This is a genomic window from Paenibacillus sp. Marseille-Q4541 (genome assembly GCF_018310695.1).
In the GTDB taxonomy this organism is placed as follows: domain Bacteria; phylum Bacillota; class Bacilli; order Paenibacillales; family Paenibacillaceae; genus Paenibacillus.
The window spans coordinates 1-57,671 of the sequence record NZ_JAGXCY010000009.1 but is presented as its reverse complement, the minus strand read 5'-3'; the positions used below and the strand labels follow the sequence as shown (position 1 = coordinate 57,671).

Sequence of the window (57,671 nt, the reverse complement as noted above, 5' to 3'; positions counted from 1 at the left end):
CACCATCAGGCATATGCTCTTGAAGCCATTCCCAGTCTTTATCAATATTTGATGCATTTACAACGAGCATGTATTGTTGTTCACCGCGTTTGTATACGAGTAGATCGTCAACCACGCCGCCAGTTGGGTAACACATGAGTGTGTACTGTGCCTGACCTATAACAAGAGCGGAGATATCATTTGTAAGCATACTTTGTAAAAAGGAAGCAGCATTCGTTCCTTCTACACGAAATTCTCCCATATGAGATACATCAAATAAGCCGACACGATTCCGTACCGCTTCATGTTCTTTCTGGATTCCACTGAAGGATACAGGCAGCTCCCAGCCACCAAAATCAATACATCTTGCGCCTTCATACTGTGCATAAAGAGGGAAAAGCGGTGTTCTTAACAGATCAGACATGGTTTCACCTCGAGAAGGCCTAAAAAGGCCGGATTGTTGGAATAAAAGGGTGTAGTCGAAAAAGGGAAAGGGTTTAGGAAAAAGACAGCTAAAAATTTCAATAGAAAAAGGACAGGCCAAAGAAAAAGACACGCATGATAAAATGCATGTGTTCTTCTTAGGCTCTGTCCTTTGTACCTGAGAGTTACCCCGCCTTGGTAGAAAGCGGGTTTCCCCTTGGGTGATCCTTATTAACAAGGGCTTCATGTATGTGATAAATATTCGTATGCGCCTGTTATGGATGCTCTCCAGAGTTGCGTCCGGTAAAGGTCCTTTTGCCTGAGAGATTCACCTTTCGCTTATCGAGAGGTTTACTCCTTCGGCGTTACCAATTCGTTTCGTTTAGCATGAATACGTTCTGACAGACCAGAAAGGAATTCCGGTAGGCAGCGATAAAGCCAATACGTCCGGTGGGTAATCTCTCCCTTTACTTTCAACCGCATGTAAATAACAAAGTTTTCTAACTCCATTAAAGCGTGTGCCCTCTCTTCATGTCAAGGACTATGTAAGATATAAGATTATTTTTGTAAGCATTCTTGACACATTGATTCGTGATGCTTTACGCTATGGGAGGAAAAAGGGCAAGGTTCATACGGAAAAGACACAATCCTATTTTTAAAAGAAGCGAGGCTGACAATAAGATGAGCGAAGTCGTTAATGGTTTATTGTATAGTGAAGAGCATGAATGGGTTCAAACACTAGAGGGAGATCTAGTTCGGATCGGAATTACGGAGTTTGCTCAGCATCAGCTGGGGGATATTGTGTTTGTGGAATTGCCTGAATCAGGGACGGAAGTAAGCAGTGAGGACAGCATTGGTACTATTGAATCCGTTAAAACGGTATCCGATTTGTTCGCACCCGTAAGCGGTACGGTTGTCCGTGTAAACGAGCAACTGCAAGACGAGCCAGAACTCGTCAACTCTGCACCTTATGGCGAAGGCTGGATGATTGAAATTAAAGTAAATGATGATATTAAAGCAGCGCTTGCCAAATTGATGGATGCGGATGCTTACCGTGCACACACAGCGGAATAATTCGTAATTGATTGTGTTGGTGTCATTTTTTTAAGAGCAAATACCCTAACAAAAGAAGCTGTACTTGTCTTGTTTGAAGACATGTGCAGCTTCTTTTTTTGGATGTGGATCAATAGTAACTGGCAGCCCTAGTGTGGTTAGCAAATTATTAAAAAACATCTCTTCCCTTGGAATTTTACTAGAGTCAGTTCATGTCTTCCTTACCTGTCATTCTGGTGTAACAAACGTACCATAAGATAAAGGCAGTAAGAAGAAATGTGAATGGTAGGTGCGTTCACCATCAGGGAGGAAGAAAAAAGATGAAAAATAGTACATTTGTAGTTACGGGTGGTACAGGTTCGTGGGGAGTTGAGCTCGTTTCGCAACTGCTAAATTTGGGTGCCAAGGAAGTTCGTATTTTCTCCCGTAACGAAATGAGACAGGTAGAGATGGAACAGCATTTTGCTGACTTTAAAGATAGATTATGCTTTGTAATTGGAGATATAAGGGAGAAAGACGAAGTAATACAGGTATGTGAAGGGGCAGATTATGTATTTCATTTGGCTGCTTTGAAGCATGTACCGATCTGTGAACATCAGCCTTTGGAGGCTTTGAAGACAAACGTAACAGGTACGCAAAATGTCATTGAGGCTTCGATTCAGAATAAAGTGAAAAAGATGATATATGTGTCCACGGACAAAGTTTCCTCTCCTTCAAGCACTTATGGAATGACCAAAGCGATCGGGGAAAAGCTTACTATCCATGCAAATACAAGAGAAACGGCGACGCGGTTTATTTGTGTACGAAGCGGAAATGTACTGGGATCAAACGGGAGTGTCGTTCCGTTATTTAAGAAACAAATTGAAAAAGGGCAAGAGATGAGTGTTACCGACTTCCGAATGACAAGGTTTTTCCTTAGCATACAGGAAGCCGTTGCATTATTGCTCATCGCAGCGGAGCGTGGTCTAGGGGGAGAGACCTTTGTAATGAACATGCCTGCTGTTCGGATAATAGATATTGCGGATGTACTCATTGAATCCTCAGGGAAAGTAGGTATTGGCATTAAAGAGACCGGAATACGGGCGGGAGAGAAGCTGGACGAAGTGCTTTTTAATGAAGAGGAGAGCTGTCGTACTTGGCAATGGAACGATCACTATTATTTGATTTTACCGTCTGTTCATATCCCGGGACTTCATTCGCATTACAAGCATTTGGAGCTTGCTCCGATATCCGAACTTCGTTCAGGTGTAAAACCAATAACGAAATCAGAAGTACAGCAGATGCTGGATCGGGGTGGCTTTCTAACCTTCGACTCCTGTCATGGTATGTCCACAGGAGGGAAAGGGGAAAGATGAAAACAATAGAGAGAAATGAGATAAGTAGAAAGAGTATTGTATTTACGGGCGGTGGGTCTGCCGGGCATATTATGATCAATCTTGTACTGATCAAGAAATTCAGGGAAGAAGGCTGGAATATTCATTATATCGGATCAAAACATGGGATGGAAAAAGAACTGGTATCTGCCTATGAAGACGTACACTATTACGGTATTTCTTCCGGTAAACTCCGTCGTTATTGGGACTGGAATAATGTCAAGGACCCATTTAAAGTGCTCAAAGGAATTGTACAATCATACTTCTTGATCCGGAAAATAAAAGCGAATGTAGTATTCGCTGCGGGTGGCTTCGTCTCGGTTCCTGTTGTGATTGGGGGGTGGCTAAACCGGGTTCCCGTGCTCATTCGTGAGCCGGATCGGACCTTTGGACTTGCTAACCGTATTTCGCTCCCCTTTGCTACCAAAGTATGTACAAGCTATGAAGAAACAGGTAATGAACTTCCTCTCTACAAAGTCGTTCATATCGGAGGCGTCGTAAGAGAGGAACTTAAGGAAGGGAGTCTTCTTCGAGGTATGCATGAGACTGGTTTTACTAGGGATAAACCTGTGCTACTAATGATGGGCGGAAGTCAGGGGGCCAGAATACTCAATGAGGTACTTGCAACTTGTATTGATGATCTGCTCACAGACTTTCAGGTTGTACATTTATGCGGTAAAGGAAAGGCAGAACAATTCAGTGGAGTGGAGCGTACGGGATACAAAGTAATGGAGTATGCTGGGGATGAACTGCCGGATTTGCTTGCTATGGCTGATGTCGTGGTATCAAGAGCGGGTTCTACTTCGCTGTTTGAACTGTTGTCTATGCGCAAACCGATGCTGCTTGTTCCCTTATCAAATGGAAGCAGAGGAGAGCAGCGCGTGAACAGTGAAGCTTTCCAGCAAGCTGGCTATGCAGAAGTTCTTCCAGAGGAAGACCTGAATGGGCAGACACTGACTGAGGCGATAAGAGCTCTCTATAGAGACAGAGAATCCTATATAAATCAGATGAAAACAGTAAATCACGATCATGCCGCGGACAAGCTAGTGACCCTTATTAAGCAAACCGCGAAAACGACCATACCGGAGGGACTATGAACGTACTGATTGCAGACGATGAACCTGATATGCTCAAAATACTCAAAGTGTATTTTGAACGAGAAGGCTATACTGTATTTCTGGCAGCGGACGGAGAAGAAGCGCTTGATCTCTTTTATACACATCGGGTTGATCTGGCTATACTCGACTGGATGATGCCAGGCATGAGTGGTCTTTTGGTGTGTAAAGAAATGAAGAGTAAAAGCGACATCAAAGTATTAATGCTTACTGCAAAAAGCGAAGATGAGGATGAACTTACGGCTCTGACAGGCGGTGCTGACGAGTATGTGAAAAAACCTTTTTATCCCCAGGTGCTTCTTGCCAGAGCCAAAAAACTGTTGAAATTAGAGTACAGTATCACCTTTGCTGATATTAGGCTCGATTTAACAGCGAAGAAAATCTACAAAAAAGAAGAAGATCTCTATGCGACAAAAACGGAATATGAACTGTTACGCTGTTTTCTGAACAACAAGGGGCGAATCCTTACTCGTAAACAATTGCTAGATCTGGTGTGGGGTTTTGACTATTTCGGGGAAGAGCGAACGGTGGATACGCATGTAAGAAGACTTCGCGAAAAAATAGGAGAATCCTATATTAAGACACACCGGGGGATTGGTTACAGTCTGGAGGAGATCCATGAGTAAGCTGGGCCGTAAACTGACCTTCAGTATTTCTCTTGCCATTATCGTTATTTTTGCAATCTCCATCCTACTAACACAGTTTTTCTTGCCTAAATATTATTTGTACAAAACAAAAGAAAAAACAGCTCACGCAGTAAGAGAAATTCAGGAGATAGATAAGGCGCTGGACGTAGATGCTACGGCAGTACTGGCTTCTCTTGAAGATAAATATAACATCACTATTGTCTATGAACCGCTGGGTCAAAACATTAATAATTTGAATGATCAGATTCTTACTGAGCTCGCGCGAAAAAAAATAACACTCCATAAATTCTGGATTACGGAAGAGACGCTGGAGAGGCTCCAAGACGGAGAAACGGTAAATAAACTATATGATCAGGAGAAGCTGAAATCGAGCTTTTTTTCGAGTTTTTTTGTGAAGGATGGAGCACTGATCCTTGTTGGAATCTCGGTTGCTCATTTTAGCGAGACGGCTACAATCGTAAATGAATTTAATCTATACATGCTAGGCTTTTCTTTGTTACTTGTTGTGACCCTGGTTTGGCTGTTATCGAGAAAGATTACGACCCCGCTACAGGATTTAAAAGAGGTTTCCCAGGATATCGCGGAACTGAATTTCAAGACTGTTCGGATTCGTACTCATGATGAAATTGAGGATCTGGCGCACAGCATTAATATTATGAGCGGCAAATTGAATCAAGCGCATGAGGAGCTTAGGCAGAAGAACGAAAACCTGAAGATCATGATGGCTGACCTAACCCATGAACTGAAGACACCGCTTGCCTTAATTCGTGCCTACTGCATGGGGATCAAGGATGGATTTGACGATGGAACCTATTTGGATACCATTCTAAGACAAACCGATCATGTGTCCGGTGTCATTGAAGATCTGCTGCATTTTGCCAAAATGGAAAGGGATGAACTTCATTTTACTACGTTTGATGTTAGGGGCGTACTTATAAAATGTCTTGAGCCGTACCAGATTGAAACGAAACGAAGAGACATGCAGTGGAATGTGGCCATTTCGAGTAAGCCGCTTTTTATACATGCGGATGAAGCCAAAATCGAAATGGTATTTATGAATTTCATTAGTAATGCGGTTAAATATACAGCGGATAACAGGGTAACTATTGATCTGGAAGACAAAGATGATGTGATTGTGTTTTCTATTCGTAACGGGGCCATCATGAAGAATGCCGATATGCTGGAGCAGATCTGGGAACCTTTTTATGTACTAGACGCAGCGAGAAGCAAGCAGGTATCAGGGACGGGCCTAGGACTTGCGATTGTAAAATCGATTCTAGTAAGACATCAGATAGAACACGATGTAACCTGGAATGGGAAAGAGATTATATTTACACTTATTTTTAAGAAAGAATCCTGATTTGCTTTTGGAGAATTGGGATTCTTTTTTTTGTTGTTGTAAAACTGGTGTAACAAAGCAGTCCTATAGTGAACAAGAGGAAAGAATCATCGCAGGAGGCTATAGGGGAATGAAAAAAGAACAAGAACAAGAACAAGATCACGATCAAAATAAAAAAATACAAGACCGAAACCAAAAAAAAGTGAAATGGAAAAGGATGCTTCTGCTATCTCTTGGATTGCTAGTATTTGGGACCGGTATATTCAGCTATAACATCTATCGTACAGTGGCAAACTCTGTCCAGACGATGTATAAACCACTCGAAGGAGACCTTAGTAAATTGGCTTCTGTTCAGTTATTGGAACCGGTATCGATTCTTCTGATGGGAGTAGATGAAAGGCCTGGTGATGAGGGACGTTCGGATACAATGGTTGTTCTTACTGTGAATCCAAAGACAGAGAAAACGACCATGGTCAGCATTCCGCGAGATACAAAAGCCTATATTCCAATGAAGGAAAGATACAATAAAATAAACGCTGCCTATGCCTATGGGGGGGTAGAGGGAGCAGTGGAGACAGTGGAGAAGTTTCTTGATATTCCCATTCATTATTATGTGAAGATGAACATGGAAGGATTTCGGGACATTGTAGATGCAGTTGGTGGAATCGATATAGATAACCCGTTTGCTTTTACACTGGAAGACGTATATATCCCCGAAGGGAAACAACATGTAGATGGAAAAACAGCATTACAATATGCACGGATGCGCAAAGAAGATCCACGTGGAGATTTTGGCAGACAGCAGCGGCAGCGTGAGGTTATTGAACAGGTCATTAAGGAAGGAGCCAGTTTGCGCTCCCTTGGCAATACAACTGCCATACTGAACGCTCTAGAGAAAAATATAGAAACGAACCTAACGCTAGATCAAATCATTACAATGCAGCGGTCCTACAGCAAGGCATCAAACCAGATCGAGCAGATCGAGATTAAAGGAGAAGGAGGCATGTTCGGGGGAGATATTTGGTATTATGTCGTGGATGAACAGACGAAAAAAGAGCTATCTAAAGCACTTCAAAAAGAATTGGAGTTAGAGTCAGTTAGTTCCAGAAAATTGTAAAATAATAAGGAACATTTCCATGTGGGGAATGTTCCTTTTATTGTTCTATAACCAGAGTGACGAAAGATTACGGTTACTTTGATTGACCCACAACAGTGGCTTTGTAAAAGAGAGGGTCTTCTGCAGGAGTGATCTCGACGATGGCAGACTCTTTAGGTGAAACAAGCTCAATCTGTGCTCCGACTCGGTTTTCTTGAGATAAGGAAGGAGACCAGTAGATGGTATCACCAGGCATGAGGTTTGCTACGATACCAGTATCAATATAAGTAAGAGATGAATCACTATACTGTACATATAGGTTTCCGGAAGAAGTTCTTACCTCGATTGGACCTGACGTTGCTTCATCCGTCTGAATTGGAAAACCTCGAACACTGCTTAGCAGAGGTGAATATTGATCTATTAACAGATTGATCTTCATAGGAGCAAGCGCCGAAGAGGATTCCAGATGAAAGACCGGAGGAGAAGCTGCCGGTGGAGCAGGAAGCAGTAGAGTGATGGCGAGTAAAGGAACCGCAAGCGTGAGACGAATGACTTTTTTAGAAAAGGAAAACCTGACAGATTTACTGTTCGATAGAAACATAGGTATCCTCCTAAATTGAGTTTATTAGTAGTTATCATATCAGTTTAGATTATAAAAAACACCTTTTTCAAATTGGATTAGGCAATCCATATTCTACTAAAAGTAGGATTAGCGATTATAAAGAACGTAATCCGGAAGGATTGAGCGGAGGTCATCTTCAGCGAGTATGTATAATCAGAGTGGCTGCAAACAGGCTTTGAGTAGAAGCAAAGGGACCGTAGAGGCCCCTTTTTAGTGCAGTGTTACTGAATTAAAGTAGATCACGGGACATGGATAGTTTTAATATGGTCAGTATGCATAATTAGTGTGTTTCCCTCCGCTTCTACTAATTCTAGCAGGTTACCGTCCAAGTATTTTAAAAATCCAGCTCTATAGGGCTTGTCTCCTAGATTTAAGATAACTAATTCTCCTTCTAGTTTCTTGATCTGTTGATCCAGTGTTCGGGAAAGTGGCTTTGAGGCGGGTTGTAAAGGGAAGTGTTCATGACTTAGGGAGAAGGGGGTGGTGTTAGGTGGATAGGGAACAATATATTTTAGGTGATCTACAGATATATATACAGAACGATGCAATGGAGAAAAAAACACAAAGTAGTCGTTCATAATGGCCGTTACGTATCCATGAAGAGATTTATCCCCGACTGATATTTCGCTAAAATACCCTCTTGAATTCATCAATATTTTACGGTATGAGATATTATTATGGTCGATGGCGGGATCAGGAGGAAGGGTGATTATTGGATTATTATTCGTTGTCAGTCTCATTTGCTGTAGATGATGAATCGGAATATATATGAACCTGCTCTCCCCATATATGACGAAAATATCATTACCGATATCTATAATTTCTCCTTGAATTGGAATTCTACAGCCCGATAGTATCAACTCGACTTGTTTACCTAACCAAGATTTATTCATTTGCACGGTTTTCCTCCTCTCAAAACAGAATTAATGTCCAAATATATAAGGAAACTAGGCTAATAATCAGACCTATAGGTACCACTATAAACGTTACTTTCATATACTGTTTCCATGAGATGTGGATGTGGTGAGTCTTTAAAATAAACATCCAAATTAGTGTGGCGAGTGTTCCAATCGGTGTTAAGAGGGCCCCGATATCACTTCCTAAAATATTGGCAAGATAGGCTAGGTGAAGTTGCTGATCGGAAAGGCCTAAATCCGTAACTACGAAAGTTCCGATCATAACAGAAGGAAGATTGTTTACTAGATTTGATAAAATGGTGAGCATGATCCCTGATGCAGCAATCAAGCTTGCATCTCCCATTTCTGCTAGTGGTTTTAGTAGAGTAATTATTGATTCTGTTACTCCTGCTCGATGCAGGCTGTCCACAATCACATAGATACTGAATGCAAACAGTAAGATATGCCAAGGCGTCTGGGTCACTACATCTTTTACTCCTTGCCGGGTTCGGTAGTATCTAACAGCTAACATGAGTACCACACCTGTTATAGCAACAGCTTCCATGGGAATGCCGAAGCTCTCGGCAAGGAAAAAACCCGCACGAATCAACACAACAATGCTAATACAGACTCGGAATAACCACCAATCTACTTTTTCTTGATTTTCTGGTGGTGTCTGCAATGGATGGTAGCTTGTAGAAGAGAGTTGGATAGGGAAATGGTGGATTTTTTTAGGGATATTTGTACGGAAATAATAGTAGAGTAATAGTGTAATACTTATTATGCCAAGCATGGAGGGTAGAAACATCATTAGAGTGTATTGATTTAAATCTAAACCGACCATTTTGAGTGCAATGAGATTGGCCAGATTACTTAAACCGATTGGGGCACTCGAAGCAGTGGCTACTAAAGCACCGGAGATAAGATAAGGAAGCTTTTGATGCATTTTCAAACGCAGTATGGAGCAGATTCGGATAATAATGGGGGTTGTAATTAAAATACTTCCGTCATTGTTGAAAAATATCGTCATAAGAAAACAAAGTAAGATGATGAGCCAGTATAACTTTATGCCTGAACCTCTTGCTTTATCAATCATATTTATGGCGATCCAGCGAAAAAATCCTATACTATCCAAGATAATGGACATGACAATGGTGGAAAGAATGGTAACTGCTGCACCCGACACGATGCCAAAAATCTCAATAATGTTGGTATAGCTGCTTACCCCTGTAATAATAAGAAGGAGAGCGCCCAGCGAGGTAGGAATGGATTCATTGATTCCGCGTGGGCGCCACATTAAAAAAATAACCGTAGTGATGAACACCCCAAAGGTTAGCCATAGTTGATAATCGAGCATTCTATTGGGATTCACCTCCTAGGGGAAGAATTCCTTGCGAAAGCTGAATAACGGTTTCTTCAGACGGAGTAAACCTCTTAGGAAGTACAATCCAATATAGAGGCACACCAGTTATTAATATCGCTATGAATATCAACATTATTATTCCCCCCTTTAGTTGACTAAAATGAGTTGGTCTATATTCTATTAATTCTATTAATTATTTCGAAGATTTTTTTCGGGTTAAACATGGTGTTCAAGTTCTTTGCTTGAAATTGGTTGCCTCTAAACTATTTACCTTTAGATTGGTTGCTTTTAGATTGGTTGCCTTTGGATTGGTTGCCCTGAGATTGGTTACTATTTTCTTTATTTCCTTGGCTGGTGTTGTTATTTTTCTGATCTTTACCAAGGACAGAAATCGATTTGACATGATATAAAGGAATCCGTACAATTTCTTGATTTTTCAAAGTCATGACCAGTTGATTTTGATCAGCATCTGCAAGTATTCCTTCTAGTTTTTCGGGTCCGCCACGATTGATTTGTACGCGTTGATAACGTAAGGATCGCATTACCCCAAGAAAGTTGTTGGATCGAATTGGATCTTGCATAAATCCTCTAGCACCACCGGAACGGCCTGTATCTGTGATGCTTTTAATATGGGATTCATTCACATAGACTAGTCCTTCTTTGCAGTGGACTACCATATGGTCCCATCTTACATCCATTAATGTTCCTTCGATTGCATCGGGTCCTCCTCGATTAATTTTTACTCCTCTTCCTAATAATCCTCGCATGTTCATAGCCATTAATATGTTCCCCTTTCTCCTATTTGAAATTGATAGACTAGAAGAGTTGATGTCAGAATGTTCCCCTTCATTTGTCATTCAAGTCTATCTGTAGTTTATTAATATGTGACTGTCTATCGAATGGGACTAGCCAAACATACATTTGATCGATTAATTGGCATAAATCTACTTATTGATCTCAATTTAATAGATTACATAGAGCGATTGCCCTATTCTGAACCGTCTAGGTATGAGAGAGGTAAATAGGAATGTGTATCAGCCCTTACGGCTTATTGAGTTTTTGCATACGATACACTTAAAAAGCCTACAGAGGTAATATGCATAAGGGAAAGGTGGAGAGACATGGCATTACCTGTGTACCACATTGTCGTACCCACGAAAGAATATGAGAAGTTAAGTTCTGATATCTGGTCTAATACATTCGTAAATGCAGTAATGAGTATTGGAGGAAAGGAACAATCGATCCGACTGAGATATAGAGGAGGACATACGCGAGGTTACATTAAGAAATCCTTCGAGATTCGTACAATAAGTAAAACATATCACTTTAATGCGGAGTACGATGATCCTTCCCTTTTGCGCAATGCTCTGTCGTTTCGTTATTTTGAGTCTATTGGTGTTCCAGCTCCTTCAACACAGCACTGCGTCCTATACATGAATGGTGAACCTATGGGAGTTTACTTGAGAATTGAGAGTGTCAAAATGGCTTTCTTCCGTAAAAGAAACATTCCTGTCAGCAGCATTTACTATGCAGTTAATGATCAAGCCGACTTTTCGATGGATTCGTATTTAGCCGATGAGGACAACACTCTGGGGTATTATCTTATTAAAGGAACAAGTAGTGACCAGGTAAAGCTTCATTCATTTATTAGGGAACTAAATCAGAAATCAAAGCTCGAATTACTTCAACTATTGCATAGCCGGGTAGATACAGATAATTATTTGCGCTGGTTATGCGGAGCAGTACTTACGGGGAACTACGACGGTTTTCATCAAAATTACACCCTGTTCGAAAGTAAGAAGCATAGAAAATATGGTATGATTCCATGGGATTATGAAGGAACTTGGGGGAGGAATTGCTACGGCACACGAGTGGATTCCAATATGGTCAGAATTCAAGGATATAACAAACTAACTGGTAAACTGCTAGCATACCGCGTATTTCGTCAGCAATACAAAAAACTAATGCGTAAATATTTAATAGAGTCATTTACAGAAAAACGTATTATGCCGATGATAAACCGTATGCATAAAAACATTGCTAATGAAGTTCACCAGGACCCATATTATAGATGGCATAGCGATGTATTCGCCTCAGAGCCGGAAATAATCCGTGATTATGTAGTGGCAAGACGTTGCTTTTTAAAAGAAGAACTTGCGAAGCTGTAGGAAATAATAAAGATTAAGACCTTGAAGGAATAAATAGTCCCTCAAGGTCTTAATCGGTCTATAGGTTGTTATTCAGAAGGCTAATAATGAAGCGTTCGTTGCTATTTCGCTGAGGAGAAGGGATCAGTACCTTTTGGCAACAGGTCGTTAAAGTTAAATGTGTACGTCGGGAATCCAGCCGCATACGGTGCAATTTCATACTGTTGATAGAAAACGGTAATTCCGCCCTCTTTCAAGTAGAAATCTGGATTTGTCTTTAATCCGTTAAATCCATCCGTATAGTCGTCATTTTTTGTTTTTTCCTTAAGCATCTTGTCCAGCTTTTTCTTTGCGCCTTCAGAGGAATGTAACAGATCATTTATGGAAAGCTGCTTTCCGTCCTTAAGCGAGAAAGTAAATCCTTCGCGCAGCGTCATCCCATGAGCACCGCCGACATATTCATAATTGTCAGTTACAATGCTGAGCACGCCTTCGCGGTTAAAGGTAAGTAGGAAGCTCCCGTTAAAATCGTAAGGTTGCTCAACTTTACCGTCACGTTTTTTCGATTTTGTCTTGGCCTCAGCTGCGAATGCCGATGCTTTATCTTTGAATACTTTGTTGATCGCTTCTTGAGCATCCGTGCTGCTAAGTCCACTCAGCTTAGGATAACGAATAAGAATAGTGGCGTTTTTATCTTGAGACGAGATAGTCTCCGAAGTAATCTGAACCTCGTTCATTTTTCTTTTAGATAGATTCAGGCTTTTGGAAGATGCATTATAATCGCCTTGGAATCCCATATATTCACTTAGGACTTTAAAAGGTACATAAATCTTGCCACCTATATTCTTCGCTTCATAATTGCTGCTGTTGTCTCCAATATATCTGTCGTTAATATAAGTATTAATTCCATAATCAGATACCTCAAGACTCAGTTTCAAGATCCCGGACCCAACGTTATAGGTTTTTGTTTTAGATGTGTAAGTCAGTGGCAGACCTGCGGCATCACGGAGGATGGAGATTGGAATCATTGTATTCCCATCAACCAATTTTCCCTGTAGCTGAAGCACATTTCCATTATATTTTAGGGTCACACCCGATTGTGCTGACTGCTGAACTGCGGGTTTAGCTTCAGAGGCCGCAGCATGCTGACCTCCCAACATTCCGATATTCCCGATGAGTGCTCCTGCAGCGAATACAGCTACTGCTCGTTTCATTTGTTTGTTCATTAGTGAACGTCTCCTCTCAAAACTTTGTAAGTAAATGCTAACCTTATGTTTTTATTACCCAGTTTTTACCGCTTCTATATTATAAAAAAGGATTTTGTGTATGTGTTTACATTCGGGGTTACAGTATTGTGGTTAAACGGGGGCGAAAGAAAAGACTTTGTTAACCTTTATTCATAAATGCTGATCGATGTAAGTGAAAGTATAGGAGTAATGTGGACAAGTTTATTTCCATAAAGCACTAAGAAAAAAACAATTTATTCCAAAATAGTGGTTTACAATTCCAGTTTAGCATGATAATCTATTTTTGCAGATCGATGATCTAAATAAACAGATCGTTAAAAGGAGCTGACATTTTATGAATGAAGAAATGCTGAATATATCGATAGAACAATCCAAATTATTAAGTAGTGCACTTCGAGTTAAAATAATTAAGTATCTGCTTGATACTCCAAAAACTTCAAAACAAGTAGCTGATCTTCTTGGTGAATCTGGCGGAAATGTCCATTACCATATCAAAAAATTGTATGATGGCGGATTAATTGAAATGGTGGAAGAAAAAAAGAACGGTGGAGTTATCGAAAAGTATTATCAATCGAAGTCCAAGTGGTTTAACACGGCAGGTTCAGAACTCTCAGACCCTGTACTTAGCGATCAATTTGAGTCAGCAGATGCTACCAGAATGAGTATTCGACTGGAATTATCTAAAGCGTTGCAAGAAGAAATGGCGAATGAATTTAGAGCCTTTCTAGAAAGTTGGGTGGAGAAATCAACAACTGATCATAGCAAAGACAAACAGGAATTTAGTATTGGAGTCAAGATGATATCTACCAAGCCTAAAGGCGAAAAGAAAGGGTGAATGGTAAGGCTATGAACCTGTTCATGAATCGAAATTTCATGTTAATGTTCTTTGGGAGACTGGTTACAAATGTAGGTGACTCTATCTATGCAGTTGCTGCGATGTGGCTTGTATCGGAACTTGGAGGATCTACTTTCTATACAGGGCTAGCCGGCTTCCTTTCACTCATTCCAAGATTTATTCAATTTTTCAGTGGTCCCATCATAGATCGCATATCTATACGCTACTTACTTATTAATACGCAGCTCATTCAAGCCATCCTACTGTTAGTCATTCCAGTAGCCAGTTATTTCGGCCAGTTACATGTCACCCTTGTTCTCATCATATCGCCTCTGATTTCTGTATTTAACACCCTCATTTACCCCGCACAAATGTCATCATTACCCAGCTTCGTAAACAAAAAAGATCTCACAAAGGCCAATTCTTATTTCACCTTTGCGGGTCAGGGCATTGATACCTTTTGTAATGCAATTTCCGGTGTTCTGATCGTGATGATCGGAGCCGTCTCCATTTACTTATTAGATTCCGTGCTATTTATGATCAGTGCTATTTTATTCTCATTCCTTAGAATTCCGAAACATGTGCAGCAATCAGAGCCGAGTAATAAAGCCAAAAAGGAGAAGATATCAGCTATTTTGCACCGTTATAAAATAGAGCTTCTGGAAGGAATTCATATACTACTAGGCAAATCTTTTTCAAGACTTCTTTGGGGAATGATTCTCATTAACTTTGTCGGAGGAGCGACCTTTGTCGTCTTGCCTGCGTTCAGTAAGTTACATGGGGGGCCAGAAATGTATGGCTACTTACTGATGGGGCAGGCGATGGGAAGTATGCTAGGAGCCTTAATCGCCCCTTTATTAAAACTAGAGAAATATGGAATGGGCCTCATTTATGGGATTGCATTTTCTATCAGCGGTATATTGTGGACCCTTAGTGTCTTCAGTCCCAATATATGGATCATGATATTTATATACGGCTTGTCTTGGGTTCCAGGCGGTGTAACTAATATTCTAATCAATACCTATATTCAAAAAGGAATCCCCGAACATCTACTGGGAAGAGTATTTTCGGCGTCCTACAGTTTGAGCGGTATTGCTGCGCCTCTTGGATCACTTTGTGGAGGTATTTTGGGAGAATTCTTTGGAAGTGAAGTGATTATTGGTTTCAGCGGACTGTCTGTATTATTGATAGGGTTCTATTGGTTGATTGACAAAACGACACGTAAACTCCCAAGCTCCGAAAACGTCACGGAAAAGGTGTTTCAAGGATAAAAAATAACAATATATAGAAGAAACTTCTTTCTCAATTCCTTCATTAATGATAGCATTAAAGTACCAAATTTTTGAAAAAGGAGAATTGATTTGGAAAATATTCTAGGTGTTAAATCCGTTACTGCTGAAGCTAGCATCCAAGCGCCTTTAGAGTTGGTTTGGTATGCCTGGGTCATTTCGGAACGTGTATCAGAATGGTTTGCTCCCCAAGCGATTATAGAAGCAAGAGATGGAGGGGCATATGAGTTATATTTTGTTCCTGGAAATGTAACGAATATGAATACCAAAGGGTGTAAGGTCACTAAATTTAATGAAAAAAAGGAGCTCCATTTCACTTGGAAAGGACCAGACCCATTTGAAAAAATAATGAATCATGAGAAAGAGTTAACGATTGTAGAAGTTACTTTTGATTCAGTAGACGACTGTACTACAATAGTAAACGTGCGTCATACAGGTTTTAAGGATGAGGAAAGCTGGGATGAAGCAGTAAACTGGCATCAAATGGCATGGCCCGAAGTTCTTGGCAGCTTAAAGTCTGCTCTTGAAAAGGGCGAAGGAAATTTATGCTGTCAGCCTTAAAAAAGACGAAAAAGCACCCGATAGAGCAGACACTGTAAGTATCTGTTCCTTCGGGTGCTTTTTCGTTTTCGTAGTTACTGTCTTTCTTTCTCAGTGAGAAAGGCTCTTACACAGGCCTCACATACACAAGATTTCATTCTTTGTTCGTCAGGAATTTGCGCTAGCAGTTGTTTTGGAATAGACAAATTCATGCACCAACATTCCTTAGCTGGTTTTCCGGCAGCGTAGGCACAGTGATTAGCTTCTCCGCATAAAGGACAGATCAGCGGATTGTTACTTACTTGTGTGTCCATACAGAACCCCGCCTATTTTTATTAACCCGAAAATGTGTCCGTCTTGTTCTGATCCTGTAAAGGGGCTGCCGCCCGTTCCTGTATAGCGAAGAAAAAGAAATAGCCTAGGTTCATAACAAAAAACACAATATTAAACCATATTTGATTCATGTAGAAAATGATGGAGATTAGGATCAGGAACAGAATCATAAGTGTCATAACAACGGTATGTTCGAATTTAATTTTTAGTCTATCATATTTCTCGGGTTTAAAGCCGAAATGTTGTTTGTACATTATCCAGGAAATGAGGATGAGAACAGCGCCACTCACCATCTGAAGGAGGTAGCCATTAAAGGCAGTTTCGGTAGCCGTTTCAATTGAGCCGAATATGACTACAAGTAGCAAACTTTGTATCACTGCAAAAATGACGTAACTGAGTACGGTACAAAAAAGAGACCATAACATTGGAATTTTAACAATGATGTTGAAGAATAGGACGATCATCAAGAGTGTAATAACAGGGACAAGGAAAGGTACGTCCAGTTCATTCCTTAGTAGAAAGCTTTGAAGATTAATAAGTGTAATGACGATGAGCGCACGGCCGATGTGATCGGTCATTTTTAGCCGGAAGAGAGACATTATGAGCGAGAATAATGCAAGAGTTTCCACAGCAGAGAAAAACATAAATCCTAAAAATTCCATTCAGGGCCTCCTAAAATAATAAATCTCTATGTTGAAAGCCCGTTTCTTTCCTTCTTAATCAGATAGGCTATCAAAGCACAACTTGAATATTTTACATGAATGGCCCACATCTGTAAATTAAAATAAATAAATGAAGAGATTTTTCTATTTATTAATAATAAAAGCAGTAAAGGCAGCCGACATGTACAATCGGCTGCCTTTTGTGTACCATCTGCAAGAATAACGAATGTTGTCATTTTTTTTCGTTAGTCTAGTCGTCATATTCAAATTGAATGTAGGCGGGGAAGGTTTCTAACATTCGATCACAGATCTTCTGGTTTTTTTTCGATAATGAGCCCAGGCACATGTTTCCTGGACATTAACTTACGTTTTTTGCGGGCATCTTTAGATTCAAACACAATATCAAAATCGTAGTCCTCCGGATAAAGTTCTTCAGCCGAAATATGAAGCTTTACTCTTTTACTGGCGATCTGAATTCGTTTGCCCTTCACAATCACGGTGCACTGCCCTCTCGCATCTTCTTCTTCAGCGATAATTCCCGACTCCTTCATAAAAGGAATATAGACACGATCGCCAATTTGGATCCGTTGTTTGATCTGATCCTTGTCTTTATGCTCACCGGTATTCACAACCTCAGATGAAAGCTTAGGCTTGGGCTCCAAAATATGAGGCTCTTTCTCCTCACAACGATTGAGTAGAGTAGAGCTAGGTTCTTCTTGTACTTTTTCAGGCTTAGTTACAGCAGATTCCATGGAAGGCGGGAAAGAAGTTGCTACCGGTTTCGCCGCAATTTCCTTGGAGCGTTCAATAATGTGAGGCGGGATTCCGAGCTTCAGTGCAATAGCAAAGGCATAACTCTGTCCTGCTTGCCCAATCGTAAGACGATACAGTGGTTTAAGAGAATCCGTATCGAATTCCATCCGCGCGTTTTCAAACCCAGGCGTACTGCCTGCAAAGTTTTTGATTTCGGTAAAATGTGTAGTTGCTACAACGACCGCTTTTCTTTTGTGTAATTCTTCAAGCAGGGCAATCGATAGTCCGGTGCCTTCACCAGGATCTGTCCCGGAAGCCATCTCGTCAATGAGGACGAGGGTAGACGCATTTGCTGTGTTCAGAATTTCAATCATGTTCTTAATATGAGCGGAAAAGGTACTGAGTGCATGTTCAATGCTCTGTCCATCTCCGATATCCACGGTAATCTGTTCAAAAATACTGAGTTTACTTCCTTCTCCAACCGGAACAAGTAGACCGGACTGGGCCATCAAGGTAAGCAGACCAATCGTTTTTAAACAGAGCGTCTTCCCGCCTGTATTCGGACCCGTAATAATGAGGGATCGGTAAGCATCACCAATGTGGAAGTCCAGTGGAACCATGTTTCCTACAAGTGGATGCCTTGCTTCATGTAAATCGATGATACCATCGCTCGTCATTTCTACGGATCTCGCTTGCATAGACAGGGCATAACGTGCTTTCGCAAATAAAAAGTCGTATAGTCCTACGGTATCTGTGTTGATCTTTAGTTCATAAATGCTTGACTCAGCGAGCACTGTAAGTTCACTAAGGATTTTACTTTCTTCACGCTGTTCCTGCGCTTTGTGCATATTCAGTTCCATTTGCAACATGGAAATATCAGCAGGTTCAATAAATACGGTCTGGCCACTAGCCGACTCATCAACGACGTTGCCTTTTAGCAGCTTGCGGAATTCTTTTTGGACAGGAAGACAATAACGTTCCCCGCGTTTTGTAACCAGCTGATCTTGCAGAATAGAACGATGTTTGCTTAGTAAAGCGTCGAGTTTCTTTTTCATTCGTTCTTCTGCAATGGCTACTTGTTTGCGCGTCTTAGCCAGTTCTTTGCTAGCTTGATCCGTAATTCTCCCTAAATAAATACATCTTTCTATTTCCTCACGAAGTGGATCCAGGGTATACATGGAATCTGCATAGGATGCCACATTTGGAGCCGTGTCTTTTTTGCTGTTCATGTATTTTTTAAGTTGATGACAACTGCGCAAAAATTGCAGTAAATTCATAAAATCATGTTCTGTAAACAGATAACCTGTGCCGAGCAGATTCATTATATTCTCCATTCCGGTAAGGGATGGAAGCGGAACGCTCGCTCCATAACGAATAAGCCCAAGGGCTTCTTCTGTTTCGGCTAGTTTTTGACGAATGACTCTGACATTCATGATGGGTGTAAGTTGCTCCGTTTGGGCAACACCGAGATAGGATACGGTATAACCTTTGAGTTGTTCTTTCACGATTTCAAATTCTAGACGTTGCATGCTATTGATGTTCATGGGAATGCTCCTTTTCATTTACTAAATTTTGTGAAAATAAAAAAGGCAGAGAAATGAACGATCGCGTTCATTTCTCTGCCTTTTTAAATGGGGAGATCCCGGATATGCCTAGCGTAGGATACTGGAAGTGATCACAGAAGATATTGTCTTCGTTCTGTACAAGCTTCTCGTTCACAGAACTAGATCCATACTTCGCATAATCATTTCCAAAATTTTACGCGGTGCTTTTGTAAACAGTACCTTTTGTATCGTGCTTGAGGTACAAAAAAAGCCGTGCTGAAAACAGCACGGCCTTACGTTCACAAATATCCGAGGGTACTACCCACTGGAGAGTTATGTTGTCCGCTGTTCTTAACTGATTTCAAGAGGATTCGTTAGTCACCTGTACTGCGCATCAAAAAATAAACGTCGCTAGTAGGGACGATAAAAAAGAAATCCTCTGTATGAAATTTGATTAGTTAAGAACATACCCCGACATGAAATTCTCTCCTTTGAATAGAAGTTACAGACTACTATATGCGGTGATGCGATAATTGTCAAACACTTGGTTGCCCACATACAGAATTATGGTATAGAATGGAAGTGGATTGATAAACAAATGGATAGAACGGGAGCCTGCGGAAGCAAGCTGAGAGTACAACTATACCGTTGTAGACCGGTGGAACCTGCTTGGATAATGCCAGCGTAGGGAGCGAACATGTGATGCACGCATGCTTTCGTATGCGTTTTTTTGTGTTTTGTTATGTATTTAATGGGACACTTCTTCTTAATCCCCCTTTCAAGCAGTCATTCCTCGCATTCAGCGATTCGCAGCTATTCTTCCTGCTCTATTTCAGAAGGGACGAGAGCTTCATGAACAATTCATTATTACCTCTATATCTTCTCAAATATGTAAACAGCTTACCTATCTTAATTACGAATCATCTAATTCTCATCTCTGCCAATCGTTGTTTTCTCTCATCTAGAAAAGAGGTGGGTGATAAATGAAGCTTGCCAAAGCACTTACCATTGCTGGATCAGATAGTGGAGGCGGAGCCGGAATTCAGGCAGACCTCAAGACGTTTCAAGAACTTGGCGTATATGGCATGTCTGCCATTACAGCAATAACAGCTCAGAACACACTAGGAGTTCAAGGTGTATACCCGCTTACTCCAGCGGCTGTAGCTCAGCAGATCGAATCGGTCGCAAGCGATCTAGCTCCAGACGCAGCAAAGACAGGTATGCTGTTCAGCAGTGAAATTATGAAAGAGACAGCAGTACAAATCAAGCGATATCACATTCAGAAATTGGTTGTCGATCCTGTCATGATCGCTAAAGGCGGTGCAGTCCTGCTAGAAGAAGAGGCCATTCGTACTTTAAAGGAATACTTGCTCCCTCTGGCATTAGTCGTAACACCCAATATTCCGGAAGCGGAAAAAATAACAGGGCTTTCGATCTCTTCCTTTAACGAGAGAAAAGAAGCAGCGAAAATTTTGCACGAGCATGGTGCTTCCTATGTCGTTATCAAGGGAGGGCATGCAGATGTTCAGGACGATATAGTTGTGGATTTGCTTTACGACGGGTATATGTTTACTGAACTAGTTGGTAAAAGGGTGGATACTGCTCATACTCATGGAACAGGTTGTACTTTTGCAGCAGTGATGACAGCTGAACTTGCAAAAGGTGCGCCTGTAACCGAAGCAGCACAGACCGCTCGTCACTATATTCAGGCCGCTCTAGAACATCCGCTTGGTCTTGGACAAGGGCATGGACCGACGAATCACTGGGCTTATGGTAGAAGACAAGGAAAGGTGAGAATATGACTCTTACCGTGCAGCAAATGAGAGAACATTTGCAACTTTATTTTGTTATGGGAAGTTTGAATTGTATCCATGATCCTGTAGAGACACTTGCGAGTGCCATTTGTGGCGGAGTAACGATGTTCCAGTTTCGAGAGAAAGGGAAAGGGAGTCTACTTGGTGAGAGCAGGATCCATTATGCAAAGACACTTCAGGCGTTATGTAAGGAGAATAACATTCCGTTTATCGTTAACGATGACGTGAGTTTATCTCTAGCGTTGGATGCAGATGGGGTACACATCGGCCAAGATGATGAAGATGCATGTTTGGTCCGTAGAAGGATGGGAAACAAAATTGTAGGGATTTCTGCGCACACGTTAGATGAAGCAAGGAAGGCCTGTGAACAAGGCGCCGATTATATAGGGGTAGGACCCATCTATCCGACGAGCACCAAGCACGATACGTTTCCTGTGCAAGGAACTACTATTATTCGTGAGATGCGTGCTATGGGAATAGAGATTCCGCTTGTCGGCATAGGAGGAGTAACACAGGATAATGGTGCGGAAGTGATGAGTGCGGGAGCAGATGGGATCGCGGTTATATCTGAGATTAGTAAAGCGGGGGATGTAAGGAAAGCAGCTGCAAGGTTGAAGGAGATTGCAGTTGCTGGGGGTCAAAGATAAGTCTGTATACTGCAGCAGATCATAGTTTTGATTATTTTAGTTCCATTATAAATTAACAAATAGGAGAGGAAACCTAACATTTGTTCTGGTTTTCTCTCTTATTTGTTAATCCTGATTAATGACTGCATTTATATTATTTTACTTGAATATCTGGTTAATATTCGTATAATTCAACATATTTTCTTTTAAATACGAATGAAAATTCAAATAAACAGCTCTATTTTCGTAAATTAAAATATATTTATTACATACATATAACATATATAAGTGCCTGAAGCACAAAAAATACCTCCTGTTTTATATGAAAATCCAAAGTTAAGTTAGTTTTATTTACATCTTATCCCTCGCGACATTAAAGTGAATATAACAAATGTGATGAAGAGGGGCTGAAGTTGATGACGACACGATACACCGGCATGGCGTATGAACAGTTATTTTTACCAAGACTAACGGGTCCGGAGATCGGAAAACTGGCAGGGACGGGTGCCATGGTCGTATTACCTATCGCTGCGATGGAACAGCACGGACCACATCTTCCCGTATTCACGGATAATTTAATTGGAGAAGGAATGTTGACCGAAGCTTTTCGTCATCTGACTCCAGAAGATAATATTTGGCTTTTGCCTCACGTTCCTTACGGTAAAAGTAATGAGCATGCCGATTGGTCAGGTACCGTTACCTTGTCTGCACAAACCTTACTCTCGGTCATTATGGACATCGCGAATAGTCTTGCGAGAAACGGTTTTAAAAGGCTGGTCCTCTTCAATACACACGGTGGAAATACAGATTTATTAAATATAGCTGCTAGAGATATCCGCGAAAAAACCGGGATGTACGTCTTTCGAATCGACGGTGGCGGATTAGATGATGAGAAGGATCTACTTACGCAGGAAGAAAGAATGTACGGCATTCATGCCGGGGATTCTGAGACTTCCATGATTATGGCTCTACATAGAGACTGGGTTCATGACAATAAGCTTCCTAATGAATTCCCGCCTATTACACCGGATATGAAAATTCAATTTAGTAATAAACGATTTGCTTGGTTGATGAAAGATCTGTCCTCTTCCGGTGCTTGTGGTAATGCACAGCTCGCGACGGAAGAGAAGGGGAAGGCAATCCTTGCTTCCGCCGGAAGAAACGCAGCAGAACTGTTCAAGATTATGGCTGAATTTACTTTCGATCAGAAGAATGTACCGATTGGGTTCTTATAAAGGAGAGATGACAATGAGCAGCATCATTAGTGCACCAAGTTTAGCGCCAGCTGTAAAAAAGGGGTCCACTCCGTTAGTAGAAATGGAAGGAATCAGCAAAATTTATCAAACCGGCACGATTGCACTTCAAGATGTGAACCTCAGCATTCCAGAAGGTGAGTTTGTCAGTTTTGTTGGTCCGTCCGGGTGCGGAAAATCCACTATTTTCAGGCTTATTGCAGGTCTTGGAGATCCAACGTCAGGAAAAATGCGGCTCATGGGGATGGACCCGGTGGAAGCGAGAAAGCAAAGTGATATTTCATTTGTCTTCCAGGACGCGACCTTGCTTCCTTGGTGCAAAGTGATTGATAATGTCACCCTTCCGATGGAGCTGCGCAAAGTACCAAAACAAGAACGACTAGACAAAGCCATGCATGTGCTTGAGATGGTAGGTCTTCAAGATTATGCTCAAGCCCTGCCGAGACAATTGTCCGGTGGAATGAAGATGCGGGTATCTATTGCAAGGGCACTGGCGTCTGAGCCGAAACTGCTCTTAATGGATGAACCTTTTGGAGCACTGGATGAAATGACAAGGCAGACCTTGCAGGATGAGCTGCTCGGCATATGGCAAAAAGATAAAAAAATGACGGTCCTGTTTGTCACACATAACGTTTTTGAGGCAGTCTATTTGTCCACCTCCATTGTGGTGATGACGTCTAGACCCGGTAAAATTGCAGAAACGATTCCCGTCCCGGTCCCGTTTCCGCGAAACGAAAGTTTCCGTACAACTTCCGAATTCAGTCAGCTCGTGGGTCAGGTCTCCGATGTACTGCATCACTAACTAAGATGTCTTCATGATATCTACATAAATAAGGAGAGGATGAATCAGCATGGCGATCGAAGTGGAAAAAGCATTTATGGGAGGCCTCGGTGCAGAAAGAGTTTTGCTTGACCCCGGTTCTAGAGAAAAGCTTTCCAAAGATTTTTACTGGTATTCCCCGGTGCTTGAGAAGAAACTGCATGACAAGCTAGCTGACAGTATCATTCTGCCGCAGTCAGAAGAAGAAGTGGTAAAAGTGCTGGAAATTGCTTATGCGCATCAGGTTCCTGTCACGGTAAGAGGTGCGGGAACAGGTAATTACGGACAGGCCGTTCCGCTCGAAGGAGGAATTGTGCTTGATTTGAGTAAGCTCGATCGCATTGTGGAGTGGGGAGAAAGATGGGCGCGTGTACAGTGCGGAGTTAGACTTGGCATTCTGGAACGCGAAGCGAGAGAACGGGATATGGAACTTCGAATTTATCCAAGCACCTATATGAAAGCAACGGTCGGCGGTTATGTCTGCGGCGGCTCTGGCGGAATCGGTTCGATCACATGGGGAGATCTATGGGACGGTAATGTGCTTGAGGCCACCGTGTATACGATGGAGGAACAACCGCGAAAGATGACCATCTGTGGTCAAGAGCTTCATGCCTATATCCATAATTATGGTACAACAGGTATTCTAACGGAACTCATGATTCCACTAGCTCCAAAAACAGAATGGACGCAGTCCATTGTATTTTTTGAAGATTTTATGAAGTCTATGGAATTTTGCTCTACCTTGTCACATGATGATTCGATCCGTAAAAGACTCGTTTCCCCGCATGAATGGCCAATCCCCTCTTTCTTCCGGCCGCTCAAAAAAGTGATTCGCCAGGAACAGGCGGCTGTGCTTCTGGAGACAGAAGAAGGGACGCTATCTCAGGTTACTGAACTCGCACGCACCTATGGCGAGAGGTAGGTCACTATGTTCCATCCGAGAAATACCGGGTCGGTATTGGATTATCTGATTTTGGCTGGAACCATACCACACTGTGGGCACTTAAATGTGAAAATAACGTCACGTACCTACAAGCCGGCTTCTCTCTCGAGCATTTTAGAGAACAAGTTAAGCTTGTGAAGGATACGTTCCAAGACGAAGTGCTGCTTCATTTTGAATGGATGCGAAGCCGCGGCAAAGTGAGTCCTGCTTCTCTTCCAATCATTCGGTATACCACGGAAGAACGGTTAAATGAGATCATTGATTTCTTTAATGCCAATCAAATTTTTGTAGCCAATCCACATACGTATTCCCTTGATTCCGGAGGTCGCGGGATTTTGCCGCTGATGAAGCAGAGGAAGCAGGAGAACGATCCTTTAAGACTGCTGAACCCCGGGAAAATCGACTAAAGTGCTCTAAGAAAGGACGTGGGCGACATGGCAATGAACCAACCGAAGCTTGCCTATGAGGAAAGGGGACAGAACGGAACACCTTCCTCTACTACTGAGATTCAGGTAATTCCTCCAGCCAAGAAGAAGAATGAGTTTCTAGAAAAATTCATTCCCCCGGCCATTGCTTTTGTAGTGGTGGTCGCTTTATGGGAGATCGTGACTAGAATGCTGGGCTATGCTCCTTACCTGCTGCCAAAGCCATCTGATATCGTACTTGCTGCTGTAGAGAACTGGAGTAATCTCATGACTTCTGTACTCACAACGGTATATGAATCGGTACTAGGGTTTTTGCTTAGTATCGTTATCGGAGTAGCAGGAGCGATTCTTCTCGCTAGTTCCAAAATTATTGAAAAAGCGGTTTATCCTTATGCGATTGTTCTTCAGACGATTCCGGTCGTTGCCATTGCACCGATTATCGTGATTTGGTTTGGAGCGGGGGTGAACTCCATTGTCATTATCGCTTTTTTGATCGGATTCTTTCCCATGATCTCAAACACCCTGATTGGTCTGAATTCGACAGAAAGCAATATGCAAAATTTGTTCAAACTGTACAATGCTTCGCGTTGGCAAGTCATGTGGAGACTTCGTCTTCCTGCCGCACTGCCTTACATTATTGCTGGACTTAAAATATCCTGTACGCTTTCCGTTGTAGGCGCCATCGTTGGTGAATACATTGCGGGAATCGGCGGGGGGGAAGGTGGACTTGGTTATGCCATCACAGTGGCTTCATCAAGGCTCCAAACACCGTATTTGTTTGCTTGTGGTCTCTCCGCCTCTGTACTTGGAATCACCTTCTTCTTACTCGTTAGTGCGTTCTCTAAATGGGCACTCAGCTCCTGGCATGAGTCAGAAATGAAATCAGAGAATTAGAACCATTCCACAATATAGGGGGAAGCTGCAAATGAATCAAAAGGTATTTCCGTTAAAGAAAAGGATGCTCGGATTTACAGTATCGATGACACTCGCCCTTATATTTGCCGGTTGTAATGCGGGTACCGAAGGCGGAGCAGCAGATGGGAATGCGAGCCCAGAAGAAGAATCTGCAAAGATGATGAAGATTACGCAAGTAACGAACTGGTTTGCTCAACCTGAGCACGGCGGTCAGTACACTGCACTTGCAAAAGGATACTATAAAGAAGAGGGTATCGACATGACCATTGAGCCTGGAGGACCACAAGTATCTTCGATGCAAATTGTGGCATCTGGCAAAGCTCAGTTTGGTATGGGGCAAGCAGACGAAGTGCTTACAGCGAGAGATTCCGGCATTCCGATTGTAGCCATTGCAGCTGTATTTCAAAAAAGCCCACAAGCAATGCTGTTTCATGCCGATGCAGACATAGCAGATTTTGAAGATCTGAACGGTCGTAATGTTTATACTGCACCTGGCTCCGGTTACTGGGACTTCATTAAGAAAAAGTATAGCCTTAATGAAGTGAAGGACTTGGCTTATACGGGTCAATTCGTTAACTTTATTGAAGACAAGAACGCGGTCACGCAGTCTTACATCACTTCAGAGCCCTTTACACTAAAACAACAAGGTGTTGAAACGAGGTATTTACTTACCTACGATGCCGGCTTTCAGCCCTATTCAAACGTACTCTTCACAACAGAAGATTTTCTAAAAGAATATCCTGACGTAGTGAAAGGATACCTTGCTGCTTCAGTAAAAGGCTGGAATTACTACAAGGATAACTATGAGGAAATGAATGAAGTATTAAAGGAGAAAAATCCGGATTTAACTTTGGAAGGAATGAAATATGGTGCGGAACAGGAAATGCAGCTGATTTTTACCGAGGAGACAGATGTAAATGGCATGGGCTCCATGACAGAAGAACGCTGGACCAAACTACAGAATGATATGTATGATCTCGGACTACTCAAGAATAAGGAGGATATTACTGGGGCATTTACGACAGAGTATCTTCCAGCAGCTAAATAAGGATGGGAAATAGAGTACCTCCTGCCACGTCGGCAGTCATGACCTGCTTCACAGCGAATGACTGTTCAAATGGTAGGGGGTACTTTATGCTAACAATCGAATTCCATAGGATGTAACATTCGAAGTTTATTTCAGGGAGGATTTCTTATGACGGGTAAGATTCGGCTCATTAATGCCGCACTACAAGGCAATATTCATGAAGGAAAACCGTACGAAATTGTGGTGGAGAATGGACGGTTTACCAAAGTGAAAGAACAACCTTTTGTCGTTCAAGATGGGAGCTTCAGACCACTAGAGATGTTTTCTCATATTTCCGAACTTACTTGTCTTGAACCAGAAGGTGAACTTGTCATCGATCTGAAGCGTCGAATGGTACTGCCAGGCCTTGTGGACATTCACATGCATCTGGATAAAGCGTTCAGCCTTCGTGAAGTCGGCAACCAGACGGGCACCCTTCTTGAAGCAATCCAGAATTACGGCAGATCGGCCCCTTTTTTTACGAAGGAGACGATCCGGTCTCGTATCATTCGAACAGCACTCCAGTCGGTCTCTTATGGGTCAACGCGGCTGCGTTCCCATCTGGACTTTCCGATTGCGGCAGGGGAAGATGTGGTGATGCGTACGGTGGAAGCGGCCTTAGAGGCAAAGTCCATGCTTAAAGGAGTTGTGGACATTCAGTTTTTTCCTATGGTTCCCTATCGTGATCTTGGAAAAAGAGGGCTTGAACTAATTGAAGAATCCATTCGTATGGGGATGGATGGAATAGGTGGTGCGCCTCATCTATCTGCAACCCCTGATCAAGATATTGAAGGAATATTTAAACTTGCTGCAAGGCTGGGTACCAAGATTGATCTTCATTGTGATGAAACGGACGATCCTGTTAAACGCACGGTGCTGAAGGTGGCTGAAGAATCACTTCGATATGGATTTCAAGGCAATGTTACCGCAGGACATCTATGTTCCTTGTCCTCCATGCCGCCAGAAGAGGCAGAAGAAGTACTGGATATGATGTCACTTGCAGGTGTGCATGCAGTCACCTTGCCCGCTGCAAACCTCTATTTACAAGGAAGGGCTGATCTCGGTCCGGTTCGAAGAGGGGTTACAAGGGTTCGTGAACTTCGGGAAGCAGGCGTCACTGTAGCTGCAGCTTCGGACAACATTAATGATCCATTCCATCCCTTTGGCAGAGGGGATTTACTGCAAATTGCTTTACTTACGGGCTACGCTTCACATTACGGGAGCCCGGATGATATGAATGCTCTGATTGAGATGGTCACCACAGCACCGGCTGAAATTTATGGGTGTAAAGCGTATGGAATTCATCCAAGCCATCCGGCTGATTTTGTCATCGTAGATGCCGAGCGTACAGAAGAAATATTTACTATGCTTCCAGCAGGACGCTGGGTTGCCAAATCCGGTAAATGGGTCAGTATGACACCTTCAGCCAGGCAGTGGGGTTCACCCCAAATGGCTGCCATGTGGGAACAGGTCACATCGGAAGTTTTCACGGAAGGGAGAATGTAATATGGAGGGTCATGTCTTACAAAATGTCGTACTGCCGAGTGGACAGCTATCCGATATTTATATGGAAAAAAATAAAATTACAGCGGTAAGATTAAGCAGTGAGAGAGAGAAACTTGCTCCTTCGATGAGGAAGACGGATGGCAAAGGAGGACTTGTGTTACCAGCCTTTGTAGAGTCTCATATTCACCTTGATACGGTACTTACCGCAGGTCAGTCAGCCTGGAATGCGAGCGGCACACTTCTGGAAGGCATTTCACTCTGGAGTCAGCGAAAGCAGAACTTAACCAGGGAAGATGTACGGGATCGGGCGATGAAGGTCATTCGGGAACTTATAGGACATGGTGTTCTTTTTATTCGCAGTCATGCTGATATTTCAGACCCGAAGATGACTGCTTTGAAAGCACTTCTTGAGCTGAAAGTGGAGCTGGCGGAGATCGTAACCCTCCAGGTTATTGCTTTTCCGCAGGATGGAATTATAACCTGTCCGGGGAACAAGGATCGGATGGAGGAAGCATTGAGGCTAGGGGCTGATGGTGTAGGTGCTATCCCCCATGGAGAGAGAACGAGAGAAGATGGGATTGCTTCACTGAAGACTTGTTTTGAACTCGCTAAGAAGGCCAATTCATTCGTTCATGTTTTTTGCGATGAAACGGATGACCCCGAATCTCGTTTTCTGGAGTGGACGGCGGCACTTGCGATGGAGACTGGGCTTTGCGAGAAGGTAACGGCAAGTCATTGCTCTGCATCTGCATATTACAACGAACCTTATTTTCAAAAATTACTCGGATTAATCGAGTCTTCGGGTATTCATGTTGTGGTGTGCCCACTGATTAATAGCTCCATGCAGGGACGGTTTGATTCCTACCCCAAAGGCCGTGGTATCGCTCGTATACAGGATATGATGCGAGCGGGAATTCCGGTTGCCATTGCACATGATGATGTGCTGACGCCTTTTTATTCCTATGGAGACGGAAACTTACTTCAAGCCGTGCATATGGCGGCACATCTTGCTCATATGACTGGCAGGGATGATGTGAGACCTCTGCTGGATACGATTACACAGCACGCGGCAAGTGTACTTGGAATAAAGGAAGGGTATGGGGTATCAGAAGGATGCCTAGCCAATCTGGTGGTGCTGCCGGTAGATTGTTTAGCTGATGCAATAAGACTTCGCCCCAAACCACTGTATGTCATTCGTGAGGGACGTGTGGTTGCGCATACCCCCATACTTATGACAGAATTCTCTCTAGATTCTATCTCCATCTACTAGGCCATCTTTTAATTCAAAAGTTGACAATAAATGTCTGGAATCGCCTCTCATGGGCTGATTCTGGACATTTTTAGTTTTAGGTAAGACAAGTATTAGGTCTATAGAAGTATGAATCTCACTTTTAGAACACAAAAATGAGCCCTTTTTATGACAAAATTAAAAATAGCCGACAACCTTTGCTGAAATCTGACATATAATATATAGTGTAAGCGTTTTCTGATTTTCTGTTCATTTTCAATGTATCGTTATATTCTCTGTTCATTCAGTTATAGTTTCTCTACGAATTGGCATTAATGATAGTAACTGCATGAACGAGCATTATAGCATGGGAAGTTACCTTGCTGTCGGTACACATTATACAGTTCGAAAACGTATTTGTGGCATAGCCCACTAACCTACTGATACGAGAGCAAGGTCCGTAAACATTGATCTTACGATAACGGGCGGTGAGTTGTATGCAGGATTTACACTATGACAATAATGATTTGGGTCTTACTTATTCGAGCAATGCCTGCATGTTTAAGGTATGGGCTCCTACTGCAAGTCAGGTAGAGGTTGTTCTATATGAGGATGCAGGTATCTACGATCAGCACGGAATGGTGCATAACCATGAGGGCGGATCTGCTTATCTTATGAATGCAGGAAAACAGGGGACATGGTCTCTAGAACTCCAAGGAAATTATAGCGGAATGTATTATATGTACCGGGTTACTTTAGCAAATGGAAAAATAAATTATGCCTTGGACCCTTATGCGAAGGCGGTTGCCGCAGGGGGAGCACGCACAGCCATTATAGATATGACTCAAACGAATCCCGAAGATTGGGAAGATGATGTACGTCCTCCGCAAATTCGTCCAACGGATGCCATTATATATGAACTTCATGTAAGAGATTTTTCAATCGACGAAGATACAGCTTTCCAGCAAAAAGGTCTCTATCGTGCCTTTACAGAGGAAGGTCTGACGGATAAAGAAGGCAACCGGGTCGGTATTGACCATTTGGTTGAACTAGGTATTACGCATGTACATCTGATGCCTGTATTTGATTTCAAAACGGTTAACGAACTGACTGTTCATGATCCATCGACGCAGGAAGGAAAATATAACTGGGGTTATGATCCGCAGAACTTTAATGTACCAGAAGGATCTTATGCAAGTGATCCAGCAAATCCTACTGCGAGGATTACTGAGTTTAAACAAATGATCCAGGCTCTGCATCGTAAAGGAATTCGCGTCGTTATGGATGTCGTGTATAACCATACCTTTGGTGTCGATGATGGCCCATTCGAAGGAATCGTACCAGGGTATTTTTATCGTACCAACAGTGATGGATATCTTACGAACGGTTCTGGTGTCGGTAACGAGCTGGCTACTGAACGCCCGATGGTACGCAAATATATTAAGGATTCAGTAAGGTACTGGGCAGAAGAATATCATATTGATGGCTTCCGCTTTGATCTTATGGGGCTGATTGATGTTCGTACGATGACGGAAATTACGGATATGTTGCAGCAAGGAATTGATCGTACGATACTCGTTTACGGCGAGCCATGGACGGGCGGGGATTCACCACTGTGGGATAAAACGCTGAAAGGTGCACAACGAGGTAAAGGGTTTGCTGTTTTTAACGATAACTATCGGTCTGCTGTAAAAGGGGACAACGATGGAGCAGCCAGTGGTTTTGCTACCGGCTGGTGGGGTGTAGAAGGTACCGTCCTCAAGGGAGTGCAAGGGGCAATTCATGATTTTACCTATGATCCTTCGGAGACGATCAATTATGTAACGGCCCACGATAATCTGAATTTATGGGACAAAATCGTCACTTCACAAGGAATGCGGCATGCACTCTCCTTTCCGGAGTGGCATAATGGTACGCCTTCTGGAGGACATACGGCACAGGATGCTGTTAAGTCTGCTGATCCTTACCGATTTGTAGAGCCCTCCCGTATGTTTCTCAATGACACGGTACGGCGCTCGCTTCTTGCGAACGGGATAATGATTACCTCACAAGGAATTCCGTTTCTTCATGCAGGAGATGAGATGCTTCGTTCCAAGTACGGAGACCATAACAGTTATCGCAGTGGGGATGCGGTAAACGCATTACGCTGGAGTAACAAGGCGAAGTTCCGTCCTGTATTTGAATATTACCAAGGACTTGTGCGCCTGCGGAAAGAACATGCAGCATTTCGGATGGAACAGCGGGAGCAAGTGGAGCGTTTTTTGAAGGTGATCAGTTGCGGGCATGGGATGCTTGCCTACATTTTAGAAGGAACACAGGTACAGGATTCCTGGAACCGAATTCTGGTCGTTTATAATGGCAAAGAATATGATGGGAAAATAGATTTGCCACAAGACAGTACATGGAACGTCGTTGTTAATGATCAAACGGCCGGTGTAGAGTCATTGGACCGTGTTCAGGGAAGTGTAACGGTTCCCCGACTATCGATGATGGTGCTGTATGACAAGGAGAGCGGAATAGAGCCTCAAGTGCTGACTTCCATGGAAATACTCACTCCTAAGAAAGTGATACAACGTGCTGAAGAAATGAAGCTGGAAGCTGTGTTTAAAGATCAGCACGGTCGAAGAATGGAAGGAGTGCTCGCCAAGTGGGCATCTTCGGATAAACAGAAGATAAACATTCGCCAAACCGGAAAACTGGTAGGACTCAGCTTAGGTAAAAGCACGATTACCGCCACGTGCGGGGAGGTTCAAGCTTCCGTACGGATCATTGTAGATGAGCTTATTCCCACACGTATGGAGATTACAGGTGAACGTACGATGTATGCGACTCAAAACTATCATTTACAAATGACGGTATGGGATCAATACGATCAGGTACTTCCAGCAACCTCAGTAAACCTAGCCACGACAACACCGAGAATTGTGGCTGTGGACGATTCGGGCAAGCTTATAGCCCTTCGCCCTGGTAAAGGAGTGATTACTGCACAGTGCGGTTCACTTACAGCGGAATGGAATGTGCAGATTCATCCGTTTTTTATTCGCACGATAGAGATTGAATACGATCGGCCAGATCAACATTATGATGGATGGAACGTTTGGGTATGGGGCACGGGAGTGCACGATGGGAAAATACCGTTTCAGTACATGCCGGATGGCCGTGTGGTTGCACAGGTCAAGGTAGCCCCAGGTATTAAACGAATTGGTTATATCGTAAGATTAAATGAATGGGAAATGCGTGAAGGAGACCGAGATTTCTTCATTGACATTCCTCCTTCTCCTGGAACCGAACGGGTCAAGGTCAATGTGAAGAGCGGTACACGCGAAGTCGTTGTAGCAGTGGGGGGGCGGCAAATGAAATTACATGGACTAAACAGTGCTTGATAGAAAGGATGGGACTGTCTTCGGGCAGTCCTTTTTACATTGTATCCGGGTGTTAATTTTCGTTTGTTTGATGAAATCTTCGAGAAAACGTTAGGTTTTATTCCTGCGTGGGTAATGAATAACATGACCCTAGTGGCCAAATATGAAACCACGGATCTTGAAGGAGGATGTTTTACAATGAAATCCAACGGAAAAACAGTCCAACTCACCGCTGAGCATAGGACAGAGAACAAGGGAGCCGCACTTGCTACCTTGAGAAAAAGTGGACGAGTTCCTGGCGTCGTATACGGTCCATCTTTTGACAGTGTTGCTGTTCATGTTGATGAAAAGGATGTTACTCGCGTAGCTCGCACAGGACGTTCTGAGTTATTTGAACTCCAATTGAAAGACGGCAAAAAAGTGCCGGTACTAATCAAAGATATGCAAAAGAAAAATGATCATTTGATACATGTTGATTTTATTCAAATTTCCAAAAATAAATCGATTCAGGTTACCATTCCGATTGATTTCCAAGGAACGGCGAAGGGAACCAAGACAGGCGGGGTTCTGCAAACTCAGGAAACGGAAGTTGTTGTAGAAGGATTACCCAATGATCTTCCAGCCTCCATTGAAGTTGATATTTCGGGACTAGATATTGGTGATAAACTGTCTGCCTCCGATTTGAAACTGCCAAAAGGCGTAACTTTAGTTTCTTCCGAAGAAATGCTGATTGCTTCTGTAACGGTGCTTCGAGCTGCTGAAACAAACACAGGTGAAGACACAGATGCTTCTGCAGAGGAAACCGCAGAATCAACGGAAGAATAAGATCATTATTGTATAAATAAATAGAGAACAACAAAAAAGCTCGGCCATAAGGCCGGGCTTTTTCTGTGCTTCATTGATGTTGTATTACAGATAAAAGTATTATTTTCGCAAATGCGAAAGGTGTTTAGCGACTAAATGTTCTTTTCAGTGAAAAACAACAACTTGTCGATTATTAAAATAACAGGCACTTTAGGACTATTTTATTAATTATTATTTTGTTTTGTAGTTCAAAAGTTTTGGTTAATAGTGTAAAAGAACGAATCCACAATACCGATATAGTTATCATTACATTTGATCGTGAAGATGATGAAGGAGGAAGTATATATGCATAAAAAGATATATGGAGCAGTCACGGACATGAGATATTTTCCAAGCTCTATAAGGTTAAAGGTAGGAGATCCGGTGTTTCTTGTAAAGGACCCTGACAACTTGGCTGATCCAGAAGCCATCCGTGTGGTGTTGCCTTCGCATGGACAAGTAGGTTACATTGCGAACAGTGCAGATACCGTCCCAAGAGGATGTCGAAGCGCAGGTCGTATCTATGATTCCTTTCGGCAGCAGACGCTTGGAGTTGTACAGTTTATATTTCAAGATATCGCCATTGTTGAACTGAAAGAAGTAGCTACAAAAACGGGTGCGGGGGAGAAGGAAGTATTCATTATGTACCGCACTCCATCGGAACAAATCTGATCATAAGCTACTATTCGAATAGAAGACGAGAATATGCTTCTTCTAGTTTTTGAGCGGTTACCTGCCAGGTATACCTTTCCTGAACTGTTTTTCTTCCGTTATTGCCCATCATTTGCGAGAGTTCGGGGGAGACAAGGAGTTTTGACAGGGGGGAGGCAAAGCCTCTTGCATTTTTATAATTGGAGACTAAAAATCCGTTATGACCATCGTTCACAATTTCTTTCATTCCTCCATTTTTAGAAGTGATCACTGGGATTCCGCAGGACATGGCTTCTATATTGACGAGTCCAAAAGCCTCATGTTTTTGAGAGGGACATACCATGCAATGAGCAAGTGGATATAAGGTGTGAATCTTCTCATGTGGTATTTCGCCCAGGAAGGTAACGGAAACATGGAGTTTACGGGCGAGTTTTTTTAGTGCGGTCGTATAGGTTCTGTTTTTTGCTTTCCCTGCGATTAGAAGGTGGGCTTTTGCTTTGATCTCGGGCCGTAGAAGGTGAATGGCACGAATGAGAACGGGGATACCTTTTTGGGGAATGAGTCTACCTACATAAAGGATATGAAACTGATCTTCCCGAATTTGAAAATGGTCATAATACGTACGTTTTTCTGCAGCCTCAAGCGGTCTGAACCGGGAATAATCTACACCGAGAGTGATATGAATGACTTTCTCTGCCCCTAGAGGAAATCGCTTAAGAACAACTTGTTCTAACGATTTACTGTTCGTTACTATAAAATCAGCCTTTTGCAGACAAGCGGCAATATGGCTATTTTGAGGCACGAAGGTCAGCGAATGCAGAAAGAGCACGACCGGAATAGAAGGAAACGCTCGTTTTATTTTAGACATGTATCTTGGTCGGTTATCTACCTGGATGATATCGATAGATTGTTTTAGCTGAGATATGACTTCGATGACAGCCTTGCTATATTCAGAAGGCAGTTTTCCTTCCACTCTTTTAATTAACAGCTGAGGATTCCACTGCGTTTCTTCCTCTAAATGTGGAAAAAGGGGACTAATCACCGTAACTTGATGCGTGTGCGACAGCTGCTCAGCAATAGCAAGAATACAAATTTCAACGGAACCGCTGCCTGGCAAAGGAAATTGCTCTGGACTGACGATGAGGATATGCATCTGTTATGATCCTCCTTGTCTTTGCAGGTTTTAATAATATATGCAAAACTTCGTCCCGAGTTCAGCCTCTCTTTTTATCCTAAGTTTGACAAGGGAGGTAGAAAATTAAACAATGGAGAAGTTAAATGGAGAAGTTAAATGGAGAAGTTAAGAAGTACAATAGTTTAGTAATGAGTTCTTCGTTTATCTAAAAATAGGAGGTATCCTGATGAAGATGAAAAAAGAATTACGCGAACTAACAACAAGGAACAGAATAACGAAAATAGGTTTGCTGCTCCTTATTGCGATGCTTAGCCTCACTTTGGCTGCATGCGGTCAAGATGCGAATGAAACATCAGGTCAGGCCAGTATACCCGGTACATCCAGCGGTTCTTCTGGAACATCGGTGGAACCTACTGAACCTGATACCGAAGTAAAAGAAGGCTCAGGCGTCTACACGGGACAAGCGGATCCCCATACTATTGAAATTACCATCAACGGACAGGCAACTGCGTTTCAATTAGGCGAAGGAATGGATACCGAAATTGCCAATTTGGAAGAACAGACTCCTGTAGATTTTACCTATGAGGAAAAAGCAATTGAAGGAGAAGCAGATTTGAAACAACTTATCTTGCTTAGCATCAAACCTTCCGTTTCCAAATAAAAAACGGTCCCACCCGTCAGGATATTGATCTGACGGTGGGACCGTTTTGTTAATTCAATTTTATTCCGTAACCGTGTAAGCCTGAGGTATTTTCACATCAGGATTGATATCAGCATCATAATCTACCCCATCGATTTCAAATCCGAACAATTGGAAGAATTCCTTACGGTAGCCCTCCAGATCAGAAAGATCATAGATATTATCTGTAGAAATCTCGGCCCAGATACGGCGGACTTCCTCTTGAATATCTTCTTGAAGTTCCCAATCATCAATGCGGATTCGACCTTCCTCATCCACTTGTGTACCTTCGGCATGATACAGACGATCTGCGAATAAACGGTACATCTGTTCAATCGTACCTTCATGGAGTCCTTTTTCTTTCATTACTTTATATAGTGCGGATACATACAGCGGAACGACAGGAATAGCAGAACTCGACTGGGTTACAAGCGCTTTGCTTACTGCTACATAAGCACGTCCGCCCGTTTGTCCAAGGGTTTCATTCAAGGAATGAGCGGTAGCTTCTAGATGATCCTTGGCTTGTCCGATGGAACCTTCACGGTAGATCGCTTGGGTTATATCAGACCCGATATAAGAGTAGGCAATCGTTACCGCATTCTCTGCTAGTACGCCACCTTCTTTGAGTGCATGAATCCAGAGCTGCCAGTCATCTCCACCCATTACGGTAACCGTATGCTTAATTTCTTCTTCTGTTGCCGGTTCAATCGTAACCGGTGTCACTTCACCCGTATGAAAATTAACCGTTTTGTTCGTGTACGATTCACCGATTGGTTTGAGGACCGAATTGACCATCTCGCCAGTAGCTGGATCTTTACGTCTTGGAGACGCAACGCTATAGACCACAAGATCGACCTGTCCAAGTTTTTCACGAATAACATCTACCGTTTTTTGTTTCGTTTCATCGGTAAAGGCATCGCCAGTCACACTATAAGAGGTTAGACCTGCTTCTTCTGCAGCAGCTTCAAAGGCAGCAGAATTATACCAACCAGCAGAAGCTGTACGTTTCTCACTACCGGCACTCGGACGATAAACACCAATCGTATTCGCTCCTGCTCCAAAAGCAGCCACAATACGGGACGAAAGACCATACCCCGTAGAAGCTCCAATCACAAGGACGTTTTTAGGACCGTTAACTCTTGGCTTAGATTTCACATATTCCATTTGCTGCTCTACATGCTTAGCACAACCCACAGGGTGGGATGTCGTGCAGATAAAGCCGCGTGTTCTAGGTTTTATTATCATGTAATTGATAGGCCTCACTTTCAGTTCTATAATTCAGCTGAGATCAGTTGAAATCAGTTATCCATTCCCTATTGTAACAATTTTTTACGAGACTGAGAAACCCGGCGTCGTTTCATTATCAAATTGAAGCACACCCCACAAGTTGTTTTCTGAATCATAGAACTTGAGAACCCAGCCAAAAGGTTCCGGATGGAACACCTGAATCCGGGTTCCGATCCGCACCAGCTGTTCATGGAGTTCATGAATTTTGGATGTGCGATAAAGTAGTACGGGGAAATCCACCTCATCCACTGTATAATGGGCAAGAGTATCATCATGGGACTGCCATAACATGAGCATCGGTCCCTCCGGCAGAATTAAAAATGCGTTGCGGTCTCCTTTTTCGGTCAACGTAAAACCTAAATTGTTCGTATACCAATGGATCGCACGGTCCAGCTGTTGTACAGGGATTTGCATATGTTCTAATGTCTGCAGCATGAAGGAGGTCCTCCTCATAAACCAAATAGTAATGAAGTTAGAAAACTATTCGGTTTTATGTGAGGAAACTCCTTCTATTCTTGTCGCAGCACTCTTTTTTATTATTTAGAAATATCGATAAACCCTTCCCCGAATACGTCCCGCACATCATGGATGGTAACAAAGGCATTCACATCTTCGGTTTTTACAATTTTCTTCAGCATGGATACTTCTTGCTTACTAATGACAATGTACAGAACGTCTTTCGTTTTGCCAGTATAGTAACCATATCCTCGAAGAACGGTGACGCCGCGATCCATTACGTCCGTGACTTTGGAGGCAATCCGATCGTGATGTGGCGAAATAATGGTAACTGCTTTTTTTGGATTGAGTCCTTCAATGATAAATTCCATAGCTTTGGTTCCAATGTAGAGAATGAGGACGGTGAACATCGTTTTTTCTACCCCAATAACGAAGATGGACAGTCCAGCTACAATCAAATCAAAAAACAGCAGGGCATAACTGATATTCCAGTCCCAGTACTTATTGGCAAGCCGGGCTAGGATGGTAGTTCCTGCTGTGGTTCCACCTACTCTAATAATGAGTCCGATCCCTACTCCCGCAAATAGTCCAGCGAAAATAGCGTTGATGACAGGTTCATTTGAGGCGATGTACCAATGTTCTGTAAGATGCAGAAACAAGGCATTAAATGCGACGGTAATGATCGTGTAGATCGTTGTTGTTTTATCCAGCAAGCGATATCCGATCAAAAGTAATATGCCGTTAGCGATCAAACTGACGATGGCAGGCGACCATTGAAATATATAAAACAAAATAATCGAGATCCCGGTAACGCCCCCCTCACCGAAATCATTGGGAATAACAAACAAATTGACTGCAAGCGCAAAAATAAACGCCCCCAACAGTAGCATAAACATGTCGTAGATTCTTTTCTTCATGTGCATTATCCTCCGTTTGTTTCTTTTGCTCACAAAAAAAGCGATTAAAGGAAATAACATCCCTTTAATCGCTTTGTGCAAACATACATTGCGCAGCTCTTTTGATAGATTCATTATAATGAAAATCATATGGGCTGTAAATGTATATCCTAAAAAATTCAAATGCTATGAAGTCTATCATCAGGATTTTAAATATTTCGTTAAAATGGTTTATGTACATAGGGTCCCCAAGTTTAAGACAAGGTAACCCTAGTTTTGTTTATTTATTATTTCTTTCTTCCATACTGTTTTGCATAGGATATGATGCGCTTATACATGCTTTTGTCCTTCATATCTTTGAGGGGGTAGATTTGAGGTCTTGTATTTACTTCAAGGATCCAAAAAACGCCTTCCTTATCCAAGGCAACATCAAGTCCGAGCTCATGAAATCCACTGCCATGCTTGCTAAATACATTTCCAACGGACTCTCCAAGCTTTTTGAGCTCTTCTTCTATCTTCTGGATCTGAGCCTTGCTGAATCCGGCTTTAGTTAGCGTTTGCTGTAAAAATGCGATATCTCCACCTTGATTGTAGTTGGTTGCGACAGCTCCACGTCTACCTATTTTGAGGAAGATCCCGGTACTCTTCCAGACCCCGCTATTCGTTTTTTGCACCATGACACGAATGTCAAAAGGTCTGCCATTAACGGTGGCGAGTTTGATGCCTTTCTGCAAAAGGTAGGGGCGATTTTTGGCACGCTTATTCAGTTGCTCATAGAGGGAGTCGATGGTTGAATAACGTTTTTTTTCAGTTTTGTGCTGAGTTTGATAACTGTCCCCGAGCTTTTTTATACGTATAATATGAAATCCTCCGGAGCCACCAGTAGGCTTAAAGTAGATAGTGGAATAATCAGAAAGCATGGTTTTCAGGTTGCTACGGTTAAAAGGTAAGGTTTTGGGAATATATTTTTGTGTTTTTGTGCTGTCTAGCAGCCACTTTGTTTTCGTCCATTTGCTTTTAATTGTGGTACTTTGATAATTCATAATGTACGACTCCCCCTTTTACCTTAGCATATGAGGGACGAGTAAGGACTGCTCGTGCTACCGTCTAGTGTTTTTTATCTATTCTCGTAGAATCGAATACCAGATATACCGACATGATAGGCTATAATATATTATATTAACTTATTTTGGAAGCGCATGAGGTGAATAGGTATGAGACAACAGATTATAGTGATTACTGGCATCATGGCGGCAGGGAAATCGACCGTATCAGACTTGCTGGCAGCGCGTTTAAAAAAAGCAGTTCATCTTCGCGGAGATATTTTTCGGAAAATGATTGTTAGCGGAAGGGTTGAGATGAGCAGCCAACCAAGTGAGGAAGCCCTTAGCCAGCTTGGCCTGCGTTACCTCCTTACAGCACAAGCAGCAAAGGCATATTATGATGCTGGATTTACCGTTGTAATACAAGATAACTACCTTGGTGAAAAACTATCGGAATTTCTTCAAATGCTTGAACCATATCCAATGTCGGTCATCGTGTTATGCCCCGACGTCGAAGCAGTAAGGAAGCGCGAAAATAATCGCAATAAAGTAGGTTATGTTGGATTCACTGTTGAGGAATTGCACGCAATGTTTACAGTAACGACTCCCCATATAGGTTTATGGCTGGATACATCGAGTATTTCCGCTGAGCAATCTGTGGATCGCATTATGGACTATTTGCAAAGTTCAATACGATAAATCAGCTTTCCGCCACAGGAGCCCCTTTATACACTACGAGCCTTTCCTTTTATCAGATATTGGATGCTCATTCTGAGCATGAAAAAAATACATCGCTCTGGGTGAGGAGCGATGTATCCGAATTTTCTGTACTTGTAATTGTCTCTTGTAGTTGTCTCTTGTTTCTTACTCGTTCCCCGTCGCAATCGGATTCTCGCTGTACGAAATCCAATCGCTCCAGCTTCCTGCATACAATCTCACATTATCAAACCCTGCTGTGCGAAGAGCGAGCACATTAGGACAGGCCGTAACGCCGGAACCGCAATATACAATGATCTGACGATCTTTCGGGAGATTGGAAAAACGTTCAGCAAGTCCATCTGCAGATTTCCATTTACCTGACTCGCTAAGGTTCTCTTTCCAGAAGAGATTGATCGCGCCAGGTATATGCCCTGCTGTATGATCGATCGGTTCTTCTTGACCCAAGTAACGTGCATGTTCGCGTGAGTCAACCAGAATGGAAGAACCTGCAGTAGATGCCTCTTGAACATCTTCTACACTTGCGAGCAGTTCCGGCTGGATATGCGGTGTAAAGGAAGCAGGGATGCGAATCGGCTCCTCTTGGGTAACTGGGAATCCTGCTGCTTTCCAGGCACTGAATCCTTCATCCATCAGATAGACTTCCTCATGTCCCATATAGTGCAGCAACCACCATAAACGAGAAGCCATGGCACCGCCCTGATCGTCATAAACAACGACTCGCGATTCATTGCTTATGCCCGATTTACGCAGTCGTTCTGCAAGCATATTGATATCGGGCAGAGGATGCCGTCCGCCTCGGCCGTCAGGCTCTACAGGTGAGGACAAATCTTGTTCCAGATCGAAGTAAACGGCTCCCGGAATGTGATCTTCCTGGAATGCAGTTCCACCCGCGGCCGAATTAGATAGAGCAAAACGACAATCAAGGATCACGATATCTGGTTCGTACATTCTTGCAAGAACCCATTTCATGCTTACGATAGAATTCATATAAATTCCTCCTTAATTTATCTCAAGTCAAACCTTCGTGAATAAGATCTAAACTTTGGTTGGGTCAGTATGGCGTACTGTAGGCAAGGAATCTACTGCTTCCTCCAGCGATGCCGTCTCCGCATGGAGAGAGTTGTTACCATACCGAAGAAATACCCAGACACCGGCAAGTATAAAGGCTCCAGCCGTGAGCTGCAGGGCTGTAAGACCTTCTCCTAGCAGCATCCAAGCTAAGAGGGAAGCAAATACAGGCTCTCCAAGGACAGCCATTGAAACGGTTGTTGCATTCATTACTTTTAGCAGCCAATTAAATAGGTAGTGACCAAGCAGAGTAGGTACAATGGCGAGAAGAAGAAAGATCCCCCATTCGCGTGCGTCGTATCCTGTGAAAGGAATTCGGTTGCCAACGTTATACAGTGCAAGGGAAGAACCAGCTATCAAAAACACCCAGAAATTATAGACAAAGGCGCTAATATTTTTCCGTGCATGCTCCCCAATGAGCATATGTACGGCTACCGCAATCGTCCCCAGTAAGGAGAGGAAATCCCCCTTCAGCGCATCTCCGGACACACGGAAATCGCCAGCCCCGATCACAACAGACCCGACAACCGCCATCCCCATGCCGATAAGCATAATACGGTTTGGTTTGGCAGCGAATATCCACATGGAACCGAGCATGACGAGAATCGGCTCAAGGGTCAAAATGACGGTGGAACTCGCCACTGTAGTTAGCCTTAAGGAACCCATCCATAACAAAAAATGAAGGCCTAACATGATACCTGAAGCTCCAAGGTACAGCCACTCTTTTTTACTCAATCGAAAAATTTCATGGCGATACTTATACAGTAAGGGAGCCATCAATAGATTGGTTAAAAAAAGCCGGTACATGGCGATAACCGAAACCTCAGCCTCGGACCATTTTACGAAAATAGAGGAAAAAGAAATGGAGATAATTCCAATAAGATAAAGTACTTCATACTTGCTGAATGAACGTTGTGCGCTTTGCATTTCATAGTCTCCCATTAGAATGTATGTATTGTCCCTAGATGTGTATTAAATCACGTACAATCCTACACATTATACCGAGAAAAAACAAAGCCGAAAAGCAGAAAAATTACCTTGACAAATATTGTGATTTACTATCTCGTTTTCAAAAACCTGATTGAATCCAGCTGTTTTCGTGTAATGAACAGTAAGCTCGATTGATAAATTGGAGGTCACCCTTATGAAAAGGCGAAAACGTCATTCGGCATTATTAACAGGTAGTATATTGATGCTGGTAGCTGCCACCTTTAACGCAGAACAAGTAGCCGCAGCGGAATTGGAAGCAGCTCGCTCCCAAGAGTTGCCGATTATATATGGAACAACTAGTGAAACCGCTCAGAAAAAAACATATCAAACTTTGAAAACACCCAAAATAATAGAAAGTAAGGGAACGTATACAGGTCTTGCTGATCCACATACTGCAGAAATTGAAGTTGACGGTGAGCCTACAAGCTTTCAATTAGAGGAAGGTGTAATGAAAAAAGTAGAGGCATGGGATAGCGGTACACCCGTGCAACTTACGTACAGTATCAAAACATTTGACAACATGCCCGGTGTAAAGCAGTTCATTCTGCATAACATTGAGCAAACAAAGTAACTTGCAACATGTACGAAATATGTAAGAAAACAGCTCCGGTGTGGGAACTGTAAAAATGGAACGGAGGAACGAATAATGAAAACGATTACAATGAAAAAACCAGTAGGTATGCTAATTGATGGTGAATATATTCAGACAAAAAAAACAATCCCTGTCATTAATCCTTCTAATGAAGAAGTGATTGCTGAGGTCCCGAATGCATCTCGTGATGATTTAAATCGAGCTGTTGCAGCCGCGAAGGCAGCTTATCCGGCATGGTCAAAATGCCCAGTAGAGGAACGGGCCCAATTATTAGTGAAACTGGCGGATCTAATCGATGAAAACAAAGAAGAATTGACTGAGCTGCTTATGAATGAAAACGGTAAGCCGCTTCAGATGAGCCGAACCGAAATTGAGGGAGCAAGCCAGTGGTACAGAGAAATTGCCTCCCAGCGGCTAGAGTCAGAAACGCTAGAGGACACTGAAGAACACAAGGTAGTATTACAGTATGTACCACTTGGTGTAGTAGGGGCCATTGTCCCTTGGAATTTCCCAATGAACCTCGCTGCTTGGAAAATCGCACCTGCACTGCTCACCGGTAATACGCTGGTAGTTAAACCTTCGCCGAATACACCGCTCTCTACACTAAGAATGGCGGAGCTGGCCAAGGATTTGTTTCCTAAAGGCGTGCTGAATATCATTTCCGGTGGAGATGATTTAGGGCCTTGGATGACAGCGCATGAGGGAATTAACAAAGTTTCATTCACAGGTTCAACGCAAACGGGGAAAAAAGTGCTCGAAAGTGCATCAGGTAATCTGAAACGGACCACCCTTGAACTCGGAGGAAACGACGCCGCGATTGTACTGCCAGATGCCGATCCGAAAGAGGTGGCTGAAGGTTTATTCTGGGCAGCCTTTTCCAATACAGGTCAGGTGTGTGTTGACGCTAAACGCCTCTACATTCATGAAGGAATCTATGATGAGGTACTTAAGGAAATGGTGACTTATGCCAAATCGGTTCAAGTAGGAGATCCTTCAGATCCCCAAACGGGTTTAGGTCCATTGCAAAATAAAATGCAGTACGACAAGGTGAAGGACCTGATTCAAGAGACGAAAGACAGTGGTGCCCATATTGCTTATGAAGGAGAGATCCCTTCGGGTAAAGGATATTATATCCCGGTCATGATCGTGGACAATCCGTCTGAAGATTCGCGTCTGGTACAGGAAGAACCATTTGGTCCGATTGTACCGTTGCTCAAATACAACGATATTGATGAAGCGGTGAAACGTGCCAATGACACGGTATATGGTCTTGCGGGCTCTGTATGGGGAAAAGATTTGGAACTCGCTTATGATGTAGCTTCTCGTCTTGAAACAGGTACGGTATGGATTAATGAAGCACAAGTCATGCAGCCAGACTTCCCATTTGGCGGTCACAAAGAATCTGGGATCGGTGTCGAACACGGAAGAGCAGGGCTTGCTGCATTTACGAATTCTAGAACAGTTATGATGAAGAAAAAATAACAGTTTATTTCCTATCATTATAAGCTGGATGCTTACACCGCCGAGTTCGCTCGGCGGTTGTTTTATTTTCTAAGCAATCATCGTCAAACTTATTGCCAGTGATTTTCATATTTTGTTTCTATGTTTTCTCTGGATACAAACCCTTTTTGTAAAACGGGATTAGGCACCTTTTTATTGTAGTTTTTAATTTTTTCATTAATGATTTCAATCTCCGACTCCACGACCGGGGGATCAGAATGCCCCATTTTTTCCATCGTGAGTTTCATTTCTGCTGCAATTTCTTTCCTCAGTTCAATCCAAGCGGGAAGATAGTTGGCGTTTTTTAGAACCCCAGATAATACATCGCCCTCCTGAATGTCGAGAGGCTTCCCCATTCCTTCTAGATCGTCAAACCCACCTCGTTTAGCGAAGTCTTCGATCGCATCGTTAACCAAATAGACACGGGCACTTTGATGAGTTTCTGGAAGTTGTTTTTCTTCTTTTGGCTGGTTTGCATCCTGCTGATCTTTTTTGAAAAACATGCCGATTCACCATCCCTTTTTTCAGGTATATTCATCTTGCTGGCTTTCCGGAATTCATTACTTGAACCATACCATAATCTATATATAATAGGAATAATATGGATTTAAGTCTGGGGGAGAAGCACGTGAAATTTGTGATCATTTTTGGTCCGCAAGCGGTTGGGAAAATGACGGTTGGGCAGGAAATAGCCCGAAAGACTGGAATGAAACTTTTTCATAATCATATGACGATTGATTTGGTTTCTTCCTTCTTTAGCTATGGTACTCCTTCTGGAAAGCGGCTCGTAAGCTTGTTTCGGCAAGAGATTTTCGAAGAAGTTGCGAAAAGTGATCTATCTGGACTTATCTTTACATTTGTATGGGCCTTTGACCTTCCAGAGGATGGACAATACGTGGAGAAGATCAGTGAAATTTTCACCTCGAATGGCGGAACCGTCTATTATGTAGAACTTGAGGCAGATACGGACGAGCGGGTAAGACGAAATCGAACCCCAAATCGGTTGGAGCACAAACCAACAAAACGGGACATTGCTTTTTCGGAACAGGATTTGTTGGAGACAATGAAGCGTTACCGCCTCAATTCCTGGGAAGGCGAAATCACGAAGGAGAACTATGTTCGAATAAATAATACAGATGTTGATGCCGAAGAGACGGCAGATTTGATTATAGAACATTTTGGGTGGTTGGAATGGAAGGATAGAGAATGGTAATCTAATGAATAGTAAAGGAAAAGGGAAGAGAGGAGCCACAGATGAGATCGGAAGACCAAATTAAACGTAAACTCCATGAACTTTCGCGTCAGCGCGATCTGCTCGTCAGTCGTATGCCAGCAGATCAATCTGCGGGCAATCCACAGGTTGATCGGATAGAAGATATGATTCTAATGCTGGAATGGGTGCTGGATCAACCTAGCGGCAGTTATCATGTATGACGTATATAAATAAAAAAGAAAAATAGGAGGGTTGCATATGGTAGCCATAGATCCTACGAAGCAGACTGAACGGGATAACTACAAACTGCTGACAGGCAGTATCATTCCAAGGCCTGTTGCATTTGTTACGACGAAATCAAAACAAGGCACGATCAATGCTGCCCCATACAGCTATTTTAATATTGTTACATCCAATCCTCCTATGATCTCTATTTCAGTACAGCGTAAAAATGGAGAGATGAAAGATACCGCACGAAATGCAAATGAATGTGGTGAATTTGTAGTACATATATCGGATGAAACATATATTGATTCGATTAACCAGACTGCTGCGAATTTACCTTCAGATCAGAGTGAGATAAAGCTTACGAGCCTAACCACGATACCAAGTACAGAGATTGATGTTCCCGGTATTAAGGAAGCACAGATTCGAATGGAGTGTGTTATTGAGCACTCGATTCCGCTTGGAGGAACAGGTTCAGAACCTGCTTGTGACCTTCTCATCGGAAGAGTCGTTTATTTTCATATTGCAGACGAACTTTATAACGAAGGGAAAATCCGTACGGAAAAGCTGCTGCCGGTTAGCCGACTTGCAGGCAATGATTATGCCAAGCTTGGTGAGTTTTTTTCACTGGAACGTCCGGAATAAGGTGATAAACAAAGAGGAGCCCTATAGGGCTCCTCTTTGTTTATGCTGTTCTCTGTACTGCATCGGGGTAAGGCCATAGGCTCTTTTAAATACATAATGTACATAATTTGCACTAGAGTACCCGGTTTCCTCTGCAATATCGTCCATCGTTCTGTCGCTATGAAGTAGTTTTTTACAGATGTGAGAGAGCCGTATGGTTTCCAGCATTTCACTAAACGTGTGTCCACCGTTCTCTCGCACGATGCGCTGCAGTTGCCGTGGACTGATCTGTATACGGTCAGCTACGACTTCAAGAGTGAGCGGCTCCATATAGTTATCTTTCATGAATTGTTCGGCCAGCCGGTAACGGTAATATCCCATATCCCGAGAGGGAAGAGGACGTCCTGGATGCGGGAAATAAGCACGAGTTGTACGAAGCAAAATATTGATAATAGCTTGCTTGACTAGGGTGTATAGTCCAGGCTCATTCTGATACCAGGCTGTATAGGCTGTAAGAAAGCAATCCATCGCTTTAAAACGGTCGCTTTCTGGCACATAAGGAATTGCATCTAGTTGACGAATGCAGGCATCTGCTTCTTTTTGTTCTTGTAGAGCGCCGGCATTCCATAGTTCCGCATCCGCTAAAGAGAGGGAAGAGGATTCTTTTTGCTTATGTAATGAGGGGCTTAGCGGGACAATTTCGATACTCAGGCACAATTCATCCATGGCTTCTACAGCGGAAGCTTCCTGATAATGCATGACGTTGGGACCTGTTAAATACATCATGCCCTCTGACAATTGATATTCCTGATTTTCTATAATGACCTTGCCCGAACCCCGAGGTATAAAATGAAACTCATATTCATGTGAATGCTTGTGAAATTCAATAATTTTGCCGGGAGGAAACGTAACAAGATGAAATTGAACGACACGAATCCCATAAGAACCCCACGTAAAATCCACATGTAATTGTTCCAGGGCATGTTTTTGTTCCTTCATGAGTTCAAAAGGATATGACAATTGGGGATCACTGCGTTCCATCCTGATTCCTCCCGGCGTTTATTGTTCATAAGAAAACATCTTTATTCCATCATATCATGATGCCTGTTACTTAATAAGAGCCCCTTGTTGATCAAGTTGAACTAACTTTCCACTTCTTGCCGACTGATTGGAAGCTTCAATAAGTGTAGTAAGCGCAGCACCTGCTTCAATATTGGCATCAAAAGTTTGGTTATCTTCGATATGCTGAATCCATTGATCAAAGGCAGAAGGCAAAGCTTCCGGAAGAGTAGCTTCTTGCCACTGATTGTCTGAACCGCTACGATACAACAATTTTTTATCATGATCTGAATAGAGAAGACTACCTTCTGTCCCATGAACTTCAAAGGAGAAAGGAGAGTGTTTGTTAACAAAACCGGCTTCTACGATGGCGATTGCACCATTCTCATAACGAAGAGTTACGGCTGCATTATCTTCGACTTCTCTACCAGTGACATAACCGTAACTTGCGGAAACCTGGCTTGGAAGTCCGAGGAACAGATGAGCAAGATACATAGGATGACAACCAAGATCCGTTAAAGCCCCGCCGCCGGTTTCTTTAAGATTAAAAAATCTTTCAGGCAACCATCCAAACTTGCTTCCTTCCGCTGGTATGGCTCCGCCATGGGATAGGCGAGTTCTTGCGAGTGTAAGCTCACCCAGGATGCCACTTTGAATAATTTCAGCAGCTTTCAAGGTGTAAGGTTCATAGAGACGAGGCAGAGAAACAGTAAGAATTACATTTTCCTGCTTAACCGTACGTAAAATATCGTCACATTCATTGCTTGTAAGCGCAATCACTTTTTCTGTGAAAATATGCTTGCCCGCTTTAGCTGCCCGTGTCATCACATCATGATGGATCGCGGTACTGGTTACGACAATGACACCGTCAATCTCAGAGCTTGCAAGAAGTTGATCCAAATTCTCATAAAAAGGAACACCTCGTTTTGCTGCCTCAGCACGACCTCTCTCTACATCTTCGTCCCATACGGCTGTAATTTCCGTTCCTTCGTGCCCATCTGCTTGCGATGCATAATCATTAGCGTGAACATGCCAGTAACCCAGAATGGCCAATTTGTAGATGTTTTTCATTAGAATCCCTCACTTTTGTTTTTTATGAAGATAGGTATCTTCTTTAAATCAAAATATAAAATATAAAGCTTTCCCGGTTCTGCTAGATTCATAGCTCATGAACAAGGTCACAAAATGCGACAATTGAAGTAGAACTGATCTTACGAAAGACTAGGCAGGTACTTGCCAAAAGGAGTTTCTCCGCAGCATCATTGCTGGTTTAAGTTCTATGCTGATGATATGCTTCTCCTTTTGTGTGCCTTGATAAGCTACTCCATGCTCGCTATATTACGTTTTATTTATTTGTTTCTTGTTTCGGGAACATTTTAGCATGGACCTATGAAAGAAGGTATTCCAAGATTGTGACATGAAAGGGTACAAAATCGCGACACAAAAAAAGACACTCCGTTAAGAATGTCTTTCATATCGTTATGACTGGTTTTTGCGGTTGATCCGGCTAAGCTGTTTTTCAAGTTTGGCAAAACCTTCACACAAATAAGTGATTTCTTGCTGCTGGATGGAAACAAGGCGGAGAACGTCATTTAGACTTCCTTTATTATATTCCGTCATATCAGCAGTCAGTTTGGCTGTCGTTTCAATTTCCTGCAACATTGATCTTGTATCCATGAGGGTTTGCTCGATCACTGCAGGATTATTTGTAGTAGAAGAAGAGGGTGAAGCCTGTTCCTGGAAGTCAATAAAGGGTGGGACTGCCTTGTTAAACTCCTCACTCGCTTGATTCAATTGGCTGGCAAGTGCTGCGGATTGTTTATTCTGTACTTCGAATGACTCGATGATGTTCTCAATGGAAGAGACAATTTCAATAGAGCGCTGATTTGTTGCGTCAGTAGCTGCATTCAAATCGTACTGGTATTGCCTGACAGACTGGAGGGACTCGGTGATTTTGGTCAGCATGTCCTCCATTGCGCTTTTCGCTTCCATCGCTCGTTGAGCCTGTTGATCTTTTTCTTCTTGTAATGAATTATTGAATTGTGAGTGCATGTGATTTGCAACGGATACAAAACAAAAAGTAATGATGTAGTACATAAGATCCTGAACATTTGTGGAATGAAATATAAGTTCTCCTTGAGTAAAAAAGTAATAACACAATATGGTCAATGTAATGAGAATGGTCAGTATATTAATTTTACGATCTTGATAGATACCCATAACTGCAACATAGAAATACATCGTCATAATATTAATCATATGGGGGTCCAACTGGATCAGAATAAACAAAGAACCCCCAATAACTACAGTAAGAAAATACTTTATGTAGGGGATAGTCCTTCTAAATTTCGGTAGATTGGATAGTAGAGTTACAGGAACAATGACGAGGAATATGATACCCATCGCAGTAAGCACAAATTGCAGGGATATACCAATTGCAAAACTAAGCATTTGATCCACCGTAATGGCTGTTGCAAGGACAAAAACCAAGTGGTTGTTTCTTTTTTTCGTTAATTCAAAGTCAATCATGTGAGAGCACTCCTTCTCTCCACGGGAATGGTGGTGCACACCAAAAGTATTTAACTTTGCCTAGCTGACCATAAGCTGCGGGTGTATGTTCGTCTGTATAAAACAAAAATTGCCCGGACGCCGGCTTCGCATATTCCGTTTCGAAACCTTTCTCATCCCAGCTAGTCTGTTTTATTTGATGAAATACTGCTAGTTCTACAGGTGTAGCCACTAACTTAAACAAGACTTCTCCTCCTGCCAATATGAAATGCCTATGTTAATTATATCGGAGATTGTCGAAGAACGCTGTAATTTTATTAAGATTACGAGTGGGAAAGGCATTCTTATGAGGATATTTGAAGTTGTTTGTAATTCTTTGTCAAATGTATAGAATTGAAGTCATCTAATCGTTAGGTATGAACAATCTTCCTATTCGGCGATAATTAAGTTACGTAGCTCACGCCGTATAAAGGATAGTATGAGTTCCTTAGTTCAGTTATAATGAATCTTTCAAGAGATTCAGAAAGGGTGACATAAGAGCACATGATAACAATCACAGAATATGAGGTACAGGAAATTAATGATCCCTTTGGTATTGTGGAAGGGACAAGATACGAATTTCAAATCGTAATTGATCCGGAGGAAGACGATGAGTTGTACTCCGAGAATGGCGTATACATTCGTGTAATTTATAGAGCTGACGAGCCAAAAGACGGAATCATCAAGTATGATCTCTATGAGAAAATAACAGAGAAATATTTGGATTTTGATCTTGAGGAAGACGAGTTGGCTGTTCTTGAAACATTCTGCAAAGAGCATTTGAATGCCAATTAATGAATGAATTGTGATAGGAAGCATACCCTGCGCGGCTTTAGAGCTGTACAGGGTATGCTTTTTTATTTTCCAAATTAGGTGAAAAAGGGATTTACATGCTAAGTAACTGACTCCAAGAATTAATGGGTAAATATGTTATGATAAGTACAAGTTTACATTAACTAGTATTAGGAGAATTGTGATGAGCCGATATCGGAAGATTCTTATTATAGAAGATGATCAAGATATTTCTCGGGTAATTAAAGATTACGTTAGTCTAAACGGATATGAAGCTAGTATTGCTCATAGTGGTAAAGAGGCTTTGCATTCAATTGAAATTTGGAATCCGGAATTTATTATTTTGGATATTATGCTGCCTGATATCGATGGGATTGAACTTTGCCGCCAAATTAGGAAGAACAACAATGTTCCTATTCTGATTCTAAGTGCGCGAGGTAGCGACACTGACAAAGTGTTGGGACTCGGATTCGGTGCGGATGATTATATGACGAAGCCGTTCTCTTTACGCGAGTTACTCGCAAGAATTGAGTCTAATCTACGAAGAGTTGAGAGCATGGTAGGCATACAGCAAGCAAAGCCGAGTGATGAACATGTTTTACACTTAGGAAAAATCACTATCGATAAACAGGCATATAAGGTAACCAAAGATGGGACAGAAATTTCATTATCCGCAAAAGAACTGGAATTGTTATTTTATTTATCCAAGTATAAAAACCAAGTGTTCTCGAAAAGTCAGCTATTGGATGCGGTATGGGGATACGCTGCTTATGGAGATGAAAGCACGATCACCGTATATATTCGAAGATTACGTGAGAAGTTGGAAGTCGACCCTTCGAACCCGGTTTATATTAAGACGGTTTGGGGAATTGGATATAAGTTCAATTTAAGTGAAGACAAGTAGGATGGGAGAGCCTTATGTATTTGAAGGAATGGATTCAAAAATGGCTGATTGCTGTACTTGCTTGTCTTATTATATTCATGGGATGTGCAGCCGGCTTGCTATGGAATCATTACAGTATAGAGAGTAAAACCGCTTCTAAGGCGGTTATTAATCAGGTACGTCTGCAAGTGAATGCGATGATGTTGTATTTGGCACAGCACCATGAGGATATGACTCTTGATCCGAAATTACAAGAGACACTTCGAAACATGACTCAAGATCAACAGGTGAGTCTACTATATGCTGGTCTGGATGGGGAAGTTCTGTACAACTCTTCGGAAGCTGACCCTCGTAAACAAATAGATATAAACACGGAGCTTCATTATGATTTATACCAATCTAAAGTAAATAAGGACCTTTACAACATTGCTTTTCCCGTACTAGATGAGGTAGCGAATACCCAAGTGGGAAATGCTATTTTTACTGTACCTGAAAGTAAGGTCTTTACCCAGAAATCCCACGCTATTCCACTCTCCTTGTTTATTGTCATGGTTTTATTTCTCTTTGTTCTGTGCTGTTTGATGTTTCTTCTGTGGAAAAAAATGAAAGACGATATCATCCAGCCGGTTCATGATTTAAAAAATTATTCAGAAGCGATTCTAAAAGGAAACTATGGGCAGACCATGGTATACACCAAGATGGACGAAATCGGTGAGGTTTACGCCATGTTTGACCAAATGAGGATGGAGATTGTGTATCATAGCCTCCGAAGAGACGAGCAAGAGCAAGCGCAGAAAGAATTGATCTCTAACATTTCTCACGAATTAAAGACACCTCTTACCTCCCTTACGACTTACATTGAAATTATACGAGAGGGTGGATGTTCTGATATGTCCTCGGTTATGGAATATGTTGAGGTCATGCATAACAACGCACAGAAAATGACCCGATTGACAGAAGATTTGTTGCAGCATGCCTTGAAAGAATTAGGTCAGATTTCAGTGACGCTAACGGAACAATACAGTAGAGAGGTGTTAGTTAAGATTCTGCAGCCAGTCGGTCATTATGTTCGTTCTACAGGAGTTTCATTTACTGAACCCTTAATTATTCCGAATGTGCTGATTCATGTGGATGCGCACCGATTGGAGCAGGTCATTTCTAATATAATTTCTAATGCGTTAAAACATACCTCTGCGGGTGATTCCATTCTTGTGAATACAGAGCTTGAGCGTGGATATTTAAAAATATCGATTGAAGATACCGGAAAAGGTATTCTTCCCCAAGATATGCCCTTTGTTTTTGATCGTTATTTTAAAGGGGAATCGAAACTGAATCCTGCGGCTGGGGGAACGGGGCTAGGACTTTCGATTTGTAAATATATTATGGAAGCCCATCAGGGTTCCATCTCTTTTCGAAGTGTACCTGATCAAGGAACCATATTCTATTGTTTGATCCCAGTAGGATGATTGTCGGCTGTAATATTTCATTAATATTTAGATAAGGATTTATACATAAGTACCCCCTACAATGAGATTATGGATTAATTTGGGGGGGTTTTATTTCGTGAAAAAGGCGATCATTCAAGCGAAAAACTTGTGCAAAACGTATGCCACAGGTACGGAGCAATTTCATGCCATTCGAAATCTGGATTTGGAAGTCTATGAAGGAGATTTTACCGTCATTATGGGGAACTCCGGCTCAGGGAAATCCACGCTACTATACCTTTTAAGTGGTCTTGATACCGTAACTGTAGGTGAAGTTTACTTTCAGGGGGAACGAATAGACGGGTATACAGAGAAGCAATTAGCAGAGTTTAGAGCACAGAGAATCGGATATATCTATCAGAGCATGAACCTCGTTCCAGATCTTACGTTGTTTGAGAATATCGCTTTGCCTGGATATATTGCCGGGAAACCCAGTAAAAAAGTGAAGGAAACAGTGCGCTCACTTTTGAAGGCGATGGACATTGAAGATCAGCAGTATCGTTTGCCAGCTCAAACCTCAGGAGGGCAACAACAAAGAGCAGCTATCGCGAGGGCGCTAGTTAATGCTCCAGATTTGGTTTTTGCAGATGAGCCGACAGGAAGTTTGAATTATGATCAGGGGATAGCGGTCCTTGAAATTCTGACAGAGATGAATCGGAAGGGACAGTCCGTAGTGATGGTAACTCATGATATCAAGGCGGCCACTAGAGCAGATCGACTGATCTTAATCAAAGACGGGAAAGTAGCGGATGTGCTGAAATTTGATAAATTTGATCAAGCGGATCTTCAGGACAGAGAAGCGGTCATATTTTCTTGCGTCTCTGGAAAGGGGTAAGGCGACATGGCTGCAGTATACTCTCTTTGTCTAGCGAATCTTAGGAAGAAGAAGATCCACAATAGGCTTATTGGTTTGCTGATTCTTTTATCGACATTACTGCTGGCGACATCCGTTACGGTTATATTCAATACAACGAATTTATTTACGGATATGCACAATAAAACACGGGGTTCGCATGAGATACTCATGTTACGAGATGAACTGCACAAACCACAAGAGGTCTACCACTGGTGGCAAGCACAACAAGGAGTTCGTACTTCATCGTTGATTCCATACCGAATGTTAGCTGGAATGAAGATACAGGGAGATGCACCTTCTGCAGAGCTTTCTAGCATCACCCTGTACATGATGGATACAAAGGCTCGGCCTGTTGGAGTGGATGAGTTATTGTTTGCCCAAGGGAAAGAGAGTGTATTGCCTGAGAAAGGGAAGATATGGATCCCTACTTCTATTGCTTATTTATATGAGATTTCGGTAGGCGATACGATTGAGTTCTCGGCAGGAGAGAAAAAGTTTGACTTACAAGTTTCGGCTCTCGTTGTGGATATCCCCTTTGGAGCTCCCTTCGCTACAGAAGCACGGATATGGATGAATGATCAGGATTATATCCAGCAAGTTCAAGATATGCAGGGGAAAGAACAATATATGCTGGGGCTTCGATTCGATGATTACGATCAAAGTGCAAGCTATTGGAATCGGTTTGAGCAGGACATGGGGACTCCCTATCTGGAATCAAAAATAAGTTTTGAACAAATGTCTTCTTTTTATTTGGTCATGAATAAAGTGATTGGGTTCATTATGATTTTTCTAGGCATTGTGATGGTACTCGTAGCCTTATTCACCATTGGTTTTACGATCTCAGATGATGTTTTATCTAATTATAGAACGATTGGGGTTATTAAAGCCTTAGGCTTATCATCCAAAAAAATGATTGGTGTTTATGTCATGCAATATGTATTCATATCAGTACTTTCCATTATTCCGGGGTTACTAGCCAGCCACTTCGTGTCGAAAATGATCGTAGAAAGTTCATTATCGTCCTTGAGAATAGGTGGTCTGCAAGAGAAGATCGGAGAAACTTTGATTCCAATCGCTGCCGGAAGCTTTGTATTTATACTGGTCATACTTTGTGTGCTTGTATATGCCAATAAAGCACGTAACATTCAGCCGATGCAAGCCATTCGGTATGGGATGTCTGAGTTCGATCATAGCAAAATGACGAAACGAATTACTCGTAAAGAACAGCATTTTCTTTCTTGGGGAAAGGCACCGCTTCTTGTTGTGATTGGGCTAAAAAATATACTGAAGAATAAGAAAGCTTCTATTCTTATGACGCTGCTGGCAACGATTATGACTGCTGTTCTTGTGCTGGGATTCGTACTCTTGTACAGCATTAGTAATATTAAACAAACCTCAGCACTATGGGGTTATGATTCATCGGATATTTCATTACGCGTAGTGAACTCCTCTACGTTCTCCCGTACAGCATTTGACCGGATATTATCATCTGACCCAAGGATTAAAAATATTTCATGGCAGGGGTATGTAAATGGGGTTGTCTCCTCAGAAAAAAGTCGGGGCTCAGCGGAAGAACATACGCAAACTATGAATTTCAGTATTTTTGCACTAGATGGAAGCTACGATGAAGTAGGATATACCAACACTCGGGGAAGAAATCCACAAAATAAAAATGAAATATCGATAGGCATACGTGTAGCTAAAGAGCTAAACAAAGATATTGGGGATGTTGTAGATGTTTATGTGGATGGAGCCAAGCATAAGTTAATGGTTAGCGGTATTTTTCAATCGATAGCCAATCAGTCTGTCTCCGCAAGAATTATGGCAGATATACTGCCGGATGGGTATGACGATTATATTGTTGCTTTTATCAATGTACATGATGAACAGAATGCTTCTCAAGTCGTGAGTGAGATCAATGAAAAGTATAAAAATTCCTTATCAGCTGCCACGATGGAGACGTTATTAGTTGCGACTTTTAAACAAGCGGTTGCTTCTTTACTACTGCCCATGAGTATGATGGGACTATTGTTTACTGCGGTAACGGTCATCATTATTTACAGTATTAGTCGTATAAATATAAAAAAAGAAAATAAAACCTACGGCATTTATAAATCGATCGGTTTATCCTCTATCAAAATTAGATTGTCCATTACGATGGGGAATATCGCTCTCTCCGGTATTGGAGTGCTTATTGGAATTGTACTCGGAGTTTATTTTATTCCGATTATACTCGGAAGTATTCTTTCCGATTACGGGATTACGGATTTACCTTTGATTTTGAACGGGGGAGGAATTCTTGCTTTTGCTTGTATTACTATAATTGCAACAGGGCTAGGTTCGTGGGCCGCTTCAAGAGTAGTAGCGACTACTTCCCCGCGAATTCTTATCCTTGAGTAGAAGAGTTATAGTGTAGTATTTTGTAACCGAATTTACCGTACAGGCACGAATGGGTGTATGCCTACATACAATAATTAGACGACAAACCAAGAACAGTCCCGAAAATTGTAGGAGGTGTCACCCGTGCCCGGAATATTTACGGCGATTGCACTATTTATAAAAGAACTTTCATTGCTGGTGTCCTATGTAAAAAACAATGCTTTTCCTCAACCTTTGTCTGAGTCAGACGAAGCGAAGCATTTAAAGCTGATGGCGGAGGGCGACGCTCGCTCACGTAATTTGCTTATTGAACATAATTTGAGGCTTGTTGCACATATCGTGAAAAAATTTGATAACACCGGAGAGGATCAAGAAGATCTCATTTCCATTGGCACGATCGGCCTTATCAAAGCAATTGAGAGCTTTCAGCAAGGAAAAGGGACGAAACTGGCGACATTTGCAGCTCGTTGTATAGAGAATGAGAGTCTAATGTCTATAGGGGAGTATAACTAAGTATAAAAATAGCTCTGAAACA

General features: G+C 42.3%; 56 protein-coding genes, 1 pseudogene and 2 riboswitches (1 of these 59 running past the window's edge). Of the genes and pseudogenes, 36 read left to right on the top strand and 21 right to left on the bottom strand.

Features of this window, described 5'->3' with window-relative positions; genetic code table 11:
* Positions 1-403, bottom strand: partial view of a glycine cleavage system aminomethyltransferase GcvT gene (gene gcvT / locus KFT32_RS12305; RefSeq protein WP_211747510.1) — the beginning only. Its footprint begins 731 nt before the window's first position; 403 of the gene's 1,134 nt are visible here — the first part of the coding sequence; it begins with the start codon at positions 401-403; the stop codon falls past the left edge of the window.
* A gap of 162 nt (positions 404-565) precedes the next feature.
* A riboswitch (glycine riboswitch) is annotated at positions 566-696 on the bottom strand.
* Positions 697-699: 3 nt separating this feature from the next.
* A riboswitch (glycine riboswitch) is annotated at positions 700-879 on the bottom strand.
* Between the two features lie 204 nt (positions 880-1,083).
* On the opposite strand from gcvT, the gene gcvH reads away from it, so the two are divergent.
* The 6 genes from gcvH (at position 1,084) to KFT32_RS12275 (ending at position 7,046) form a co-directional block, all read left to right on the top strand.
* On the top strand, positions 1,084-1,476 hold the full coding sequence (gene gcvH, locus KFT32_RS12300; protein WP_211747509.1) for a glycine cleavage system protein GcvH: 393 nt from the start codon (positions 1,084-1,086) through the stop codon (positions 1,474-1,476).
* 299 nt (positions 1,477-1,775) lie between these two features.
* Positions 1,776-2,810: a polysaccharide biosynthesis protein gene (locus KFT32_RS12295; protein ID WP_211747508.1), complete on the top strand. Its 1,035-nt coding sequence runs from the start codon at positions 1,776-1,778 to the stop codon at positions 2,808-2,810.
* A complete protein-coding gene (locus KFT32_RS12290; protein WP_211747507.1) occupies positions 2,807-3,925 on the top strand; it encodes an undecaprenyldiphospho-muramoylpentapeptide beta-N-acetylglucosaminyltransferase in 1,119 nt (372 codons plus the stop codon). The genes KFT32_RS12295 and KFT32_RS12290 overlap by 4 nt, the downstream gene beginning before the upstream one ends.
* Entirely contained in the window at positions 3,922-4,569 is a 648-nt protein-coding gene (locus KFT32_RS12285) for a response regulator transcription factor (protein WP_211747506.1), read from the top strand. The genes KFT32_RS12290 and KFT32_RS12285 overlap by 4 nt, the downstream gene beginning before the upstream one ends.
* The gene (locus KFT32_RS12280) at positions 4,562-5,950 is read left to right on the top strand and encodes a sensor histidine kinase (RefSeq protein ID WP_211747505.1); all 1,389 of its coding nucleotides are present in this window, start codon (positions 4,562-4,564) and stop codon (positions 5,948-5,950) included. Before KFT32_RS12285 ends, KFT32_RS12280 begins: the two co-directional genes overlap by 8 nt.
* A gap of 196 nt (positions 5,951-6,146) precedes the next feature.
* A complete protein-coding gene (locus KFT32_RS12275) occupies positions 6,147-7,046 on the top strand; it encodes an LCP family glycopolymer transferase (protein ID WP_249435851.1) in 900 nt (299 codons plus the stop codon).
* A 73-nt stretch (positions 7,047-7,119) separates the two neighbouring features.
* On the opposite strand, the gene KFT32_RS12270 is transcribed toward KFT32_RS12275, so the two are convergent.
* From KFT32_RS12270 to KFT32_RS12255, 4 genes are all read right to left on the bottom strand, one after another.
* Complete coding sequence (locus tag KFT32_RS12270) at positions 7,120-7,626, bottom strand: hypothetical protein (RefSeq protein ID WP_211747503.1); 507 nt, start codon at positions 7,624-7,626, stop codon at positions 7,120-7,122.
* A 260-nt stretch (positions 7,627-7,886) separates the two neighbouring features.
* Entirely contained in the window at positions 7,887-8,540 is a 654-nt protein-coding gene (locus KFT32_RS12265) for a DUF2642 domain-containing protein (RefSeq protein ID WP_249435850.1), read from the bottom strand.
* Between the two features lie 19 nt (positions 8,541-8,559).
* Positions 8,560-9,900, bottom strand: a complete 1,341-nt coding sequence (locus KFT32_RS12260; protein ID WP_211747501.1) for an arsenic transporter — start codon at positions 9,898-9,900, stop codon at positions 8,560-8,562.
* Positions 9,901-10,169: 269 nt separating this feature from the next.
* Positions 10,170-10,685 carry a hypothetical protein gene (locus tag KFT32_RS12255; RefSeq protein ID WP_211747500.1) on the bottom strand — a complete coding sequence of 172 codons (516 nt, stop codon included), beginning with the start codon at positions 10,683-10,685 and terminating at the stop codon, positions 10,170-10,172.
* A gap of 342 nt (positions 10,686-11,027) precedes the next feature.
* Between KFT32_RS12255 and KFT32_RS12250 the strand changes: the two genes are divergently transcribed.
* Positions 11,028-12,074, top strand: coding sequence for a CotH kinase family protein (locus tag KFT32_RS12250; protein WP_211747499.1), 1,047 nt, complete (start codon positions 11,028-11,030; stop codon positions 12,072-12,074).
* A gap of 101 nt (positions 12,075-12,175) precedes the next feature.
* Here the strand turns inward: KFT32_RS12250 and KFT32_RS12245 are convergent, their stop codons facing one another.
* Positions 12,176-13,279 (bottom strand): PdaC/SigV domain-containing protein, encoded by a 1,104-nt coding sequence (locus tag KFT32_RS12245; RefSeq protein WP_211747498.1) that lies wholly within the window; start codon positions 13,277-13,279, stop codon positions 12,176-12,178.
* Positions 13,280-13,634: 355 nt separating this feature from the next.
* Between KFT32_RS12245 and KFT32_RS12240 the strand changes: the two genes are divergently transcribed.
* The 3 genes from KFT32_RS12240 (at position 13,635) to KFT32_RS12230 (ending at position 15,985) form a co-directional block, all read left to right on the top strand.
* Positions 13,635-14,135, top strand: coding sequence for a winged helix-turn-helix domain-containing protein (locus KFT32_RS12240; RefSeq protein ID WP_211747497.1), 501 nt, complete (start codon positions 13,635-13,637; stop codon positions 14,133-14,135).
* An 11-nt stretch (positions 14,136-14,146) separates the two neighbouring features.
* The gene (locus KFT32_RS12235; protein ID WP_211747496.1) at positions 14,147-15,406 is read left to right on the top strand and encodes an MFS transporter; all 1,260 of its coding nucleotides are present in this window, start codon (positions 14,147-14,149) and stop codon (positions 15,404-15,406) included.
* 90 nt (positions 15,407-15,496) lie between these two features.
* Positions 15,497-15,985, top strand: coding sequence for an SRPBCC family protein (locus KFT32_RS12230; RefSeq protein WP_211747495.1), 489 nt, complete (start codon positions 15,497-15,499; stop codon positions 15,983-15,985).
* Between the two features lie 74 nt (positions 15,986-16,059).
* On the opposite strand, the gene KFT32_RS12225 is transcribed toward KFT32_RS12230, so the two are convergent.
* The 3 genes from KFT32_RS12225 to KFT32_RS12215 all read right to left on the bottom strand — a co-directional run bounded on the left by KFT32_RS12225 (position 16,060) and on the right by KFT32_RS12215 (position 19,256).
* On the bottom strand, positions 16,060-16,278 hold the full coding sequence (locus tag KFT32_RS12225) for a cysteine-rich CWC family protein (RefSeq protein WP_211747494.1): 219 nt from the start codon (positions 16,276-16,278) through the stop codon (positions 16,060-16,062).
* Between the two features lie 21 nt (positions 16,279-16,299).
* A complete protein-coding gene (locus KFT32_RS12220; RefSeq protein WP_211747493.1) occupies positions 16,300-16,959 on the bottom strand; it encodes a hypothetical protein in 660 nt (219 codons plus the stop codon).
* Positions 16,960-17,261: 302 nt separating this feature from the next.
* The gene (locus KFT32_RS12215; RefSeq protein ID WP_211747492.1) at positions 17,262-19,256 is read right to left on the bottom strand and encodes an endonuclease MutS2; all 1,995 of its coding nucleotides are present in this window, start codon (positions 19,254-19,256) and stop codon (positions 17,262-17,264) included.
* A 983-nt stretch (positions 19,257-20,239) separates the two neighbouring features.
* Here KFT32_RS12215 and thiD point away from each other — a divergent pair.
* From thiD to KFT32_RS12155, 13 genes are all read left to right on the top strand, one after another.
* Positions 20,240-21,058 (top strand): bifunctional hydroxymethylpyrimidine kinase/phosphomethylpyrimidine kinase, encoded by an 819-nt coding sequence (gene thiD / locus KFT32_RS12210; protein WP_211747491.1) that lies wholly within the window; start codon positions 20,240-20,242, stop codon positions 21,056-21,058.
* Positions 21,055-21,717: a thiamine phosphate synthase gene (gene thiE / locus KFT32_RS12205; RefSeq protein ID WP_211747490.1), complete on the top strand. Its 663-nt coding sequence runs from the start codon at positions 21,055-21,057 to the stop codon at positions 21,715-21,717. The genes thiD and thiE overlap by 4 nt, the downstream gene beginning before the upstream one ends.
* 395 nt (positions 21,718-22,112) lie before the next feature.
* Complete coding sequence (locus KFT32_RS12200; protein ID WP_211747489.1) at positions 22,113-22,931, top strand: creatininase family protein; 819 nt, start codon at positions 22,113-22,115, stop codon at positions 22,929-22,931.
* Between the two features lie 13 nt (positions 22,932-22,944).
* Positions 22,945-23,751, top strand: coding sequence for an ABC transporter ATP-binding protein (locus tag KFT32_RS12195; RefSeq protein WP_249435842.1), 807 nt, complete (start codon positions 22,945-22,947; stop codon positions 23,749-23,751).
* Between the two features lie 49 nt (positions 23,752-23,800).
* Positions 23,801-24,691 carry an FAD-binding oxidoreductase gene (locus KFT32_RS12190; RefSeq protein ID WP_349304900.1) on the top strand — a complete coding sequence of 297 codons (891 nt, stop codon included), beginning with the start codon at positions 23,801-23,803 and terminating at the stop codon, positions 24,689-24,691.
* A 155-nt stretch (positions 24,692-24,846) separates the two neighbouring features.
* The gene (locus KFT32_RS27595) at positions 24,847-25,119 is read left to right on the top strand and encodes a hypothetical protein (RefSeq protein WP_349304899.1); all 273 of its coding nucleotides are present in this window, start codon (positions 24,847-24,849) and stop codon (positions 25,117-25,119) included.
* A 27-nt stretch (positions 25,120-25,146) separates the two neighbouring features.
* A complete protein-coding gene (locus tag KFT32_RS12185; RefSeq protein WP_249435841.1) occupies positions 25,147-26,031 on the top strand; it encodes an ABC transporter permease in 885 nt (294 codons plus the stop codon).
* A gap of 31 nt (positions 26,032-26,062) precedes the next feature.
* Positions 26,063-27,100, top strand: coding sequence for an ABC transporter substrate-binding protein (locus KFT32_RS12180; RefSeq protein WP_211747488.1), 1,038 nt, complete (start codon positions 26,063-26,065; stop codon positions 27,098-27,100).
* Positions 27,101-27,247: 147 nt separating this feature from the next.
* On the top strand, positions 27,248-28,624 hold the full coding sequence (locus KFT32_RS12175; RefSeq protein ID WP_211747487.1) for an amidohydrolase family protein: 1,377 nt from the start codon (positions 27,248-27,250) through the stop codon (positions 28,622-28,624).
* 1 nt (position 28,625) lies between these two features.
* On the top strand, positions 28,626-29,894 hold the full coding sequence (locus KFT32_RS12170; protein ID WP_211747486.1) for an amidohydrolase family protein: 1,269 nt from the start codon (positions 28,626-28,628) through the stop codon (positions 29,892-29,894).
* A 455-nt stretch (positions 29,895-30,349) separates the two neighbouring features.
* Positions 30,350-33,235, top strand: a complete 2,886-nt coding sequence (gene pulA, locus KFT32_RS12165; protein WP_211747485.1) for a type I pullulanase — start codon at positions 30,350-30,352, stop codon at positions 33,233-33,235.
* Positions 33,236-33,412: 177 nt separating this feature from the next.
* On the top strand, positions 33,413-34,039 hold the full coding sequence (locus KFT32_RS12160; RefSeq protein WP_211747484.1) for a 50S ribosomal protein L25: 627 nt from the start codon (positions 33,413-33,415) through the stop codon (positions 34,037-34,039).
* 324 nt (positions 34,040-34,363) lie between these two features.
* Entirely contained in the window at positions 34,364-34,729 is a 366-nt protein-coding gene (locus KFT32_RS12155) for an HIRAN domain-containing protein (protein ID WP_211747483.1), read from the top strand.
* Between the two features lie 10 nt (positions 34,730-34,739).
* Here the strand turns inward: KFT32_RS12155 and KFT32_RS12150 are convergent, their stop codons facing one another.
* Positions 34,740-35,861, bottom strand: coding sequence for a glycosyltransferase family 4 protein (locus KFT32_RS12150; RefSeq protein WP_211747482.1), 1,122 nt, complete (start codon positions 35,859-35,861; stop codon positions 34,740-34,742).
* A 208-nt stretch (positions 35,862-36,069) separates the two neighbouring features.
* Here KFT32_RS12150 and KFT32_RS12145 point away from each other — a divergent pair, with 208 nt between their 5' ends.
* A complete protein-coding gene (locus KFT32_RS12145) occupies positions 36,070-36,504 on the top strand; it encodes a hypothetical protein (RefSeq protein ID WP_211747481.1) in 435 nt (144 codons plus the stop codon).
* Between the two features lie 60 nt (positions 36,505-36,564).
* Here KFT32_RS12145 and fabV read toward each other — a convergent pair whose 3' ends face one another.
* From fabV to KFT32_RS12125, 4 genes are all read right to left on the bottom strand, one after another.
* Positions 36,565-37,767, bottom strand: a complete 1,203-nt coding sequence (fabV, locus tag KFT32_RS12140; protein ID WP_211747480.1) for an enoyl-ACP reductase FabV — start codon at positions 37,765-37,767, stop codon at positions 36,565-36,567.
* Between the two features lie 84 nt (positions 37,768-37,851).
* Positions 37,852-38,244, bottom strand: a complete 393-nt coding sequence (locus KFT32_RS12135; RefSeq protein WP_211747479.1) for a VOC family protein — start codon at positions 38,242-38,244, stop codon at positions 37,852-37,854.
* A 101-nt stretch (positions 38,245-38,345) separates the two neighbouring features.
* Complete coding sequence (locus KFT32_RS12130; protein ID WP_211747478.1) at positions 38,346-39,182, bottom strand: YitT family protein; 837 nt, start codon at positions 39,180-39,182, stop codon at positions 38,346-38,348.
* 266 nt (positions 39,183-39,448) lie between these two features.
* A complete protein-coding gene (locus tag KFT32_RS12125) occupies positions 39,449-40,204 on the bottom strand; it encodes a YheC/YheD family protein (RefSeq protein ID WP_211747477.1) in 756 nt (251 codons plus the stop codon).
* Positions 40,205-40,375: 171 nt separating this feature from the next.
* Here KFT32_RS12125 and KFT32_RS12120 point away from each other — a divergent pair, with 171 nt between their 5' ends.
* Positions 40,376-40,903: an AAA family ATPase gene (locus KFT32_RS12120; RefSeq protein ID WP_211747476.1), complete on the top strand. Its 528-nt coding sequence runs from the start codon at positions 40,376-40,378 to the stop codon at positions 40,901-40,903.
* Between the two features lie 165 nt (positions 40,904-41,068).
* Here the strand turns inward: KFT32_RS12120 and KFT32_RS12115 are convergent, their stop codons facing one another.
* Together KFT32_RS12115 and KFT32_RS12110 are read right to left on the bottom strand one after the other, a co-directional pair.
* Entirely contained in the window at positions 41,069-41,911 is an 843-nt protein-coding gene (locus tag KFT32_RS12115) for a sulfurtransferase (protein ID WP_211747475.1), read from the bottom strand.
* Between the two features lie 48 nt (positions 41,912-41,959).
* Positions 41,960-42,919: a DMT family transporter gene (locus KFT32_RS12110; RefSeq protein WP_211747474.1), complete on the bottom strand. Its 960-nt coding sequence runs from the start codon at positions 42,917-42,919 to the stop codon at positions 41,960-41,962.
* Between the two features lie 217 nt (positions 42,920-43,136).
* Here KFT32_RS12110 and KFT32_RS12105 point away from each other — a divergent pair, with 217 nt between their 5' ends.
* Positions 43,137-43,553: a hypothetical protein gene (locus tag KFT32_RS12105; protein ID WP_211747473.1), complete on the top strand. Its 417-nt coding sequence runs from the start codon at positions 43,137-43,139 to the stop codon at positions 43,551-43,553.
* 75 nt (positions 43,554-43,628) lie between these two features.
* Positions 43,629-45,056, top strand: coding sequence for an aldehyde dehydrogenase family protein (locus KFT32_RS12100; protein ID WP_211747472.1), 1,428 nt, complete (start codon positions 43,629-43,631; stop codon positions 45,054-45,056).
* Positions 45,057-45,145: 89 nt separating this feature from the next.
* Here the strand turns inward: KFT32_RS12100 and KFT32_RS12095 are convergent, their stop codons facing one another.
* On the bottom strand, positions 45,146-45,577 hold the full coding sequence (locus KFT32_RS12095; RefSeq protein ID WP_211747471.1) for a DnaJ family domain-containing protein: 432 nt from the start codon (positions 45,575-45,577) through the stop codon (positions 45,146-45,148).
* A 125-nt stretch (positions 45,578-45,702) separates the two neighbouring features.
* Between KFT32_RS12095 and KFT32_RS12090 the strand changes: the two genes are divergently transcribed.
* From KFT32_RS12090 to KFT32_RS12080, 3 genes are read left to right on the top strand one after another with little or no spacing between them, the layout of a single operon-like run.
* A complete protein-coding gene (locus KFT32_RS12090; RefSeq protein WP_211747470.1) occupies positions 45,703-46,287 on the top strand; it encodes a DEAD/DEAH box helicase family protein in 585 nt (194 codons plus the stop codon).
* Positions 46,288-46,328: 41 nt separating this feature from the next.
* Entirely contained in the window at positions 46,329-46,508 is a 180-nt protein-coding gene (locus tag KFT32_RS12085) for a hypothetical protein (protein ID WP_211747469.1), read from the top strand.
* A 37-nt stretch (positions 46,509-46,545) separates the two neighbouring features.
* Entirely contained in the window at positions 46,546-47,157 is a 612-nt protein-coding gene (locus KFT32_RS12080; protein WP_211747468.1) for a flavin reductase family protein, read from the top strand.
* 21 nt (positions 47,158-47,178) lie between these two features.
* Here KFT32_RS12080 and KFT32_RS12075 read toward each other — a convergent pair whose 3' ends face one another.
* The 4 genes from KFT32_RS12075 to KFT32_RS12060 form a co-directional block, all read right to left on the bottom strand.
* Complete coding sequence (locus KFT32_RS12075) at positions 47,179-48,177, bottom strand: AraC family transcriptional regulator (protein ID WP_211747467.1); 999 nt, start codon at positions 48,175-48,177, stop codon at positions 47,179-47,181.
* A gap of 66 nt (positions 48,178-48,243) precedes the next feature.
* Positions 48,244-49,257, bottom strand: coding sequence for a Gfo/Idh/MocA family protein (locus KFT32_RS12070; protein ID WP_211747579.1), 1,014 nt, complete (start codon positions 49,255-49,257; stop codon positions 48,244-48,246).
* Between the two features lie 417 nt (positions 49,258-49,674).
* Positions 49,675-50,724: a hypothetical protein gene (locus KFT32_RS12065; protein ID WP_211747466.1), complete on the bottom strand. Its 1,050-nt coding sequence runs from the start codon at positions 50,722-50,724 to the stop codon at positions 49,675-49,677.
* Positions 50,717-50,947, bottom strand: a complete 231-nt coding sequence (locus KFT32_RS12060; protein WP_211747465.1) for a hypothetical protein — start codon at positions 50,945-50,947, stop codon at positions 50,717-50,719. The genes KFT32_RS12065 and KFT32_RS12060 overlap by 8 nt, the downstream gene beginning before the upstream one ends.
* Positions 50,948-51,246: 299 nt before the next feature.
* Here KFT32_RS12060 and KFT32_RS12055 point away from each other — a divergent pair, with 299 nt between their 5' ends.
* The 6 genes and pseudogenes from KFT32_RS12055 to KFT32_RS12030 form a co-directional block, all read left to right on the top strand.
* Positions 51,247-51,537, top strand: a complete 291-nt coding sequence (locus KFT32_RS12055; protein ID WP_211747464.1) for a DUF6509 family protein — start codon at positions 51,247-51,249, stop codon at positions 51,535-51,537.
* Positions 51,538-51,718: 181 nt separating this feature from the next.
* On the top strand, positions 51,719-52,438 hold the full coding sequence (locus KFT32_RS12050) for a response regulator transcription factor (RefSeq protein ID WP_211747463.1): 720 nt from the start codon (positions 51,719-51,721) through the stop codon (positions 52,436-52,438).
* Between the two features lie 14 nt (positions 52,439-52,452).
* Positions 52,453-53,883 (top strand): HAMP domain-containing sensor histidine kinase, encoded by a 1,431-nt coding sequence (locus KFT32_RS12045; protein WP_211747462.1) that lies wholly within the window; start codon positions 52,453-52,455, stop codon positions 53,881-53,883.
* A 97-nt stretch (positions 53,884-53,980) separates the two neighbouring features.
* Positions 53,981-54,736, top strand: a complete 756-nt coding sequence (locus KFT32_RS12040; protein ID WP_349304898.1) for an ABC transporter ATP-binding protein — start codon at positions 53,981-53,983, stop codon at positions 54,734-54,736.
* 6 nt (positions 54,737-54,742) lie between these two features.
* Positions 54,743-57,157: an ABC transporter permease gene (locus KFT32_RS12035; protein ID WP_211747460.1), complete on the top strand. Its 2,415-nt coding sequence runs from the start codon at positions 54,743-54,745 to the stop codon at positions 57,155-57,157.
* Positions 57,158-57,280: 123 nt separating this feature from the next.
* Positions 57,281-57,634, top strand: a pseudogene (locus KFT32_RS12030) (sigma factor); the annotation flags it as partial.
* Between the last annotated feature and the right edge of the window lie 37 nt (positions 57,635-57,671).

Coding starts and splice junctions, on each gene's coding strand:
- KFT32_RS12215 (WP_211747492.1), bottom strand. CDS start 19,256: ATGAACATCAATAGCATGCAACGTCTAGAATTTGAAATCGTGAAAGAA.
- thiE (WP_211747490.1), top strand. CDS start 21,055: ATGACTCTTACCGTGCAGCAAATGAGAGAACATTTGCAACTTTATTTT.
- KFT32_RS12075 (WP_211747467.1), bottom strand. CDS start 48,177: ATGGAACGCAGTGATCCCCAATTGTCATATCCTTTTGAACTCATGAAG.
- KFT32_RS12120 (WP_211747476.1), top strand. CDS start 40,376: ATGAGACAACAGATTATAGTGATTACTGGCATCATGGCGGCAGGGAAA.
- KFT32_RS12250 (WP_211747499.1), top strand. CDS start 11,028: ATGGCATTACCTGTGTACCACATTGTCGTACCCACGAAAGAATATGAG.
- KFT32_RS12240 (WP_211747497.1), top strand. CDS start 13,635: ATGAATGAAGAAATGCTGAATATATCGATAGAACAATCCAAATTATTA.
- KFT32_RS12185 (WP_249435841.1), top strand. CDS start 25,147: ATGGCAATGAACCAACCGAAGCTTGCCTATGAGGAAAGGGGACAGAAC.
- KFT32_RS12150 (WP_211747482.1), bottom strand. CDS start 35,861: ATGCATATCCTCATCGTCAGTCCAGAGCAATTTCCTTTGCCAGGCAGC.
- KFT32_RS12050 (WP_211747463.1), top strand. CDS start 51,719: ATGAGCCGATATCGGAAGATTCTTATTATAGAAGATGATCAAGATATT.
- KFT32_RS12055 (WP_211747464.1), top strand. CDS start 51,247: ATGATAACAATCACAGAATATGAGGTACAGGAAATTAATGATCCCTTT.
- KFT32_RS12110 (WP_211747474.1), bottom strand. CDS start 42,919: ATGCAAAGCGCACAACGTTCATTCAGCAAGTATGAAGTACTTTATCTT.
- KFT32_RS12265 (WP_249435850.1), bottom strand. CDS start 8,540: ATGAATAAATCTTGGTTAGGTAAACAAGTCGAGTTGATACTATCGGGC.
- KFT32_RS12285 (WP_211747506.1), top strand. CDS start 3,922: ATGAACGTACTGATTGCAGACGATGAACCTGATATGCTCAAAATACTC.
- KFT32_RS12295 (WP_211747508.1), top strand. CDS start 1,776: ATGAAAAATAGTACATTTGTAGTTACGGGTGGTACAGGTTCGTGGGGA.
- KFT32_RS12235 (WP_211747496.1), top strand. CDS start 14,147: ATGAACCTGTTCATGAATCGAAATTTCATGTTAATGTTCTTTGGGAGA.
- KFT32_RS12145 (WP_211747481.1), top strand. CDS start 36,070: ATGAAGATGAAAAAAGAATTACGCGAACTAACAACAAGGAACAGAATA.
- KFT32_RS12245 (WP_211747498.1), bottom strand. CDS start 13,279: ATGAACAAACAAATGAAACGAGCAGTAGCTGTATTCGCTGCAGGAGCA.
- KFT32_RS12035 (WP_211747460.1), top strand. CDS start 54,743: ATGGCTGCAGTATACTCTCTTTGTCTAGCGAATCTTAGGAAGAAGAAG.
- KFT32_RS12170 (WP_211747486.1), top strand. CDS start 28,626: ATGGAGGGTCATGTCTTACAAAATGTCGTACTGCCGAGTGGACAGCTA.
- KFT32_RS12115 (WP_211747475.1), bottom strand. CDS start 41,911: ATGAATTCTATCGTAAGCATGAAATGGGTTCTTGCAAGAATGTACGAA.
- KFT32_RS12105 (WP_211747473.1), top strand. CDS start 43,137: ATGAAAAGGCGAAAACGTCATTCGGCATTATTAACAGGTAGTATATTG.
- KFT32_RS12275 (WP_249435851.1), top strand. CDS start 6,147: ATGCTTCTGCTATCTCTTGGATTGCTAGTATTTGGGACCGGTATATTC.
- thiD (WP_211747491.1), top strand. CDS start 20,240: ATGAAGCTTGCCAAAGCACTTACCATTGCTGGATCAGATAGTGGAGGC.
- KFT32_RS12045 (WP_211747462.1), top strand. CDS start 52,453: ATGTATTTGAAGGAATGGATTCAAAAATGGCTGATTGCTGTACTTGCT.
- KFT32_RS12280 (WP_211747505.1), top strand. CDS start 4,562: ATGAGTAAGCTGGGCCGTAAACTGACCTTCAGTATTTCTCTTGCCATT.
- KFT32_RS12195 (WP_249435842.1), top strand. CDS start 22,945: ATGAGCAGCATCATTAGTGCACCAAGTTTAGCGCCAGCTGTAAAAAAG.
- KFT32_RS12160 (WP_211747484.1), top strand. CDS start 33,413: ATGAAATCCAACGGAAAAACAGTCCAACTCACCGCTGAGCATAGGACA.
- KFT32_RS12220 (WP_211747493.1), bottom strand. CDS start 16,959: ATGGAATTTTTAGGATTTATGTTTTTCTCTGCTGTGGAAACTCTTGCA.
- KFT32_RS12175 (WP_211747487.1), top strand. CDS start 27,248: ATGACGGGTAAGATTCGGCTCATTAATGCCGCACTACAAGGCAATATT.
- KFT32_RS12085 (WP_211747469.1), top strand. CDS start 46,329: ATGAGATCGGAAGACCAAATTAAACGTAAACTCCATGAACTTTCGCGT.
- gcvH (WP_211747509.1), top strand. CDS start 1,084: ATGAGCGAAGTCGTTAATGGTTTATTGTATAGTGAAGAGCATGAATGG.
- KFT32_RS12200 (WP_211747489.1), top strand. CDS start 22,113: ATGACGACACGATACACCGGCATGGCGTATGAACAGTTATTTTTACCA.
- KFT32_RS12100 (WP_211747472.1), top strand. CDS start 43,629: ATGAAAACGATTACAATGAAAAAACCAGTAGGTATGCTAATTGATGGT.
- KFT32_RS12225 (WP_211747494.1), bottom strand. CDS start 16,278: ATGGACACACAAGTAAGTAACAATCCGCTGATCTGTCCTTTATGCGGA.
- KFT32_RS12125 (WP_211747477.1), bottom strand. CDS start 40,204: ATGAATTATCAAAGTACCACAATTAAAAGCAAATGGACGAAAACAAAG.
- KFT32_RS12190 (WP_349304900.1), top strand. CDS start 23,801: ATGGCGATCGAAGTGGAAAAAGCATTTATGGGAGGCCTCGGTGCAGAA.
- KFT32_RS12255 (WP_211747500.1), bottom strand. CDS start 10,685: ATGGCTATGAACATGCGAGGATTATTAGGAAGAGGAGTAAAAATTAAT.
- KFT32_RS12135 (WP_211747479.1), bottom strand. CDS start 38,244: ATGCTGCAGACATTAGAACATATGCAAATCCCTGTACAACAGCTGGAC.
- KFT32_RS12080 (WP_211747468.1), top strand. CDS start 46,546: ATGGTAGCCATAGATCCTACGAAGCAGACTGAACGGGATAACTACAAA.
- KFT32_RS12180 (WP_211747488.1), top strand. CDS start 26,063: ATGAATCAAAAGGTATTTCCGTTAAAGAAAAGGATGCTCGGATTTACA.
- KFT32_RS12065 (WP_211747466.1), bottom strand. CDS start 50,724: ATGATTGACTTTGAATTAACGAAAAAAAGAAACAACCACTTGGTTTTT.
- KFT32_RS12130 (WP_211747478.1), bottom strand. CDS start 39,182: ATGAAGAAAAGAATCTACGACATGTTTATGCTACTGTTGGGGGCGTTT.
- KFT32_RS12260 (WP_211747501.1), bottom strand. CDS start 9,900: ATGCTCGATTATCAACTATGGCTAACCTTTGGGGTGTTCATCACTACG.
- KFT32_RS12095 (WP_211747471.1), bottom strand. CDS start 45,577: ATGTTTTTCAAAAAAGATCAGCAGGATGCAAACCAGCCAAAAGAAGAA.
- KFT32_RS12290 (WP_211747507.1), top strand. CDS start 2,807: ATGAAAACAATAGAGAGAAATGAGATAAGTAGAAAGAGTATTGTATTT.
- KFT32_RS12270 (WP_211747503.1), bottom strand. CDS start 7,626: ATGTTTCTATCGAACAGTAAATCTGTCAGGTTTTCCTTTTCTAAAAAA.
- pulA (WP_211747485.1), top strand. CDS start 30,350: ATGCAGGATTTACACTATGACAATAATGATTTGGGTCTTACTTATTCG.
- fabV (WP_211747480.1), bottom strand. CDS start 37,767: ATGATAATAAAACCTAGAACACGCGGCTTTATCTGCACGACATCCCAC.
- KFT32_RS12155 (WP_211747483.1), top strand. CDS start 34,364: ATGCATAAAAAGATATATGGAGCAGTCACGGACATGAGATATTTTCCA.